31 protein-coding genes are annotated in these 41,187 nt (G+C 68.1%); 15 read left to right on the top strand and 16 right to left on the bottom strand.

The genetic code is table 11. The annotated features are described in order from the left end of the window. Nucleotides 1-421 precede the first annotated feature (421 nt). On the bottom strand, nucleotides 422-2,023 hold the full coding sequence (locus tag MKK65_RS07875) for a gamma-glutamyltransferase family protein (RefSeq protein ID WP_243956857.1): 1,602 nt from the start codon (nucleotides 2,021-2,023) through the stop codon (nucleotides 422-424). A 380-nt stretch (nucleotides 2,024-2,403) separates the two neighbouring features. Here MKK65_RS07875 and MKK65_RS07870 point away from each other — a divergent pair, with 380 nt between their 5' ends. Both MKK65_RS07870 and gmd read left to right on the top strand, forming a co-directional pair. Further along, a complete protein-coding gene (locus MKK65_RS07870) occupies nucleotides 2,404-3,543 on the top strand; it encodes a glycosyltransferase family 4 protein (RefSeq protein WP_243956855.1) in 1,140 nt (379 codons plus the stop codon). After that, entirely contained in the window at nucleotides 3,540-4,574 is a 1,035-nt protein-coding gene (gene gmd, locus MKK65_RS07865) for a GDP-mannose 4,6-dehydratase (RefSeq protein ID WP_243956853.1), read from the top strand. The genes MKK65_RS07870 and gmd overlap by 4 nt, the downstream gene beginning before the upstream one ends. A gap of 17 nt (nucleotides 4,575-4,591) precedes the next feature. Here the strand turns inward: gmd and MKK65_RS07860 are convergent, their stop codons facing one another. Together MKK65_RS07860 and MKK65_RS07855 are read right to left on the bottom strand one after the other, a co-directional pair. Continuing rightward, nucleotides 4,592-5,032 (bottom strand): DUF421 domain-containing protein, encoded by a 441-nt coding sequence (locus MKK65_RS07860; RefSeq protein ID WP_058193992.1) that lies wholly within the window; start codon nucleotides 5,030-5,032, stop codon nucleotides 4,592-4,594. 2 nt (nucleotides 5,033-5,034) lie between these two features. Next, nucleotides 5,035-5,556, bottom strand: a complete 522-nt coding sequence (locus tag MKK65_RS07855; RefSeq protein WP_243956851.1) for a hypothetical protein — start codon at nucleotides 5,554-5,556, stop codon at nucleotides 5,035-5,037. Between the two features lie 236 nt (nucleotides 5,557-5,792). Between MKK65_RS07855 and MKK65_RS07850 the strand changes: the two genes are divergently transcribed. From MKK65_RS07850 to MKK65_RS07810, 9 genes are all read left to right on the top strand, one after another. Beyond that, entirely contained in the window at nucleotides 5,793-6,365 is a 573-nt protein-coding gene (locus MKK65_RS07850; RefSeq protein ID WP_243956849.1) for a pilus assembly protein PilZ, read from the top strand. A gap of 79 nt (nucleotides 6,366-6,444) precedes the next feature. After that, nucleotides 6,445-7,041, top strand: a complete 597-nt coding sequence (locus tag MKK65_RS07845; protein WP_243956848.1) for a HupE/UreJ family protein — start codon at nucleotides 6,445-6,447, stop codon at nucleotides 7,039-7,041. 119 nt (nucleotides 7,042-7,160) lie between these two features. Continuing rightward, nucleotides 7,161-7,847 carry a metal ABC transporter permease gene (locus MKK65_RS07840; RefSeq protein ID WP_243956847.1) on the top strand — a complete coding sequence of 229 codons (687 nt, stop codon included), beginning with the start codon at nucleotides 7,161-7,163 and terminating at the stop codon, nucleotides 7,845-7,847. 437 nt (nucleotides 7,848-8,284) lie between these two features. Continuing rightward, entirely contained in the window at nucleotides 8,285-9,940 is a 1,656-nt protein-coding gene (locus MKK65_RS07835) for a porin (RefSeq protein ID WP_058193987.1), read from the top strand. 1,144 nt (nucleotides 9,941-11,084) lie between these two features. Beyond that, entirely contained in the window at nucleotides 11,085-12,656 is a 1,572-nt protein-coding gene (locus MKK65_RS07830) for a porin (protein WP_243956846.1), read from the top strand. Between the two features lie 759 nt (nucleotides 12,657-13,415). After that, the gene (locus tag MKK65_RS07825; RefSeq protein WP_243956845.1) at nucleotides 13,416-15,017 is read left to right on the top strand and encodes a porin; all 1,602 of its coding nucleotides are present in this window, start codon (nucleotides 13,416-13,418) and stop codon (nucleotides 15,015-15,017) included. A gap of 494 nt (nucleotides 15,018-15,511) precedes the next feature. Beyond that, the gene (locus MKK65_RS07820) at nucleotides 15,512-17,104 is read left to right on the top strand and encodes a porin (protein WP_243956844.1); all 1,593 of its coding nucleotides are present in this window, start codon (nucleotides 15,512-15,514) and stop codon (nucleotides 17,102-17,104) included. A 320-nt stretch (nucleotides 17,105-17,424) separates the two neighbouring features. Beyond that, complete coding sequence (locus tag MKK65_RS07815; RefSeq protein ID WP_243956843.1) at nucleotides 17,425-18,807, top strand: 2-hydroxycarboxylate transporter family protein; 1,383 nt, start codon at nucleotides 17,425-17,427, stop codon at nucleotides 18,805-18,807. A 24-nt stretch (nucleotides 18,808-18,831) separates the two neighbouring features. After that, entirely contained in the window at nucleotides 18,832-20,139 is a 1,308-nt protein-coding gene (locus MKK65_RS07810; RefSeq protein ID WP_243956841.1) for an MFS transporter, read from the top strand. 7 nt (nucleotides 20,140-20,146) lie between these two features. On the opposite strand, the gene MKK65_RS07805 is transcribed toward MKK65_RS07810, so the two are convergent. Continuing rightward, nucleotides 20,147-20,800, bottom strand: coding sequence for a GntR family transcriptional regulator (locus tag MKK65_RS07805; protein WP_243956839.1), 654 nt, complete (start codon nucleotides 20,798-20,800; stop codon nucleotides 20,147-20,149). 115 nt (nucleotides 20,801-20,915) lie between these two features. On the opposite strand from MKK65_RS07805, the gene tcuA reads away from it, so the two are divergent. Both tcuA and addB read left to right on the top strand, forming a co-directional pair. Next, entirely contained in the window at nucleotides 20,916-22,415 is a 1,500-nt protein-coding gene (gene tcuA, locus MKK65_RS07800) for an FAD-dependent tricarballylate dehydrogenase TcuA (RefSeq protein ID WP_243956837.1), read from the top strand. A gap of 170 nt (nucleotides 22,416-22,585) precedes the next feature. Then, nucleotides 22,586-25,762 (top strand): double-strand break repair protein AddB, encoded by a 3,177-nt coding sequence (gene addB, locus MKK65_RS07795; RefSeq protein WP_243956835.1) that lies wholly within the window; start codon nucleotides 22,586-22,588, stop codon nucleotides 25,760-25,762. Nucleotides 25,763-25,972: 210 nt separating this feature from the next. Here addB and MKK65_RS07790 read toward each other — a convergent pair whose 3' ends face one another. From MKK65_RS07790 to MKK65_RS07775, 4 genes are all read right to left on the bottom strand, one after another. Next, nucleotides 25,973-27,202, bottom strand: a complete 1,230-nt coding sequence (locus MKK65_RS07790) for an acyl-CoA dehydrogenase (protein WP_243956833.1) — start codon at nucleotides 27,200-27,202, stop codon at nucleotides 25,973-25,975. A gap of 109 nt (nucleotides 27,203-27,311) precedes the next feature. Then, a complete protein-coding gene (locus tag MKK65_RS07785) occupies nucleotides 27,312-28,241 on the bottom strand; it encodes an AEC family transporter (RefSeq protein ID WP_243956831.1) in 930 nt (309 codons plus the stop codon). Nucleotides 28,242-28,335: 94 nt separating this feature from the next. After that, a complete protein-coding gene (locus MKK65_RS07780; protein ID WP_243956830.1) occupies nucleotides 28,336-28,815 on the bottom strand; it encodes a hypothetical protein in 480 nt (159 codons plus the stop codon). A 91-nt stretch (nucleotides 28,816-28,906) separates the two neighbouring features. Next, nucleotides 28,907-30,109, bottom strand: coding sequence for a trans-sulfuration enzyme family protein (locus tag MKK65_RS07775; protein WP_243956829.1), 1,203 nt, complete (start codon nucleotides 30,107-30,109; stop codon nucleotides 28,907-28,909). 138 nt (nucleotides 30,110-30,247) lie between these two features. On the opposite strand from MKK65_RS07775, the gene MKK65_RS07770 reads away from it, so the two are divergent. Next, nucleotides 30,248-30,766 carry a TspO/MBR family protein gene (locus tag MKK65_RS07770; RefSeq protein WP_058193975.1) on the top strand — a complete coding sequence of 173 codons (519 nt, stop codon included), beginning with the start codon at nucleotides 30,248-30,250 and terminating at the stop codon, nucleotides 30,764-30,766. A 9-nt stretch (nucleotides 30,767-30,775) separates the two neighbouring features. On the opposite strand, the gene MKK65_RS07765 is transcribed toward MKK65_RS07770, so the two are convergent. From MKK65_RS07765 to MKK65_RS07745, 5 genes are all read right to left on the bottom strand, one after another. Beyond that, nucleotides 30,776-31,105: a CCDC90 family protein gene (locus MKK65_RS07765; RefSeq protein ID WP_243956828.1), complete on the bottom strand. Its 330-nt coding sequence runs from the start codon at nucleotides 31,103-31,105 to the stop codon at nucleotides 30,776-30,778. 65 nt (nucleotides 31,106-31,170) lie between these two features. Beyond that, the gene (locus tag MKK65_RS07760) at nucleotides 31,171-31,701 is read right to left on the bottom strand and encodes a phosphate-starvation-inducible PsiE family protein (RefSeq protein WP_243956827.1); all 531 of its coding nucleotides are present in this window, start codon (nucleotides 31,699-31,701) and stop codon (nucleotides 31,171-31,173) included. Nucleotides 31,702-31,947: 246 nt separating this feature from the next. After that, nucleotides 31,948-32,505, bottom strand: a complete 558-nt coding sequence (locus MKK65_RS07755) for a DUF4337 domain-containing protein (protein ID WP_243956826.1) — start codon at nucleotides 32,503-32,505, stop codon at nucleotides 31,948-31,950. Between the two features lie 86 nt (nucleotides 32,506-32,591). Further along, on the bottom strand, nucleotides 32,592-35,732 hold the full coding sequence (locus MKK65_RS07750) for an efflux RND transporter permease subunit (protein WP_243956825.1): 3,141 nt from the start codon (nucleotides 35,730-35,732) through the stop codon (nucleotides 32,592-32,594). Between the two features lie 22 nt (nucleotides 35,733-35,754). Beyond that, on the bottom strand, nucleotides 35,755-36,993 hold the full coding sequence (locus MKK65_RS07745; protein WP_243956824.1) for an efflux RND transporter periplasmic adaptor subunit: 1,239 nt from the start codon (nucleotides 36,991-36,993) through the stop codon (nucleotides 35,755-35,757). Nucleotides 36,994-37,239: 246 nt separating this feature from the next. On the opposite strand from MKK65_RS07745, the gene MKK65_RS07740 reads away from it, so the two are divergent. Further along, nucleotides 37,240-37,422 carry a hypothetical protein gene (locus MKK65_RS07740; RefSeq protein ID WP_058193970.1) on the top strand — a complete coding sequence of 61 codons (183 nt, stop codon included), beginning with the start codon at nucleotides 37,240-37,242 and terminating at the stop codon, nucleotides 37,420-37,422. A 78-nt stretch (nucleotides 37,423-37,500) separates the two neighbouring features. Here the strand turns inward: MKK65_RS07740 and MKK65_RS07735 are convergent, their stop codons facing one another. From MKK65_RS07735 to MKK65_RS07725, 3 genes are all read right to left on the bottom strand, one after another. Continuing rightward, complete coding sequence (locus MKK65_RS07735) at nucleotides 37,501-38,433, bottom strand: MerR family transcriptional regulator (RefSeq protein WP_243956823.1); 933 nt, start codon at nucleotides 38,431-38,433, stop codon at nucleotides 37,501-37,503. A 235-nt stretch (nucleotides 38,434-38,668) separates the two neighbouring features. Then, complete coding sequence (locus tag MKK65_RS07730) at nucleotides 38,669-39,727, bottom strand: glycosyltransferase (protein ID WP_243956822.1); 1,059 nt, start codon at nucleotides 39,725-39,727, stop codon at nucleotides 38,669-38,671. Continuing rightward, a complete protein-coding gene (locus MKK65_RS07725) occupies nucleotides 39,724-40,818 on the bottom strand; it encodes a glycosyltransferase (RefSeq protein WP_243956820.1) in 1,095 nt (364 codons plus the stop codon). Before MKK65_RS07725 ends, MKK65_RS07730 begins: the two co-directional genes overlap by 4 nt. Nucleotides 40,819-41,187 lie beyond the last annotated feature (369 nt).

Here is a 41,187-nt window from a genome sequence, read left to right as displayed (position 1 = left end):
TCGATCCGTTCATGGAAGCCTCGCTGGCCCAGCGGGTCTATGGCGGTGCCGAAGAGGTCGAGGACTTGGACTGAGTTTTTCTCAGTCGAGACGGCTGCCGCATCCGCGCGCGCTTCCCTCCCCCCTCTGCGGGGGAGGGTGGCCCCCGAAAGGGGGTCGGGAGAGGGGAGCGACGGTGCAGGGTTAAGCTTTGCCCGTCATGCCGGTCGCGCCCTGTCCTGAAACCGGGTTCCCCTCTCCCGACCCTCGCTGACGCGAGGCCCACCCTCCCCTGCAGAGGGGGGAGGGGAGACGCGCTTGGGGTTGGCCTTGGCCCACGTCCGGCAGCGATGTGTGAGTTTCGTAGTCCGTGCGGGAGAGGGGACCCGCGCTGCCTCCGGACAACTTTGGTGCGGTAGCTTCCTAGTCTGGCTCCTGCCCCTCAATACCCCAGAGCAGCCCCGTCCTTGCGCGGGTCCGATCCCGCCGCGAGCGTGCCGGCCGCGCGGTCGATCCAGATGATCTGTCCGCCGCCGAGGGGCAGGGGGGCCCGGATCGCCAGGTGGCCGCGTTCGATCAGGCCCGCCATCGCGGCGTCGGAGATACCGCCCTCCAGTTCCAGGCTGCCGCCGTAGGCGAAGCTGCGGGGGGCATCGAGGGCCGCCTGCACGTCGAGGCCCCGGTCGAGGATGGCCGACAGCAGCTCGACATGGCCCATGGCCTGGTAATGGCCGCCCATCACGCCGAACGGCGCGACCGCCTGGCCGTCCTTCATCAGCATGCCCGGGATGATCGTGTGCATCGGCCGCTTGCCCGGCCCGATGCTGTTCGGGTGTCCGGCCTCCGTGCGGAAGGACAGGCCGCGATTGTGCAGCAGCACGCCGCTCTCCGGCGCCAGGATCCCCGAGCCGAAACCCTGGAACACCGAGTTGATCAGCGACAGCGCATTGCCGTCCCGGTCGACGACGCAGAGATAGACCGTGTCCTTGTGGGCCCGCTCCTGCGCGATTTCCCGGGCGATCTCGGGATAGATCTCCGGCGGTCGCGCCCGACGCATATCGATCGCCCCATGGGCGGCAGCCTTCCAGGCATCCGACAGCAGGTGCTCCACCGGTACCCGGGCGAGGGCGGCGTCCCCGAACAGCACGTCCCGGTGGTGATAGGCCTGCTTGCAGGTCTCGGCGAACAGGTGGAGCCGGTCGAGATCCGCCAGCGCGCCCACGTCATAATGCGAGAGCACGTTCAGCATCATCAGGGCGGCGAGGCCCTGGCCGGCGGGCGGGCACTCGTAGACGTCGTAGCCGCGGTAGCGGGTCGAGACCGGTGTGACCATGTCCGGACGCGCGGCGGCGAAATCGTCCATGGTGTGCAGGCCGCCGAGCTCGTTGAGGCGCCGGACCATGTCGGCGGCCACCGCCCCCTCATAGAAGCCCCGCGGGCCCTCTTCGGCGATGCGCCGGAGGGTCGCCGCAAGCCTCGGTAGGCGGAAGACGCTGCCGATCGCCGGGGCCGCGCCCCCGGGCAGGTAGGTCGCGGCGGCGTGGGGATCGCCCGCGACCCGGGGAATGCAGCGCTGCCAGTCCCAGCCGACGCGCTGCTGGATCACGAAGCCGTCCTCGGCATAGCCGATCGCCGGCTGGAGCAGCTCGCTTAGGGGACGGGTGCCGTGCTGGCGCACCAGCAGGTCCCAGGCTCCCACCGCCCCCGGAACCGTGACCGCGTGCGGCGAGGTCGGTGTGATGGCGGCGCCATGCGCAGCGTACCATTCAGGGGTCGCGGCCGCGGGCGCCCGGCCGGAGCCGTCCAGCGCGGTCGGCGCCGAGGCGCCCGCCGGCGCGTAGAGCGAAAAGCAATCGCCGCCGATGCCGGTCATCAACGGGTCGACCACACATTGGACCGCCACCGCGGCGATGCCGGCATCGACGGCATTGCCGCCCGTGCGCAGGACCTCGATGGCCGTCAGGGTCGCGAGCGGGTGCGAGGTCGCGACGGCGGCGTTGGCGGCGTAGACCGGGGAGCGGCCGGGTGCGGAGAAATCTCTCACGGGAAATCCTGCTTCCTTCGATGGCCCGCGAACAGGCCGACACGACCCATACCGGGGGATCTTACCTCAGGATGGGCCGATGCCGCGGTGAAAGTCTCGTGCCAGGCCGGAAAACCAAGATCGCGGCTCTGGTTGCGCCCATGAGTTCGGCGGACGGGTGCGCGCAGCGCAGCTGACGCGGCGATCGTGCCCCTGCGGGCGGCGTCGGTTCTGGCTCCCGCCGGCCCGTGGCGGTCGGATCGAAGCGGGTTTCAATCCCGGCCGCGAGACGAGCGAAGCGGTATCAATTTTGCTTGAGAGACAAAGGGTCTTTTAGAGAGATGTTCTGGAGATAGTGTGATAGATCAATTTATGAAAAGTCGTGACTCGCCGGAGTTCTAATGAAAGTCGCGTTGGTGCATGAATGGCTCACGACCTACGCCGGATCGGACAAAGTTCTGGCAGAAATGTCGGCAATCTTTCCCGAGGCAGACATTTTCTGTCTGATCAATTTCCTGTCCGACAAAGATAGAGGGCATTTCAACGGTCGATCGATCACGCCGTCCTTTCTTCAAAAGGTGCCGCTCTCAAGAAAATATTACACTTACATGTTGCCGATGATGCCGCTGGCAATCGAGCAGCATGATCTGTCGAAATACGATCTGATCATCTCGAATTGCCATGCCGTGGCGAAGGGGGTCATCACCACGCAGCGCCAGCTGCACGTCTGTTATTGCTATACGCCGATGCGCTACGCCTGGGATCTGCAGCAGCAATACCTCGACGGTTCAGGGTTCGGCCCGGTCCGGCGCGCCCTGGCCCGTTACTTCCTCCATAAAATAAGAATCTGGGACCAGCGAACATCGAATGGTGTCGATCACTTTGTAGCCTGCTCGAAATACATCTCTGGGCGTATTCGTAAAACGTACCGTCGGGAATCGGACGTCATCTATCCCAATGTCGATACTGATCATTACACCCCAGGGAACGGATCGCGGGAAGATTTCTATGTGACCGCGTCGCGAATGGTCCCGTACAAGCAGATGCATCTCATCGTCGAAGCCTTCACGAAAATGCCAGACAAGCGGCTCGTCGTGATCGGGGACGGACCCAAATATCGATACGCGAAATCTATCGCGACACCGAATATCGACATCCTCGGATTCCAGCACAACGCAGTGCTGCTCGACCATCTGCGCCGGTGCAAGGCTTTCATCTTCGCATCCGAGGAGGATTTTGGAATCGCACCTCTGGAGGCGCAGGCCTGCGGTGCGCCGGTCATCGCGTTCGGCCGCGGCGGCGCCCGGGAAACGGTCGTCGACGGCGTCACCGGGCTGCATTTCCACGAGCAGACGACGGCGGCGATCATCGACGCCGTGTCCCGGTTCGAGGCGGTTTCGGACACGTTCGACCGCCAAGCGATCCGCGCGCACGCGGAGACCTTCTCGACGGCCGTGTTCCGCGAACGGTTCGCCCGATACGTCGGTGACCGGTGGGCGGAGCATCAACGTCACCTGAGCCGCGAGGATGCGTCAGCATGAAGACCGCACTCATCACCGGCGTCACTGGGCAAGACGGCGCCTATCTTGCGGACAATCTGCTGCGGCGCGGGTATAAGGTCTACGCGACCTACAGGCGGTCCAGCTCGGAGAACTTCTGGCGCATCCGAGAACTCGGGATCCTCGACGATCCCGGCCTGATCCTCGTCCAGCACGACATGACCGATTTCGGATCGACGCTGCGGCTGTTGGACCGATCGGCACCGGACGAAATCTATAATCTCGCTGCGCAGACGCATGTTCAGGTGTCGTTCGACCAGCCGTTCACGACGGCCCAGATCACCGGGCTCGGCCCGCTGACGTTCCTCGAGGCGATCCGTGCCCGGAAGGGGGCGACGCGTTATTATCAAGCGTCCTCCGCCGAGATGTTCGGCCTGGTTCAGGCCGTTCCCCAGAATGAGACGACACCGTTCTATCCCCGCAGTCCCTACGGGGTCTCGAAGCTGTTCGCGCATTGGATGACGGTCAACTATCGGGAGTCTTACGGCCTGTTCGCCGCGTCCGGGATCCTGTTCAATCACGAATCGCCCCTGCGGGGGACCGAGTTCGTGACCCGCAAGATCACGCACGCGGTCGCTCGCATCGTCCGCGGCGCACAGGACGTGGTGCGGTTAGGGAACCTGAACGCTTTGCGCGATTGGGGTTACGCCAAGGACTATGTCGAGGGCATGCGGCTGATCCTGCAGGCGGAACGGCCGGATACCTTCGTGCTGGCCACGAACCGGTCGACCTCGGTGCGCGATTTCGTGACGCTCTCGTTCGCCGCCGCCGGGATTGCGCTCGAGTGGGCATCCGCCGGGGTGGACGAGTTCGCCGTGGACCGGCGGACCGGCCGTCGGGTGGTCGAAGTCGATCCCGCGTTCTTCCGCCCCGCGGAAGTCGATGCCCTGATCGGCGATTACGGCAAGGCGGAAGCTCTGCTCGGCTGGCGGCCCGCCACCGCCTTGGAGGAACTGTGCCGGCTCATGGTTGAAGCCGATATCCGGCGCCTTGACGACGCCGGCCGTGGCTGAGGCCGTGGTGCGACGGCCTACGCCTTCTCGATGATCGAGACTTTCCCATCCCGTTCGACGATCCCGACCGCGACCTTGTCGAGGTCATCCAGGCCCTGCTGGCGGGCGGCGGTGCGGATATCGGCCTGCTGCATGCGCAGTTGGCGCATCCGCGCCTCGTCCCAGACGCCGTCGCGATAGACCACGATCGGCGTCCCGTCGACGATCCGCTCGAACCAGACGAAGCGCAGCTTCAGCCATGACACGGCCACGTGCATCAGCCCGACCGTGAGCAGCGCGCTCATCGCCCCGGTGAAGGAATGATCATCGCCCAGGACGGCGCTCACGCTCAGGCCGCCGAACAGGAACAGCACGACCATGTCGATCGGCGCCTGCTGGCTCGCGGTGCGCCGCCCGATCAGCCGGATCACGAACAGCACGATCAGGTAGGCTGCCGCGGCCTTGACGACGGTGTTCATGATCAAGGCACCGCGTATTGCGACCAGGACAGGGTCTCGCCGGCATCGAGCCGGGCGGTGAGGTCGACGCCGCCCCGGAAACTCGGCGATCCGGTGAAGCGGATCAGGGCGCGGGTCTCGCCCTGTAGCACCGGGAAGACCAGCCGGATGTTTGCGCCGGCGACCTGCCAGGTCTCGGGCCGGGGCGTGATGCTCTCCAGACCGAACAGGTCGACGAGGTTCTTGGCGATGGTCACCGCGACCTTGTCGCCCCCCGGGGGCACGCGGGTATCGAGCCGCAGGATCGTCGGGGCGCCGAACCGGACCACGGGCTCGTACCGGATGGTGATCGAATCATCCGCGTTGGTGCGCGTGCGCTCGCTGAACGGCCCATGCCCGAGGAGGCCCAGCGCACAGAGCGCCACGAAAGCCAGCATCCCGAAGCGGCCGGCGATCTCGGCCCGGCGCCAGCCATCCTCGAAGGCCGGGTAGAATCCCGCGGCGATCTCGTCGCGCATCGGCGGGTCTTTGTGGATCACCTCCAAGCTTCGGCTCCTCCCGCGCAGGGCGCCCGAAGGCGAGACCGTTACGCATACCGGAGGCCGGAGTTCCGCCGGGTTGCGGGACGCTGCGGTGTCGGAGGGACGGTTTCCGGTGCATGGCCGGTCTCTCGGTCGAATGGCGTCCTAGAAAAGGATCATTTGTAGGAAAGTTCGGAAGACCTTGGCAGGGTTCCCCATCGCAGCAGCCGGCGGATGGATCGAACCCCGATGATACGGCGATGACGGGCGCGGTGGGCCCACGACACGTCGTCGTGCTGCCGGCTCTCTGCTGGAACCCCCGCCGGCAGGACTTCTACGCCGTCACGGCCGACGTCACCGCGGAGGGCATCCGGCTCCGATCCGCGGCCCGGCTGGCGGTGGGCGAGGATCTGACCTGCAGCATCCGCTACATCGGGCAGCTGGACGTACGGATCACGCAGGTCATCGGGCAGGAGTTCGTCGTCTCGGTCCGCGGTGGTCGTGCGACGCTCAACGGGCTGGCCCGGCAATTCGTGACGCTGGCACGCGCGCAGAACGTTCGTCCGGAGCCGCTCCGCGGCCACCGCCGCATCGTGCCGGCGCAGAAGACCGTCGCGATCACCCTGGAATCCGGATTGTCCTTCCCGGGGCATGTCCTCAACGTCTCGGCCTCCGGCATCGGGCTGCTGGTCGACCGGGTTCTGGAACTCGGCGAGATCATTACGATCGGCAGCCGGGCGGCCCGGGTCGCCCGCCATTTCGAGCACGGCATCGGCGCCGCCTTCCTGGGGCCGTTGGAGCCGGACGCGGTCCACGCGACGATGACGCTCTGAGCTCTGGCGATCACGGTGGCGCCCCTCGCAGAGCCAAGGGATCGGCGCTACATCGGAGACAGACCTTGAAGGATCACCGATGAAGCGCCTCCTCGCCGCTCCCCTGACTGCCCTTCCCGCCGCGCTCGCGCTGCTGCCGCAGGCGGCTTGGGCCCATCCCGGCCACGGCGCCGCCCTCGGTGCGGAGGCGGGCTTCCTGCATCCGCTGATGGGGGCGGACCACGTGCTGGCCATGGTCGCGCTCGGCCTGCTGGCTGCCCTGCGTGGTGGTCGGGCGCTCTGGGCGCTGCCCCTGTCGTTCCTGGCTCTGATGAGTGTCGGCGCCGGCCTCGGCATGGTGGGCGTGGCGCTGCCCTATGCCGAAACCGGGATCGCGCTCTCCATCGTGGTGTTCGGTCTCGCCGCGATCGTCGGCCTGCGGGCGCCGGTGGCGCTGCTCGCCAGTCTGGTGGGGGTGTTTGCCGTGTTCCACGGTTACGCCCATGGCGCCGAGATGCCGGAGACGGCCTCGGGCTTGTCCTTCGGGGCCGGTTTCCTGGCGGCGACCGCGCTCCTGCACGCAGCCGGAATCGGCCTCGGCGTCGCCGCCGCGCGGCTCGGCGCAACCCGGGCCGCACCGGCGCTCGGCGCTTGCGTCGCTGCGGCGGGCCTCGCCCTTCTGGCGATTCCCGCCTGAGCGGCGGTTACATCCATTCGCAGGGGTCTTGATGTCACGGGGCTGCCGGGGCTGACACGGCTGCGCTCAGCCCCAGGTCATGCGCGCCGCCCGCGTTCCGGCGGCGAAAGGATTCCCGCATGGCACGACTTCCGACACTCGCCCTGGCGAGCCTGCTGACCCTCGGCACCGCCGCAGTGGCGGCCTCACCACCCGAGCGCCTCCGCGGCACGATCGAGGCCGTCGAGGGCGGCGGCTTCACCCTCAAGACCCTGGACGGCAAGAGCGAGCGCGTGACCTTGGCGCCGGACGCCAAGGTGTCCTGGGTCGTCCCGGCTCAGCTCGACCAGATCAAGGACGGCGTGTTCATCGGCACCGCCACCAAGGGCGAGCCCCCGGTAGCCCTGGAGGTCGTGCTGTTCCCCGAATCGATGCGCGGCACCGGTGAGGGCCATTACGATTGGGACGTGATCCCCGATCACACCGGCGGCTCGGCGGTGAAGAGCACCATGACCAACGGCACCGTGAAGGCCGCCGCACCCGCGACCGCCCCGGACGCCCCCCGGGTGAAGAGCGCGATGACCAACGGCACCGTCAAGGCGAGCGGAACCGGCGCCGAGCGCACCCTCACGGTCGATTACGGCAAGGGGCAGTCGATCCAAGTGCTGGTGCCGCCGCAGGCCCCGGTGGTCACCTTCGAGCCCGCGGATGCGGGGGCCATCTCCGCCGGCGCCAAGGCGTTCGTGGTTGTGGCGCGCGGGGACGACGGCAAGGTCACGGCCCGCCGCGTCGCCGTCGGCAAGAACGGCCTGACGCCGCCCATGTGAGCGAGCGTCGGGAGCGTCGTCCCGGGATGTCGTATCCGACGCCGGGGCGACACGGTGTTCCTGATCCCCGTTGACCCCGCACGTTCGAACCGCCCCGACCCGTCCCGCCGGTCGGGGCGGCACCGACCGTGCCCGGTTCTGCAGCACCCGTGCCACTCTCGAAAGCATATCATTACATCTCGCAAGCTGTTGCCGGCTAAAGCGTTCTGATATTGTTGCCGGGCGGCAACATCACACAGGAACCAATTTATCCGAGCCGAATTCTGATTGCCCGCCGAAACCCGTTCGCACATGGTGATCGTGCACGGGGGCATCGCCAAGCGAGAGCCCGCAGGAGCCTGCCACCTAAGACGCAGGCCAAACCTACAAGACGTGCGGCAAGATCCGGAGAACCGGGCATGTCCGCATCATTGGGTCTCGAAGCTTTGGAGATGTCTATGAAGCTCTTGAAGAGCTCTCTGCTCGGTTCCGCCACCGCGTTCGTCGCGATCGGAGCCGCCCACGCCGCCGACCTGCCGGTCAAGAAGGCGGTCCCGATCGAGTACGTCCGGGTCTGTGGCGCCTACGGCGCCGGCTTCTTCTACATCCCCGGCACCGACACCTGCCTGCGTCTCTCCGGTCGCGCCCGGTTCGAGGGCGGCTACATGACCAGCTACTCGCGCCAGAACGGCACGAACGTCGGTGACACGTCGGGCTTCCAGGGCCGCCTGCGCATCAACCTCGACGCCCGCACCCAGACCGCCTACGGCACCCTGCGCGCCTTCGTGCGCCTCGATGCCGGCGCCCGCACCGGCTATTCCGGCGTCGGCACCTCCGGCACCCAGCAGCGTATCGGCCAGGCCTATCCCGGCCTCGGCATCGACAGCTTCGGTCGTGACCAGCAATTCTCGAACGTCGACAAGGCGTTCATCCAGTTCGCCGGGCTGACCGCCGGTCGCGCCTCGTCGTTCTTCGACTTCTACGCCCACGATTTCGAGTTCGCCGGCGCCACCGCGGGTTCGGATATCGCCTCCACCAACCTGCTCGCCTACACGGCGACCATGGGCAACGGCCTGTCAGCGACCCTGTCGATCGAAGACCCGGTCTTCCGCCGCAGCCCGATCTACTCGCCGTCGAATAACCCCACGGGTATCACGAACAACGCCGCCATCGCCGTCTTCGCTCAGTCGAACTCGCCGGCGCCGGTCTTCATCGGATACACGGGCGCCACGCCGACCCGTTACAGCTTCGTCGACGTGATCCAGCGCGAACGTCTCCCCGACTTCGTCGGTGCCCTGCGCCTCGACCAGGCCTGGGGTTCGGCTCAGGTCTCGGCCGCTGTGCACGAGTTGAATGTGGGCAACGTCGCCAACGGCGCCGGCACCGGAACTGGCTCCAATATCAGCATTCCTCACGCCAATAACTCCTACGGTTATGCGGTGCAGGGCGGCATCAAGATCAACACGCCGTTCATCGCCCCGGGCGATGCTCTCTACCTGCAAGGCGCTTACGGCAGCGGCGCGCAGCTCTACACCGGCTACTCCTCGTTCAGCGGCTCCTACTCGCAGAACGCCGCGACGATCCAGGGTCAGAAGTTCAATCAGTTCTTCAATGACGCGACCGTCAATCCGTTCACGGGTCAGATCGAGCGGTCGCAGAGCTTCAGCGTCGTCGGCTCGTACCTGCACTACTGGACGCCGGAATGGCGGTCGGCCGTCTTCGCCAGCTACGGCGAGATGGACTTCTCGCAGCGGGCTCGTGCATCTCAGGGTGCCGTCTTCAATCTGGCTAATCCCGGCGGAACGAATGCCTTCGGCGCCAACGCTGTCGGCACTCCCGGCACGACCTTCTACAACCTCAGCGAAGCGCTTCGCGATACCTACCAGATCGTCGCCGGTGCGAGCTTGATCTGGTCGCCGGTCAAGGACCTCGATATCGGTGTCGAAGGTTTCTACACCCAGATCGGCGTCAAGAACGGTCGCGTGATCGACAAGGACAAGAGCCCGACCGCCTACGCGAACGTGGCAGGCATCAATGCCGGCACCTTCGTGCCGCGCACCGCGACCCAGGACTCGGTGTCCTCGTTCCGCATGCGCGTCCAGCGCGACTTCTAAGCGGCAAAGGCGGCGTCGGGGATACGATCCCGGCGCCGCCCCTCGTGCATCATCGATCTCAAGGCTCAGCCCTCCGGCTGGGCCTTTTTCGTTGCGCACCCGCGTTGAAGGGTGGGTGCGCGGGATCGGTCAGCGGGTCCCACGCCATGCCCGCTGCCCGCGCCCCAAATCGTTGGCAGATCGGACATCGGTCCAAGCTCTGCTCGGATCCGACCGACGCGCCATCTCCGGCGAGGTGCCGTCTGGCGGAACGGTCGCGCGGCCTCGCGCGCATCCCGACACGGGTCGGACCGCTCCGCCGCGGCGGATAGGTTGCCGCGGGCCGCCTCTCCGCCTTCCTGGCAGTCCATCGCCCCGGCCGGCTTCCGAAGCCATGCCGCGATCCATCCGGCCATCGCGCCGGCAACGCGCATCGGACCGTTAGTCCGGCAGCCCCAGGGGCGTGACGCTGGCGGCTCTGCCGCGAAGCGCTCGCAAGCTGGCTCCATCGGTCGTCTTATCTGAGCGTCGGCCGCGACGCAGCGGGATCGGCATCCGCCACATCGCGCGGATCCGCGTCCGCGACCATCGCTCGAGCATGCTGATGCGGCCGCCCGACCGCGCGCGGCGCCTGACGCGATTCTCCCATCCCTCCGAATCAACGTCCGCTCAGGCGCACCGGCGGCCGGCCTTGGTGATCGCTGCATCCGAGCGATGTGGTCTTGAACATTGCCGGCTTCACGGACGCCCAGGAGGGTTTTGCGTTGCCAATCCGCGCAACGGTACGCCGCCAGAAGGTGATCAAGCGAACCGTTGAGCAAAAAAACGTATTTGTTTTCACGGGATGATTTAAGTTGGCGAATGGTCGCGGAAAATATCCATCTCGACCAATGTTTTTTGAACAAATAACCGCGTAGTGGTATTTTAAAAGCTTTTAATCGTTGCGGACTTGCAACAAAGTAAAGCAATCACTGTCCAACTTCGGAATCGATCTTGCTCGTTTCTGTCCAGACCCGCGATATGGACCGGCATAGAGGCATCTCTTACGCGAGATATCTCTAAAATCTGCAGCAAAAATTGCAGATGAAAACAAAAATAGACGCTGCGATGACCGGGTGATCCGGGATTGTTGTTGTTGTCGGGTCTCGAAGTTTTGGAGATATCTATGAAGCTCTTGAAGAGCGCGCTGCTCGGCTCAGCCGCTGCCTTTGCGGCCGCCGGCGCAGCCCACGCCGCCGATCTGCCGGTCAAGAAGGCCGCGCCGATCGAATACGTCCGGGTCTGCTCCGCCTTCGGGGCCGGCTTCTTCTACATCCCGGGCACCGATACCTGCCTGCGCATCTCGGGCCGCGCCCGGTTCGAGGGCGGCTACATGGCGAGCAACTCGCGCCAGGGTGCCGGCAACGGCGACACGTCGGGCTATCAGGGCCGCCTGCGCATCAACCTCGATGCCCGCACCCAAACCGCCTACGGTACGCTCCGCGCCTTCGTGCGTCTCGATGCCGGCAGCCGCACCGGCTATTCCGGCATCGGCCGGTCAGGCACCCAGGAGCGTATCGGCCAAGCCTACGCTGCCACCGGCGTCGACCAGAACGGCCGCGACCAGCAATATGTGAACGTCGACAAGGCATTCATCCAGTTCGCCGGCCTGACTGCCGGTCGCGCCTCGTCGTTCTTCGACTTCTACGCCCACGATTTCGAGATCACCGGCAACACCCTCGGCTCGGACAACGCGTCCACCAACCTGTTCGCCTACACGGCGACCTTCGGCAACGGCCTGTCGGCGACCCTGTCGGTGGAAGACCCGGTCTTCCGCCGCACGCCGATCTTCGCGCCGTTTGCGACCGCGGTCAGCCCCGTCTTCGTCGGCTACACCAGAGGCGTTCCGACCGCGTTCAACACCATCGACACCGTCCAGCGCGAACGTCTGCCCGACTTCGTCGGTGCGTTGCGTCTCGACCAAGCCTGGGGCTCGGCTCAACTTTCGGCCGCCACGCATGAGTTGAACGTTGGCAATGTCGGGGGCGGTTCCACTGTCGGAACCGGCGCCCCCGTCGCTCTCGCACACACCAACAGCGTGCAGGCTTGGGCGGTGCAGGGCGGTCTGAAGGTGAACACGCCGTTCGTCGCGCCGGGCGATGCGCTGTACCTGCAGGGCGCCTACGGCGAGGGTGCGCAGCTCTATACCGGCTATTCCGCATTCAGCGGCTCCTACGCACAAAGCGCAGCTACGATCCAGGGCCAGAAGTTCAACCAGTTCTTCTCGGACGCGACGATCAACCCGTTCACGGGCCAGCTGCAGACCTCGCAGAGCTTCACCGCGGTGGCGTCGTACCTGCACTACTGGTCGCCGGAATGGCGCTCGGCCTTCTTCGGCTCCTACGGCGAGCAGAGCTTCTCCCGCGCCGCCCGTCTCGCTCAGGGCGCGGCCTACAGCCTTGCAGGCTCCGGTCTCATTTCCGGGCCCAACGCCGTGGGCGTGCCCGGCACGCGGTTCTATCAGCTGAGCCAGGCGCTTCGCGACAACTACCAGTTCGTCGCCGGTGCGAGCCTGATCTGGTCCCCGGTGAAGGACCTCGATATCGGCGTCGAAGGTTTTTACACCCAGATCGGCCTGAAGAGCGGCCGGGTGATCGACAACGACAAGGGCCCCGGGGCCTACGGTGCCGCTGCTATAGCCGCTATCAACGCCGGCACCTTCGTGCCGCGAACCGCGACGCAGGACTCGATCTCGTAGGTCCGTTTCCGCGTCCAGCGCGATTTCTGATCCGCAACATCGGCGCCGGGGCTTCGGTCCCGGCGCCCGTCCTCGTGCCTTTCGACTTCCAAGGCCCGGTCCCGCGCCGGGTCTTTTTTCGGGTTCGTCGTGCCGCGACGGCCGCAGGAACTCGCGGTCTCGACGTCAGGCCGCCTTGGGTTTCACCGAGGCACGGCTCGATTTTGGGTAAGCGCGTGTTCCACGCAATGTCCAAGCCCGCACGCGTCTGCGTCTCCAGCAAGGCTGGCCCGACGCGGCCCGCGGCTCTTGTGATTCGCCACGGCCGACATACGCGCACTCCGCGTGCCGGGATGCCGGCCCGTGCGCTTCACGCGCGGCCGAGCCGCCAGGGACAGACGAACGGCCGGATGCGCAGCGTGCGGTAGGCGGCGGCCGTGCCATCTGTATCATTCATTGTCGATCGACTAGACAAAGGTAGTTATAGAAATCTCCAAGCGGAATATATCGTCGTTTAATTTCATTTATATCTCAATAATTTGTGGCGATAAAATTGCCATATCTACGTAAATGATCGTCTATTTGATGCAACAAAAGCTGAAGTCCGTTTGAGGTATCGGATTAAGTCTTGAAACCTTAGCAATTGGCCGACGCTATGATGAGCGAATGGTGACGATGAGATTTTTCAGGCATAAGCAAGGACCAGATAAAACTTACGACATGCCAAAAATACAAAATCGAAACACCCGACGTTTCAGCTCAACTAATGTGGGCATGTCGATGATCTTGTTGAAACGCGCCTTCATCGGGCCTGCTGCCGCCCTCATGGCCGTTGGGGTCACCCACGCTGCCGACCTTTCGAACTGGAAGGCCATCCCGATCGCCTATGTCCGCGTCTGCTCCGCCTACGGCGCCGGCTTTTTCGTCATTCCCGGCACCGACACCTGCCTGCGCGTCTCTGGCCGCGCCCGATTCGAGGGCGGCTACATCACGAGCAACACCCGCCAAGCCGGTACAAACGGCGGCGATACATCGGGCTTTCGGGGCCTGTTGCGCTTCAATCTCGATGCCCGCACCCAGACCGCCTACGGCACCTTGCGCGCCTTCGTGCGCCTCGACGCCGGCAGCCGCACCGGTGCGGCCGGGGTCGGGCGCTCCGGTACCCTGGAGCGCATCGGCCTCGCCTATATCGGCACCGGCGTCGATCAGGTCGGGCGCCTGCAGCAGGTCATGAGTGTCGACAAGGCGTTCATCCAGTTCGCCGGTCTGACCGCCGGTCGCGCCTCCTCGTTCTTCGACTTCTACGCCCACGATTTCGAGATCACCGCCGCCACGGCTGGCTCGGATGTCGGCTCGACCAACTTGCTGGCCTACACGACGACCTTCGGCAACGGACTGTCAGCCACGCTTTCGGTCGAAGACCCGGTCTTCCGCCGCACGCCGATCTTCGCGCCCTCGGGCGGCTCTGCCCCGGTCAGCCCCGTCTTCGTCGCCTATGCCCGGGGCGCTCCGACCGGCCTCGCCAACCTGGACAGCATCCAGCGGGAGCGCCTGCCCGATGCCGTCGGCGTCCTGCGTCTCGACCGGGCCTGGGGCTCGGCTCAGCTCTCGGCCGCGACGCATGAGCTGAACGTCGGCACCATCGCGCTCGGTGCCGGTGCGAATGTCGGCGTCGCGCGCACCAACAGCGTTCAGGCCTGGGCGGTCCAGGGCGGCCTGAAGATCAACACGTCGTTCGTCGCGCCGGGCGACGCACTTTATCTGCAGGGCGCCTATGCCGACGGCGCGCAATTCTACACGGGCTATTCGGCGTTCAGCGGTTCGGCCGGCCAGAGCCCGGCGACGATCCAGGGCCAGAAGTTCGCCCAGTATTTCTCGGACGCGACGATCAACCCGTTCACCGGCGAGGTGCAGACCGCGCAGAGCTTCACCGCGGTGGTGTCGCACCTGCACTACTGGTCGCCGCAGTGGCGCTCGGCCGTCTTCGGCTCCTACGGTGAGCAGAGCTTCTCCCGGAGCGCGCGCTTGGCCCAGGGGACAGCCTTCAACGTCGTGAGCACGATCGGTGGCGGCAACCCCTTCGGCACCAGCGCCGTCGGTGCCCCGGGCACCCGGTTCTATCAGCTCAGCCAAGCCCTGCGCGACACTTACCAGTTCGTCGCCGGCGCGAGCCTGATCTGGTCCCCGGTGAAGGACCTCGATATCGGCGTGGAGGGCTACTACACCCAGATCGGCCTGAAGAGCGGCCGGGCGATCGACCTCGACAAGAGCCCGACTGCCTACGCCAACCTCGCCCAGATCAACGCCGGCACCGTCCTGCCGCGCACCGCGACGCAGGACTCGGTCTCGCAGGTCCGCTTCCGCATCCAGCGCGATTTCTGATTCGCTCGACCGACGCCGGACCTTCCGCGTTGCAAGCACCCTTCGCCCCCGATCCCGGGCTGTCGCGCTCCGTCCGGGCATGGCCCGATCGCCAGTCGAGCCTGACTGACCGCCGCCACAGGGTGGGCGTGCCTGTCTGCCCAATTGCCGGAAACAAGCAATCGCATGTCAGTTAGTAGGTATTGAAACGGCATATAAATTACCGTCGATATTCGATTTATCTATTGATCAGACTCTATTTGCAATTCTGTCTGTAGAGACCGGCGTGTTTTTCGTTGACAATCTGCAACATAACTATGGATACGTGTGGCATCGTCTGAATTCATGTTGATCACTGAAAAACTGGATCGCAAGATGATCGTTGAAAGATGAGTCTTGGACGATCTGCTCCAGAAAAATCTTCCATCAAAAAATAAAAAAAACGGAAAATCCTGAAACGTGCAGGAAAAACAGGAAGCGTTGCCGTCATCGGCTTCAAATTTCTGGGGGTCTCGATGAAATTATTGAAGCGTTCCTTGCTCGGCTCCGCCGCAGCCTTCGCGGCGATGGGCGCGGCCCACGCCGCCGACCTGCCGGTGAAGAAAGCCGCACCGATCGAATACGTCCGCGTCTGCTCCGCCTACGGCGCCGGTTTCTTCTACATCCCGGGTACCGATACCTGCCTGCGCATCTCCGGCCGGGCCCGCTTCGAGGGGGCCTACCAGACCTCATCCAGCCGCCAGCCCGGCGCGGCCGGGGATACATCGGGCTTCCGGGGGCTGGCGCGCTTCAATCTGGATGCCCGCACCCAGACCGCCTACGGCACCCTGCGCGCCTTCACCCGCCTGGAGGCCGCGTCCCGCACGGGCGTCATCCATTCCGGCACGATGGTGCGCATCGGCCAGGCCTATCGTGGCACGGGCGTCGACGAGCTGGGCCGCGCGCAGCAATACGTGAACGTCGACAAGGCGTTCATCCAGTTCGCCGGGCTCACCGCGGGGCGTGCGTCGTCGTTCTACGACTTCTACGCCCACGATTTCGAGTTCTACGGAGCTACCTCGGGCTCGGACAATTCGTCGACCAACCTGTTGGCCTACACGGGCACCTTCAGCGGCGGCTTCTCGGCGACCCTCTCGGTGGAAGACCCGGTCTTCACCCGCTCGCCGGTCTTCGCGCCGACCTCCGCCGTCACCCCCGTCTTCGTCGGCTACACCGAGGGCCGGCCCTCCCGCTACGGCACCGTCGACACCGTCCAGCGCTCGCGCCTGCCCGATTTCGTCGGCGCGCTACGAGTCGATCAGGCCTGGGGCTCGGCCCAGCTCTCGGCGGCCACGCACGAGATCAACGTCGGCAACCTGAGCACCAGCCCAGCCGCAGGCGCGGGCGGCGTGCTCACCGGGATCCGGCACGCCAACGCGGTCCAGGGCTGGGGCGTGCAGGGCGGCGTGAAGGTCAACCTGCCGTCCATTGCCCCGGGGGACACCCTCTATCTCCAGGGCGCCTACGCCGACGGCGCGCAGAGCTATGCCGGCTATTGCATGATCGCAGGCTGCTATGCGCAGTCCAACACGGGCTTCGACACCCAGAAGTTCGAGCAGTACTTCGCCGATGCCTCGATCAACCCGTTCACCGGCCAGCTCCAGACCTCGACCAGCTTCTCGGCGGTCGCGGCGTTCCTGCATTACTGGTCGCCGGAATGGCGCTCGGCGCTGTTCGGCTCGTATGGCGAGCAGGATTTCTCGGCTGGCGCCCGCCTGGCCCAGGGGGCCCTCTTCGGCCTGGTGAATCCGAACGGCGGCAACAGCTTCGGCCCCAACGGCGTCGGCGTTCCGGGCACCCGGTTCTATCAGCTCAGCCAGGCGCTGCGGGATACCTACCAGTACGTGGTCGGCGGCAGCCTGATCTGGTCGCCGGTGGCCGATCTCGATATCGGCGTCGAGGCCTTCTACACCCAGATCGGCGTGAAGAGCGGCCGGGTGATCGACCTCGACAAGGGCCCGGGTGCCTACGGGGCGATCGCCCAGATCAACAACGGTAGCTTCGTATCGCGCACCGCCACGCAGGATTCGATGACCCACGTCCGTTTCCGCGTCCAGCGCGACTTCTGATACGCGGACCCGGCGCCCGGGCTTCGATTCCCGCGCCGGACACATGCGGTTTGCCGTCCAAGGCCCGGCCCTGCGCCGGGCCTTGTCGCGTGCGTGTCCGCGTGAGGACTGAAGAGATCGGTTTAATCCCGGTCCTCAATACAGGTCGGGCCCTTTGTTCCGCGGATCGCGTTGCCGCTCTCCGCGGGCGCTGATACGCCGGATGTGACTTTATCTCCGCCGACCGCGCGGGATCCTCCAGGCCGCGACGTCGTGGCGACCGGGGCCGCGCGGCGAAGGCCGGAAGGGCCCGCGCGTGGTCGGAAGTCCGGAGGAAGCCGATGACCAGTTCCGCCTCGACCAGCCCCGTCCCAGCCCCGGCCGAGAGCGCCCTGGCTGAGCGCCGCGCGGGCCGGTTCTGGCCGGAGAGCTGGTGGCGCCTCGTCGACATCAAGATCGGCATCATCCCGCTGCCGCTCTACGTCATCCTGGCGATCCTGCTGGTGGTCCTGGTCCAGGAGGGCGAGGTCAAGCCGGACGGGCCGACCATGATCGCCGTCCTGGTGATGGGCGGCTTCACCTGCGCTGAGATCGGTAAGCGGCTCCCGATCCTGCGCAACATCGGCGCGGGCGCGATCTTCGCGACCTTCATCCCGTCGGCCCTGGTCTATTACAAGCTGATCCCGCCGCAGATGGAGAAGGCGATCTTCGATTTCACGAAGTTCACCAACTTCCTCTACATCTACATCGCCACGATCATCGTCGGCTCGATCCTCGGCATGGATCGCGACGTCCTGGTCAAGGGCTTCCTCAAGATCTTCGCCCCCCTCGCGGCGGGCTCGGTGGCGGCCGCCATCGTCGGCACATTGATCGGCACGGCCCTCGGGCTCGGCCCCTACAAGACCTTCTTCTTCATCGTGGTGCCGATCATGGCCGGCGGCGTCGGCGAGGGCGCGATCCCGCTCTCGATCGGCTACGCCGCGATCCTGGGCCAGCAGCAGGGCGTCGTCTTCGCTCAGGTGCTGCCGCCGGTGATGCTGGGCTCGCTCACCGCGATCATCTTCTCCGGCACCCTCAACTACGTCGGCAAGCGCTATCCCCACCTCACCGGCGAGGGCCGGCTCCAGCCCGGTGCCGAGGGCATGGCATCGAGCGATGCCCAGGCCCGGTCCGAGGCGGCGAGGGGCCAGATCGACGCCGCCACGATCGGCGCGGCCGGGCTCACGGCGATCACCCTCTACCTGCTCGGGGTCATCGCCCACCACCTCGTCGGCCTGCCGGCGCCGGTGGCGATGCTGTTCCTGGCGGTGTTCGCCAAGCTCGGCAGCGCCGTGTCGCCCCATCTCCAGGCCGGCGGCTTCGTGGTCTACAAGTTCGTCCAGGTCTCGATGACCTACCCGCTGCTCTTCGCCATCGGGGTGGCGCTCACGCCCTGGAACGAGCTGATGGCGGCCTTCACCCTGGTCAACCTGATCACCATCGTGTCGACCGTGTCCACGCTGATGATCACCGGCTTCTTCGTCGGCCGGGCGCTCGGGATGTACCCGATCGAGACCGCCATCGTGAACGCCTGCCACAGCGGCCAGGGCGGCACCGGCGACGTGGCGATCCTCACGGCGGCCAACCGCATGGCGTTGATGCCCTTCGCCCAGATCGCAACCCGGATCGGCGGCGCACTAACCGTGACCGGGACGATCATCGCGATGAAATGGATCGGAGTTTGAGCGTGAAATCGAAAGCGTTGCGTCATGGCCGGTGATCCGGGCGCCGTCGAGGCGACCCTGCAATCCAGGATCGGGGCGATCCTCCGCTCGACGAGCGGAAACTTCCTGGAGATGTTCGATTTCTTCCTGTTCGGGTTCTACGCCAGCTATATTTCGCGGGCGTTCTTCCCCTCGGGCAACGAGACCACCGAGCTGCTGCTGACCTTCGGCACGTTCTGGCTCGGCGCGCTGATGCGCCCCCTCGGGGCGATCGTGCTCGGCGCCTATATCGACCGGATCGGGCGCCGGAAGGGGCTGATCGTCACCCTGGCGATCATGGCGAGCGGCACGGTGCTGATCGCCTTCTGTCCCAGCTACGGGACGATCGGCGTCGCCGCGCCCCTGATCGTGCTGGCCGGGCGCCTGCTGCAAGGCTTCTCCGCCGGCGTGGAGATCGGCGGCGTCTCGATCTACCTGTTCGAGATCGCCACGCCGGGGCGGAAGGGCTTCTACACGTCGTTCCAGTCGGCCAGCCAGCAGGTGGCGATCATGGTCGCGGCCGTGATCGGCTACGGGCTCAACGCCTACCTGACCAAGCAGCAGATCGGCGATTTCGGCTGGCGCATTCCGTTCTTCATCGGCTGCCTGATCGTGCCGTTCATCTTCTTCATCCGGCGCTCCCTGCAGGAGACCCAGGAATTCGCCCAGCGGACCCATCACCCTGGCACGCGCGAGATCCTCACCACGGTGGCCGCCAACTGGCGGATCGTGCTGCTCGGCATGATGCTGTCGACCATGACGACGGTGACCTTCTACATGATCACCGTCTACACCCCGACCTTCGGCAAGACCGTCCTCAAGCTCACCGAGACCGACAGCCTGATCGTCACCCTGTGCGTGGCGATCACCAACTTCATCTGGTTGCCAGTCGGCGGCGCGCTCTCGGACGCGGTCGGGCGCAAGCCCGTGCTGCTGACGATCTCCGTCCTGTCGCTGCTGACCACTTATCCGGCCCTGCACTGGCTCGTGGCCGATCCGACCTTCGGCAAGATGCTCGGCGTCGAGCTGTGGTTCTCGTTCTTCTTCGGCGTCTACAACGGCGCGATGATCGTCGCGCTGTCGGAGGTCGTGCCGAAGCATGTGCGTGCCAGCGGTTTCTCGCTGGCCTACAGCCTCGCCACGGCCCTGTTCGGCACCGCCACCCCGATGGTCTCGACCTATCTGATCGAGCAGACCGGCGATCGCGCAGCGCCGAGCTACTGGCTGATGGCGGCGGCCGCCTGCGGGATCGTCGCGACGCTCAGCCTGTTCCGGAGCGGTCCGCGGGAGGCACGGGTTCCCGCTCACGCCTGAGGGCGGCCTACACCCCCTGCCAGATCCGGATCCGCGCCTTGAAGGCGGCGCGGATATGGGCGCGCGCCGCCGCCTCGGCGCCGTCGCCGTCATGGGCCCGGATCGCCGCGATGATCGCGGCATGCTCGTCGAGGGACTCGCCGGCACGCTCGGGAGCCGCCAGCGTCGTGGCGCCGGGCAGAAGCACCAGCGACAGCCGCATCGTCTCCAGCGTGCTCTGCAGGAAGCGGTTGCGTGCCGCCGCGTGGATCTGCCGGTGGAACAGCCGGTTGTTGCGGGCCAGGGCCGCCGCGTCGCCGGTGAGCGTCCGGTCGCGGGCGATCATCTCCTCCAGGATCTCGGTCTCGACTCCGCTCGCGTGGATCGCGGCGAGCCGGGCGGCCGTGCCTTCCAGCACCTCGCGCATGTCGTAAAGCTCGCTGACCTGGCCGTAATCGAGCTGCGCCACGCTGGCGCCCCGGTGCGGCTCGTGCGCGACGAGGCCCTGCGCCTCCAAGCGGCCCAGCGCTTCGCGCACCGGCGTGCGGCTGATCGCGAAGCGCTCGGCCAGTTCCGCCTCGCGCAGGCGGCTGCCGGGGGCGAGCTCGCCCTCCTCGATCGCCCGCAGCAGCCGCTCATAGGCGGCGACGCCGTTGGAGCGCTCCGACTCACTCGCTTTCATGCCAGGCTCTCCTCGACGGGGGCATAGCCCGAAACCACGCCGTCCGGAACGCTTGCGATGTATTGCATGCGAGCGTATACAATCTTGCAAATATGGCGGAGCGGTGGAGGCGGGGATGCAGGATCGTCCGGACGGATCGTGGGATGTCGTGGTGGTCGGCTCGGGTAACGCCGCCATGAGCGCCGGCCTGGCCGCCCTCGAGCGCGGCGCCTCGGTGCTGATGATCGAGAAGGCCGAGCCGGATCTCGCCGGCGGCAACACGGCCTACACGGCCGGCGCCATGCGGTTCGTCTACCAGGGCAACGACGACCTCATTCCGCTGCTGGCCGACCCGGAGGATCCGCGCCTGCCGCGCACCGATTTCGGTGCGTACACGGCCCAAACCTTCGAGTCCGACCTGCTCGGCTTTAACGACGGACGGCCGCTCTCGCGCGAGCAGCGCATCCTGATCGACGAGAGCGGCGCGGCCCTGCGCTGGCTCTCGACGCAAGGCGTGAAGTTCGAGCCGATCTATTCCCGGCAATCCTTCGAGAAGGACGGGCGCTTCGTGTTCTGGGGTGGCCTGACGCTGGCCACCCACGACGAGGGTTTCGGGCTCGCTCGGGCCGAGCTGGAGGCCTTCACCAGGGCCGGCGGCGAAATCCGCTACGGCTGCCCGGCGACCGGGCTGATCGTCGAGGAGGACCGCGTCACCGGCGTGGAGACGCCCCAGGGCGCGTTCCGGGCCAAGGCCGTGATCCTGGCCTGCGGCGGCTTCGAGTCGAACCCCGCGCTGCGCACCCGCTTCATCGGCGCGGGCTGGGACAAGGCCCGGGTACGCGGCACGCCGCACAACCGCGGCGACGGGCTGGAGATGGCGCTCGCGCTGGGCGCCAAGCCGCACGGCTTCTACGGCGGCTGCCACGCGACGCCGATGGACCTGCACACCCCCGATTTCGGCAATCTCGAGCTGCCCCACGGCGAGCGGAAGCACTATCGCAAGATCTGCTATTTCCTGGGCCTGATGCTCAACGCCGACGGGCAGCGGTTCGTCGACGAGGGCAAGAACTTCCGCAACTACACCTACGCCCAGTTCGGCCGCTCGATCATGGAGCAGCCCGGCCACGTCGCCTGGCAGATCTTCGACGCCAAGGTCGATCACCTGCTCTATAGCGAATACCGGTTCCACGACGCCCATTTCGTCGAGGCCGATACGCTTGATGAACTCCTGGGCAAGCTCGACGGCATCGACCGGGCGGCGGCCAAGCGCACCATCGCGGATTTCAACGCCACCGTGGACGAAGCGGTGCCGTTCGACCCCACCGTGAAGGACGGCCGCGGCACCAAGGGTCTCGCCCTGCCGAAGTCGAACTGGGCGCAGGCGATCGAGACCGGTCCGTTCAAGGCCTACCCGGTCACCGGCGGCATCACCTTCACGTATGGCGGCGTCGAGGTCGGGGAGGGCGGCGGGGTCCGGCGCGAGGACGGCAGCGAGATCCCCGGGCTCTACGCCTGCGGGGAGATGGTCGGCGGCGTGTTCTTTAACGGCTATCCCGGCGGATCGGGCCTGACCTCCGGCGTCGTCTTCGGGCGGCGGGCGGGCTACGGCGCCGCGGCGGCCGTGCGAGGGACGTAGGCTTCCGTTTCCCCCGTCATTGCGAGCGCAGCGAAGCAACCCAGGGCAGCGCGCGCTCTCGGAATGTAGCGTTTCACTGGGTTGCTTCGCTGCGCTCGCAAGGACGGCGTTCGCTCGGCAGCGTCGCACGCCCCTGTCCCGGTCCTTCGCGCGCGCGTACAAGGCGCCCCATGTCAGAGCGGCAGGCCGTCTTCACCATCATCCGGGGCGTCCCGTTCCTGCCAGCGCTCGCCGAGGCGCTGCTGTCCGGCCGGCTGGTCGGGCCGGTGGCGGAGGATCCGCTGGCGCTCGCCGCGGTCACGATCTACCTGCCGACCCGGCGGGCGGCGCGGGCGCTGGGCGCGATCCTGGCCGAACGGCTCGGTCAGCGGGCCCACGACCGGGGCGCCTCCGGCCACGCGGCCCTGCTGCCGCGGATGATCCCCCTGGGCGAGGCCGACGAGGCGGAGCTCGACCTCGCGTCCGAGCCGCTGCTCGAGGACAACGATCCCCTCAGCACGCCGATGCCGCCGCTGGAGCGCCGGCTGATCCTCGCCCGCCTCGTCCAGGCCTGGGCGAAGTCGGTCGATCGCACCCTGCTGCCTTTGGACGCCGAGGTGCCGTTCCTGGTGCCGTCCTCGCCCGCCGACGCGGTCGGGCTCGCGGGCGATCTCGAGCGGCTGATGGATGCGCTCACCGTCGAGGGCCTGCCCTGGTCTGAGATCGGCGCCGCCGTGGAGGCCGAGTATTCGCGCTATTTCGGCCTGACCCTGGATTTCGTGAAGATCGCTGCCGAGAATTGGCCGAAGCTCCTGGCCGAGCGTGGCCTGTCCGACCCGGTCGCCCGTGCCCGGGGCCTCGTCCTCGCCGAGGGCCAGCGCCTGGCCCGGACGGTGCCGACGGATCCGGTGATCGTCGCCGGTTCGCTCGGCTCGGTGCCGGCCACCGCGCGGCTGATCGCGGCCGTGGCGAAGCTGCCCCGGGGTGCCGTCATCCTGCCCGGCCTGGATCTCGACCTCGACGAGGCCGGCTGGTCCGGCATCGACACCGGCGAGGGGTTTTCCCGGGTGATCGCGCACGGGCATCCCCAGGCGGTGCTGCACCGGCTGCTCGGACCGGACAACCTGGCTTTGCCGCGCGCGGACGTCGTCGCGCTGGGCGAGCCCGATGCCGGGCAGGCGGCCCGGGCCGCGCTGCTGTCGCAGGCCCTGCGTCCGGCCGACACCACCGACGCCTGGGCCGATCTCGACCCGGGCCAGCGGGACGCGATCGCCGAGGCCGGCCTCGACGGGCTGGCCCTGGTCGAGGCCGCCGACGAGCGGGAGGAGGCCCTGGTCGCGGCGCTGGCGCTGCGTGAAACCCTTCAGGTGCCCGGTGCCACCGCAGCCCTGGTCACGCCGGATCGCGGGCTCGCCGGGCGGGTCGCGGTGGAATTGCTGCGCTGGGGCATCGTCGCCGAGGATTCGGCCGGGCTGGCGCTGGCCGGAAGCCCGGCGGGCCGGCTCGCCCGGCTCACCGCGGAGCTGGCCGCCGACCTCGCCCGCAACCAGGCTGACGCGATCCCGGCCCGGCTGATCGCGCTGCTTTCGCATCCGATGGTCCGCCTGGGCTTACCCCGGCCCGACGTGGTGCGCGGCGCGGCCGCTCTGGAGATCGGGCTGCTGCGCGGCCCCGTCCCGGCCCCGGGTTTTTCCGGCCTGCGGACTGCGCTCGCCGCCGAGCGGGTCGGGCCCCTGGAGCGCCGGCCCCGGGCCAAGCGCCGCCTGAAGGACATCGACTGGGACCTCGCCGCGGATCTGCTCGCCCGGCTGGAGCAGGTCTTCGCCGACTTCCCGGGCCCGGATGGGGCGGGCGACTGCGATCTCGTCGCAACCGCTGCCCTGCACCGCGCCGCCTGCGACTGGCTGCTCGCCGGCCCGGAGGACGCCCCGGAGGAGGCCGCGGACGGCTCCCTGTCCTGCCTCGACGCCCTGTTCGACGATCTTGAGATGGCCGAGCCCGGGCTGATGCCGGGTCAGTTCACCGATTACGCGACCTTCTTCACGTCGCTCGCCCGGGAGCGCCTGGTCGGCTGCTCCGGCGATGCGCCGCATCCGCGGCTGCGCATCCTCGGCCTTCTGGAGGCGCGGCTGCTATCCGTGGACCGGGTCGTGCTCGGCGGGCTCGACGAGGGTGTCTGGCCGGTGCGGACCCTGACCGACGCGTTCCTCAACCGGCCGATGCGCGAGCGAGTCGGCCTCAACCCGCCCGAGCGCCGGATCGGCCAGATGGCGCACGACTTCGTGCAGGCGCTGGGCTGCCGCGATGCGGTGATCACCCGGGCGCTCAAACGCGACGGTTCGCCGACGGTGCCGTCGCGGCTCATCCAGCGCCTGCGTGCCCTGTCCGGCGATGCCCATTGGGAGGCGGTGCTGGCGGCCGGACGGCGCTTCACCGGTCTGGCCGCCCGCCTCGACGCCGCAACGCCCGAGAAGCGGCTGAAGCGCCCGGCGCCGAAGCCGGACCCGGCCCTGTTTCCGCGCTCGCTCAGCGTCACCGAGATCGAGACGCTGGTGCGCGACCCCTACAGCATCTTCGCCCGCCACGTGCTCGGGCTCGATCCCCTGGAGCCGCTGGCCGCGGTGCCGAGCGTCGCCACCCGCGGCTCCCTGGTGCACGACATCTTTGCGGAGTTCGCCCAAGCCCATCCGGAGGGCCTGACGCAGCGGCCAGGGGAAGCCCTCTCTGCCATCGCCATCAACGCGTTCGGCGAGATCGCCGACACCTATCCGAACCTCTACGCCGAGTGGTGGTCGCGCTACGAGCGCATGGCCGCCGCCTATCTCGAATGGGAGGCGCAGCGCCGGCCGGTCTTGCGCCGCATCCACCCGGAGGTCTCCGGGCGCTGGGTGATCCCCCTGGGCCGCGAGAGCTTTACCCTGCGCGCCCGGGCCGACCGGATCGAGCTGCGCCCGGACGGCAGCGCCTGCATCGTCGATTACAAGACCGGCACGCCGCCCTCGGCCAAGATGATCTTCTCGGGGTTCTCGCCGCAGCTCACCTTGGAAGCCGCGATGCTGATGCATGGCGCCTTCGACGGCCTACCCTCGGTGAAGACCACGCCGGACCTGCTCTACGTCCACGCCTCGGGCGGGCGGAAGCCGTTCGTCCCGACCCCGGTGAAGCCGCCGCGCGGCGAGGAGCGCAGCGTCGAGGCGATCGTGGCCGAGCACGCCACCCGCCTGAAGGGACTGGTGGCCCGCTTCCTCACCGGCGAGGCCGCCTACACGGCCCGGCCCTACCCGCAATATGCCAGCCAGTACGGGGCGTACGATCACTTGGCGCGGGTGCTGGAATGGTCGCTCGGCGGGGAGGAGGGTGGCGAGTAGCGGCGTTCCTGCCGACACCGATCCATCCTACCCCCGGCCCTCATCCTGAGGTGGCGCAGCGAAGCGGAGGCCTCGAAGGAGCCCTCCAGCCGGCCGCGCGATCCCTGGAGGCCTCCTTCGAGGCGGCTGCGCCGCACCTCAGGATGAGGGGGTGGGTGAGAGATGACGGGGCGGGGGAGGGGCTCCGTCCCCAAGTCTTAGAAGCAAGTCTCAGAAGAACGCCTGCAACCCGGTCTGCGCGCGGCCCAGGATCAGCGCGTGGACGTCGTGCGTGCCCTCGTAGGTGTTGACCGTCTCGAGGTTCTGGGCGTGGCGCATCACGTGGTACTCGCCCATGATGCCGTTGCCGCCGTGCATGTCGCGGGCGGTGCGGGCGATGTCGAGGGCCTTGCCGCAATTGTTGCGCTTGATCAGCGAGATCATCTCGGGCGCCATCTTGCCCTCGTCCATCAGCCGGCCGACCCGCAGCGAGGCCTGGAGGCCCAGCGTGATCTCGGTCTGCATGTCGGCGAGCTTCTTCTGCACCAATTGCGTCTGGGCGAGGGGCCGGCCGAACTGCTTGCGCTCCAGGGTGTAGTTGCGCGCCCGGTGCCAGCAATCCTCGGCGGCGCCCATGGCGCCCCAGGAGATGCCGTAGCGCGCCCGGTTGAGGCAGCCGAACGGACCCTTCAGCCCGGAAACGTTGGGGAGCAGCGCGTCCTCGCCGACCTCGACGTCCTCCATGACGATCTCGCCGGTGGTGGAGGCGCGTAAAGACAACTTGCCCTTCAGGGTCGGGGCCGAGAGGCCCTTCATGCCCTTCTCGAGGACGAAGCCGCGGATCGCGCCCTCATGCGCGTCGGACTTCGCCCAGACCACGAACACGTCCGCGAAGGGGGCGTTCGAGATCCACATCTTGGCGCCCGAGATCCGGTAGCCGCCGTCGATCTTCTCCGCCTTGGTCTTCATGCCCGCCGGGTCCGAGCCGGCATCGGGCTCGGTGAGGCCGAAGCAGCCGATCCATTCGCCCGAGGCGAGCTTCGGCAGGAACTTCTGGCGCTGCGCCTCCGAGCCGTAGGCGTGGATCGGGTACATGACGAGGGAGGATTGCACGCTCATCATCGAGCGATAGCCGGAATCGACGGCCTCGACGGCCCGCGCCACGAGTCCGTAGGCGACGTAGGAGGCGCCGGCGCAGCCGTATTCCTCGGGCAGGGTCACACCGAGCAGGCCGAGTTCGCCCATTTTCCGGAACAGGCCGGGATCGGTTTTCTCCTCGGCATAGGCCTCGACGATGCCCGGCAGGAGCTGCTCCTGCGCGAAGCTCTGGGCCACATCGCGGATCGCCCGCTCGTCCTCGGTGAGCTGGTCGTCCAGCAGGAACGGGTCCTCCCAGACGAAGCGGGCGGAGGCCGGGGCTGACGGGGAGGCGCTGCCCGGGGGGCGCATCGGAGCGTTCATGGGATTTCCTCGCCTGCAGGGTGTGGCGGGCTTCGGCCCCGCGCTTGGCGTCAACCTAGCCCCACATGGCCTGCGGTCCAACGCGCCCGGTGACGCTGGGCTCCGAGCGTCACGCCCGGCCGAGCAGCATCAGCCAGCCGAGAGTCGTCAGCGGGGCCAGCAGGGTCGAGACCAGCACGGAGGCCGCGACCATCCCGGTCTCGGTCCGGTAGCGGGCGGCGAGCAGGTAGGCGTTGATCCCCACCGGCATGGCGGCGAACAGGGTGGCGACGCCCGCATAGGCGGTGGGCATCCTGAAGACGTGGAAGGCGAGCAGCCAGACCGCCAGCGGGTGCAGCAGGTTCTTCAGGCAGGCGATCACCAGAGCGCCCTTGAGATCGAACAGCACCCGGTAGCGCTTGAGCCCGGCGCCGAGCGCCACCAGCGCGCAGGTCGAGGCGGTGCCCGCAAAGGCGTCGATCAGGGATTTGGCGATCCCCGTCGGGGTGATGGCGAGGCCCTTCATCGCCATGCCGATGAGCAGGGCCACGAAGATCGGGTTCTTGAGCAGCACCAGGGCGAGGCCGCGGAGGCGGGCCAGGACCGGCAGGCCGGAATCGGATTCGATCAGGAAGGTGGCGCAGCCCATCATCAGCGGCAGATGCACCGCGAGCAGCATGAACAGCGGGAAGGCGCCGTCCTCGCCATAAGCCTGGAGGATCATCGGCACGCCGACGAACACGGTGTTCGATTGGCTCGCCGCGAAGCCATGCAGGATCGCGCCGCGCCGCTCGATCCCGGCCCGCCGCCGGGCGATCAACGTGCCCACGAACCAGGACAGTCCGGCGCCGCCGAAATACGAGATCCAGTAGCTCCAGGCGACCTCGCCGGTCATCCCCGGCCGGGTCAGCGTGGCGATGATCAGGGCCGGTACCGCGACCGCGAAGACGTATTCCGACAGGCCGTCGCTGACCTTGTCGGACAGGAGCCCGGTGAGCGCCGCGCCCCAGCCGATCAGGACGATCCCGAAGATCGGGGCGATGATGGCGAGGGCGTTCACGGATCCGGCGGGGCTCTGGGCGGGAAGGCCCGCGCATAGCATATCGAAGCCGGCCTAGGTGCCCCGGGACGGGTCCCGGGGGCGGGATTCCGGCCTACTTGTTCTCCAGAACTTCCATCGGGTTCGTGCGCTGGCTGGCGGGCGGCTCCTTCGTCAGGTTGGCGCCGCCTTCGTGTTGCACCTTGACGTCCTTGGGCGAGCCCGGGCCGCCGACCGCCGTACCACCCTGGTCGGACTGAGTCGGCACGGAACCGGAGGCCAGCTCCAGGCAGGTCACCATCTCGACATAGGAGGGGAAGCCGCCCGCCTTGAACTGGTTCTCGCATTGGCGCTTGGCCGCCGGGGTGTAGCTGCCCCAGCGGCTCTCCGCCTCGCGCTTGGCCTCCCGCTCGGACCGGAGGCAGCCATCGTAATTGGCCTTGTCGCTGATCGACGTGTTGGCGACCTGCGCCGACTTGCAGGTTTTCTCCACGTCGAGATCCGGCACGGTGTCGGCCCGGACGGGGCCGGACGCGAGGGCCAGAGCGAGGAGCGCGAGCGTCCCCGGGACGTGGGCGCGGAAGGGAACGGGCATGGTCGTGAGGCTCGCGGTCTGTGGCGGTGGTCGCCGACGGATTTGCCGGCACAACGCGCAAGCACGGCCTTCGGCACCACACCCGTGATCATCAATCCCCGTGCGCACCCCGGAGGGCCTGGTCGAGGTCGTCGTAGAGGTCGTCGGTATCCTCGATCCCGGTGGAGAGGCGCAGCAGGTCCGTCGGGCACGGGCTGCCCGGGCCCTCTACCGAGGCCCGGTGCTCGATCAGGCTTTCGACGCCGCCCAGCGAGGTCGCGCGCTTCCACAGCCGCACCCGCGCCGCCGTGGCGATCGCCCCGGCCTCGCCGCCCGCCACCCGGATCGACAGCATGTAGCCGAAGCCGTCCTGCATCTGCCGGCGCGCCACGGCGTGGCCGGGATCGTCGGGCAGGCCGGGATACAGGACATGGCGCACCTGCCTGTGCCCGCTCAGGCGCTCGGCGAGCCGCAGGGCGCCAGCCGATTGCGCCGCCGCCCGCAGGTGCAGGGTCCGGAGCGAGCGCATCAGCAGATAGGCCTCGAACGGCCCGAGGATCCCACCGCTGCCGGCCCGGATTCCGCGGATCCGCTCCCAGAACGCATCCGCCTTGGCGCCCGCGAGCACACCCGCCACCACGTCGGAATGGCCGTTCAGGATCTTGGTGCCCGAATGCATCACGATGTCGGCGCCGAGTTCGAGCGGACGGGTGTGGACCGGCGAGGCGGCGGTGGAATCCACTGCCAGCCGCGCGCCGGCCGCGTGGGCGATCTCGGCCGCGGCCGCGATGTCGATCACAGTCCAGAGCGGGTTGCCCGGGGTCTCGATCCAGACGAGCTTGGTCCGACCCGGTTCGATCGCCGCGCGCAGGGCGTCGGTGTCGTCGGTGTCCACGAAGGTCAGGGTCAGCCCACGGCGGGGCGCCTCCTCGCGCAGCCAGCGCTTGAGCGCCCAGTACATCACGGTGCCGGCGACGACGTGGTCGCCCGGCTCCAGGGCGCCGAACACGGCGGTCGCCGCCGCCATGCCGGACCCGAACAGCAGGGCGCCGGCCTGCGCGCCCTCCAGCATCGCCAGGACGGCCTCGGCCTCGCGCACCGTGGCGTTGTCGGGTCGGGCATAGCAGTAGCCCGAGCTGTAGCCGTTGTCGGGATCGCGGATGAAGGTGGTGGAGAGATGCAGCGGCATCACCACTGCGCGGGTCTCGGGCTCGATCCGGCCCAGGGCCTGCGCGGCGAGGCTTCGGCGGGAGAACCCGGTCGGCGTATCGTTGCCGGTATCCGTATCCCGGTGAGGCGCGTTAGGGTCTGACATCTGGCGATTCCGGCGGATGGAACCAGGCGCGTGCCACGGCGCACGGGCCCCTGCAACCTGCGCCTCAACCCCGGATCCTCTTACCCGAAGGCCGGCATCCATCTTTCGGGAGGATGCTTGAGCGGAGAACGACCGACGATGCTTGCTGCGACACAAGTCCCCGTAGGTCCGGCCCTGCCACGCTGGCTACGCTTGGCGGCCGCGATCGTGCCGGTGATGATCACCGCTTCGATCGGGTCGGCCGCGACCCAGGCCGAGATCCCGGGCTGGTATGCCGGCCTGAACAAGCCATTCTTCAACCCGCCGAACTGGGTTTTCCCGGTGGCCTGGACCCTGCTCTACACGATGATCGCCGTCGCGCTGTGGCGGCTGCTCGGTGTCATGCCGCGCACCGGGCCGAGCCGCGAGGGCTGGTGGCTGGCGCTCGCGGCGTTCCTGGTCCAGCTGGCGCTGAACGCCGCCTGGACGCCGGTCTTCTTCACCGCCCACGCGATCGGCGCCGGGCTGATCGTGGTGGCGATGTTGCTGGTCATGGTGCTGTGGACGATCCGCCTGTCCTGGCGGTTCGACCGGGCCGCGGCCTGGCTACTCGTGCCCTACGCCGCCTGGGTGGCCTTCGCGACCCTGCTCAACGCCGCGATCCTGCGGCTGAATTGATGAGGGCGCTCAATGCGGGCCCATGGTCAGCGCCACGATGGCGCCGACGACCACGATCGTCTGAAAACCGATCGCCGACAGCACCCATTTCAGAATTTCGTATTTCGTGTCGGCGATCTCGGTTCTGAGGTCGGATCTCACCAAACCGATCTCAGCCTTCAAATCGGACCGAGTACGTGCGATCTCGGAACTGAGATCGACCTTCGTCACCAGCGTCGACAGGTCGGCTTCCCGAGCATCACGCAAGACACCGGTCATAGCCTCAGCCTGGACGTCCGAAAAACCGGCCGCCTGAAGCTTCCGTGCGATTGCCAGCGTGTCGAGGGAGACGAGGCTCATGGAATCGACGATGGCACGCGGGGAGCGCGTTTGTCGTCGATCCGCTCTCGATCTCGAAGCCGCCCTCAGCTCCCGTCGCTCGTCGTCTCGTCGCCCGCCGGTTTGCCGTCGCCGCGGGCACGGTGGAGCATGAAGATCGCCAGCACCATCGTGAGGATCAGGCCTGCCAGGACGCCGAGTTCGATCATCGAGGCGTTGAACAGGGCCTGTTTCTCCGGCGACCAGTCCTTGGCGTGGGTGATCTCGGAGGATTGCAGGGTGATCACCAGCACCCGCCGGATCGAGGCGATCAGGCCGACGATCAGGAACGGCTCGCAGGTCAGCTTGCCGGACCGCATCGAGACCCGCACCGTATGCAGGATCTCGATCAGCATCAGCAGGAACAGCAGCCGATCAATCACCTCGAGGATCTTGTCGGCGCCCCCGAGCGCCCGCAGGGCGTCCCAGGTCAGCCCGGCGGCGTCGATCAGCGCCACGAAGGCCGTGACCGCCAGAAGCAGGCCCAGCGCCGCATAGATCGCGTGCTCGGTGTGCAGGAAGATCCCGCTGGCGATCCGCGTCAGGCGTCCCTGCTGTTCGTCGTCCTGGTCGTCCATTGCGCTGCATCCCCCGGTGAAGCCGTGGCGAAGGTAGAGCATCGTTCGTGATGCGGGATCCGGATCGATGCTCGAAGCTTTATAGGTGAGTCGATTTCTGTCGAAGCCCGGTCATCCACGGGCCGACGATCCTGCGGAACCTGTCGACTCAACCGATCCCATCCTCGACCTCCGGATGAGGGGGCGCATGGGATCGCGGTCGATCGGAACCGTCACGGTACCGCGATCACGCGGTCAACCCGATTCTCAGTGGAAGAACGGCAGTGCGTGCGGCGCCAGATAGCCGAAGCCGAGCAGGGCCGCCCCTGCCAGTCCCAGGAAACCGCCGGCGAAGACCAGGATGGCGATGCCGGTAATGACCTCGGCCGAGGCCAGCACGATGCCGATCTGGAAGGCGGCCGAAGCCAGCTCGTAATGATGGTAGCGCAGCAACGACAGGTCGCGCCGCTCTTCAGAGGCCCGCGCCTTCGCGGTCAGCTCCTTGCGGCCCTCGCCGGTGGCGGGCTCGGATTCCCAGCGCGCCAGGGTCTTGGCCCACTCGGCGCGCTTGGCCGCGATCGCGTCCTGGTTCGGGCCGGGCGGCACCAGGGCCAGCGCCTCGTCGGCGGTCTTGAGCACCGTCGAGCGGATCGTGCGCGCCTGGAAATAGGCCCATTGGTTGGCGGCCTCGACGTTCGAGCCGATCGAATCCGTCTGGGCGGCCTTGCCCAGGGTCTCGCTGAAGGCGAGGAACAAAGCCAGGACCGAGATCAGCAGCGCCACGCGCTTGTTCGAGCCCTCGATCGCCCCGTGACCACCCGACATCGTTTCCCGCTTCCCCGTTGATTCGTCGGGCGCGACTCACAGCCCATCGCGGCCCGGCGCGCAATGCCGCGTCGCCCGTCCGCTGCTTATTCCGCCGCAATCCTGGGCGGCGTCGAGCGGCCGTCATTGGCCGGATGCGCCGGCTGGCCGTAGCCCGGCTCGTCCTCCGGGTCGTCGCGCTCGCCCACGAAGCGGCCGAACAGCCGGCCGAGCAGGCGCGAGAGATCGTCCATCAGCACGAAGATCGCCGGCACGAAGACCAGCGACAGCACGGTCGAGACGATCAGCCCGCCGATCACCGCCACCGCCATGGGCGCGCGGAATTCGCCGCCGATCCCGTACGCCAGCGCCGAGGGCACCATGCCGGCGGCCATCGCGATGGTGGTCATCACGATCGGCCGGGCGCGCTTGCGGCCGGCATCGACGATGGCGGTGGTGCGGTCGACGCCGGCATGGATCTGCTCGACGGCGAAGTCGACCAGCATGATCGCGTTCTTGGTGACCACGCCCATCAGCATCAGGATGCCGATCACCACCGGCATCGAGATCGGCATGTGGCAGATCAGAAGCGCCAGGATCGCGCCGCCGATGGAGAGCGGCAGCGAGAACAGGATGGTGAGCGGCTGGAGGAAGTTGCCGAACAGCAGGATCAGCACGCCGAACACCATCATCAGGCCGGCGCCCATGGCCAACGCGAAGCCCTCGAACACCTCGCCCATCACCTCGGCGTCGCCGGTCTGGCTGATCGTGACCCCGGGCGGCAGGTTCTTGGCGGTGGGCAGGTTCATCACCTGCTTGATCAGCTCGGCCAACGCGTCGGTACCTTGCATGTCGCCCTCGATGGCGACGCGCACGGCGCGGTCGTAGCGGTCGATGCCGGTGGGGCCCTGGCCGAGGCTGATATCGGCCACCGTCGCCAGCGGGACCGCGGCGCCGCCCTTCACCGGGACCTTCAGGGTCTCGAGCTCGGAGAGCCGGCCGCGCAGGCTCTCGGGCAGCTGCACCCGGATCGGCACCTGCCGGTCGGCGGCGTTGAACTTGGCGAGGTTCATGCCGATGTCGCCGATGGTCCCGACCCGCACGGTCTCGGCGATCGTGTCGGTGGAGACGCCGAGATCGGCCGCCACGCCGGCTTTCGGCCGGATGCGGATCTCGGTCCGGTCGAGCGGGGCCGTCGACATGACGTTGACGAGGTGCGGGATCTGCGCCGCCTCGCGCTGCAGCTTGACGGCGACATCCGCCACCACGGCCTTGTCGGGGCCGGCGATGATCAGCGCCATGTCGCGCTGGCCGCTCTCGCGCAGGGCCCAGAACCGGATATCGGGCTCCTCGCGCAGGATCGCGGCGACTTCGGCGTCAACCTGCTTCTGGGTGCGCGCGCGGGTGTTCTTCGGCGTGAGGTTGATGGTCAGCGTCGCGAGCCGCACCTCCTTCTTGCCGGGCAATTGCCGGCCGCCATCCACGAACATGCTCTTCACCTCGGGCAGCGCCCGAATCTTCTGCTCGATCGCGTCGCTGAGCTTGATCGTGTCCGGCAGCCGGGCGCCCGGGGGCAGCTCCAGCACGAACAGGGTGCGGGCCTGGTCCTCCGCCGGAAGGAAGCCCGCGGGCAGCAGGCCCGTGGAGGCGATCGACGCGGCAAAGCAGGCGATGCCGAGGATCAGGGTGATGAACTTGTGCCGCACCGACCAGGCCACCAGCCGGGTGTAGCCGCGCATCACGATCCCGTCCGTGGTGTGGTCGGGGCCGTGGTCGCGCAGGAAATAGGCGGCGAGCAGCGGCGTGATCAGCCGCGCCACCAGCAGCGACATGAACACCGCCGCCGCGATGGTCAGGCCGAACTGCTTGAAATACTGGCCGGCGATGCCGCCCATGAACGAGACCGGCGAGAAGATCGCGATGATCGTCGCCGTGATGGCGATGACCGCGAGCCCGATCTCGTCGGCCGCCTCCAGCGACGCGCGGTAGGGCGATTTCCCCATCCGCATGTGCCGGACGATGTTCTCGATCTCCACGATCGCGTCGTCCACCAGGATGCCGGTGACCAGCGTGATCGCCAGCAGGCTCACGGCGTTGAGCGAGAAGCCGAGTGCGCTCATCACCCAGAAGGTCGGCAGCACCGAGAGCGGCAGCGCCACCGCGGCGATCAGCGTCGCGCGCCAGTCGCGCAGGAACAGCAGCACCACGATGACCGCCAGCGCCGCGCCCTCGATCAGGCCCATCATCGCCGAGTGGTAGTTGCCGATCGTGTTGACGACGCTGGTGTCGATCAGGTCGAAGCGCACGTCCGGGTTGGCCGCGTGCAGCGCCGCGATCTTCTTCGCGACACCCACCGAGACGTCGGCGTCGCTGGCGCCGCTGGCCCGGGAGACCGCGAAGGCCACCACCGGCTCGCCGTTGAAGCGCGCGAAGGTGCGCGGCTCCTCGGCGGTGTCCGACAGGGTCGCCAGCTCGTCGAGGCGGACCTTGCGGTTGCCCGGCACCACGATCGAGGTCTTGGCGAGCGTATCGAGGCTCGCCGAGGCGGCGAGCGCCCGGATCGATTGCTCCTGGCCGCCGACCTCGCCGCGCCCGCCGGCCATGTCGGCCGAGGTCAGGCGCAATTGCCGGTTCACGTCCGCCGCGGTGATCCCGAGCGCCAGCAGCCGGTCGGGCTTGAGCGTGACCCGGATCTCCCGGGCGACGCCGCCCAGGCGCTCGACGCCGCCGACGCCCTTCACGCTCTGCAGGCCCCGGGCGACCACGTCGTCCACGAACCACGACAGATCCTCGGGCGTCATGGCGGGCGCGGAGGCGCCGTAGACCATGATCGGCAGGCCGGCGATCTCGACCCGGGAAACGATCGGCTCGTCGATGGTGCGCGGCAGGTTCTGGCGGATCTTGGCGATGGCGTCCTTGACGTCGTTGGTCGCCCGATCCTGGTTCACCTCCAGGCGGAACTCAATCGTCGTGGTCGAGATGCCCTCGGTGATGGTCGAGAGGATGTGCTTGACGCCCTTCACCCCGGCGACCGAATCCTCGACCCACTTCGTCACCTGGGTCTGCAACTCGGCCGGCGCCGCGCCCGACTGGGTGATCGTCACCGACACGATCGGGATGTCGATGTTCGGGAAGCGGGTGATCGGCAGGGCGCGGAAGCTCACCAGCCCGAGGATCATCAGGACCAGGAACAGCACCACCGAGGGCAGCGGCTTCCGGATCGCCCAGGCGGAGACGTTGAGGCGCATGGCAGGATCCTTCGACTCAGTCCTACCGCGGGGCCGCGTCGGCCATTGGGGCGCTGACGGGCGCGCTCATGGGCGTGCCCGCCGGCGCGGAGACGGCCCGCACCCGGTCGCCGTCGCGCAGGAAGCTGCCCGCCCGCACCACGACGGTCTCGCCGGCCGCGACGCCCGAGCGGAGTTCCGTATAGCCATCGGACGACAGGCCCGAGGTCACCGTACGCGCCTCGACGCGCCCGTCCTTGGCGACCAGGACGCTGGCCCGGCCGTCCGCCGCGTAGAGCAGGCTGGAAACCGGGACTGCGATGCCCTCGCGGCGCGCCACCTCGACGGTGCCGCGGGCGAAGGCACCGATGCGCAGGGCCGGATCGTCGGTGAGGCGGATGCGGACCTTTCCGAGCCGGGTCGCCCGGTCGACCTCCGGATAGACCCGGCGGACCTTGCCGCGGAGCTGGCGGCCGTCGTCGAGATCGAGGATTGCCGGGTCGCCCACCGTGATGCGGGCGAGCGAGGTCTCGGGCACCTCGCCCTCCAGCTCGATCTCACCGCGGGCGATCAGGCGGAACAGCGGCTCCCCCGCCGCCGTGACCGAGGCGCCGACCCGGGCTGTGCGCCGGTTGACGATGCCGGCCTCCGGCGCGCGAATGTCGGTGCGGGCGCGCCGCAGGGCGATCTCCGAACCGGCCGCCCGCGCGGTGGCGAGGTCGGCCTGGGCCGATTGCAGGCCGCCCTTGGCTGACGCCAGACGGCCTTCGGCGCCCTGCGCCGCCGAGACGCGCTGCTCCAGCACGGCCGCGGTGGCGTTGCCGGTCTTGGCCAGCGACTGGGCGCGCTCCAGCGACTGCTTGGCCTCGATACTGGCGGCCTCCGCCTGGACGATCTGGCTCCGGGCCTGGACGATCGCCGCCTCGGCCCGGGCGACCGCGGCGACGTTCGAGGCCTCCTGGGTGACGATCATCTCCTGGGACAGCCGTGCGAGCACCTGACCCTTGGTGACCCGGTCCCCCTCCTCGACCAAAAGCTCGGTGATGCGCAGGCCCTCGACCTCCGGAGCGACCAGGATCTCGTCCCGGGGGACCAGGGTGCCGGTGACGACCGCGCGCTCCACGATCTCGCGGCGCTGGGCCGGGACGACGGTGACGGCCGGGGCGATGGCGGCGGCATCGGGAACGGCGGCCGTTTCCACGGCCCGGGCCGGCGCCGCGGCCAGAAGCGCGATCCCGCATAGGAGGGAGAGGCGGGACGCGCGCCCGGACAGGATCTGCAAAACGGAAGCCTCGCTGGCGGCTCGATACTGGTTCTACCTCTCCGTCGCTGGGTAGATCGGCGTTTTCATGGCGCGGGCCCACGCGACGAGGAGAGGATAGCGGCTCGTGCCGGTCCCGTCCCTGGACGGTGAGCCGCAGGTCGGGTGTAGGTCAAAAGAGTTTCGGATGACGACCTTCGACCTGCAACCGACTGCGGGAGACGCGGTTATTAGATCGCAGGTCTTCACGACACCGGGGAGGGTTCTATGAGCATCTTTCAGATCAAGCAGGTGAAAAGCGGCGCCGTGGTCTGGACCGGTGCAGCGGACGACGAGCAGACGGCGCTCGACGCCATGGCCCGCGAGGCCGGCTATCGGGATTTCTCCGCCCTGCCGGACACGATTCGCGCCAACGGGCTCGAGGCGGCCAAGCTGGACCTGATTTCTTAAGTCAGCCGACGACGAGCCGCCCCATCCCGGCGTCCGTCCGCGCGGACGGGCGCCGTTTTCGTGCTCGGTCGGCGAGGCTCAAGGCGCAGGCTGAAGGTTCTTGAGAGCGTCGTTCAGCCAGCGCCACACCGTTCGATCGACGGCGATGGGAAAGTCCTTGCCCAGGACGCCCAGGAGCTCTCGGTATCGACCAAGGCGCCCGCCATTCCGCTCGTATTGCGTGACATGCCAATCCCGGAATGCCGAATCTGGCATGCGTCCGAGGGCGCGGGCCGACTCGGCAAGCCAAGTGCGCGCGAGGGCCTGGGCTTCGGGACTCCGCGGCGACAGATGTCTCGCGATCGCGTTGGCTGCATTCTCGTAGGCTATCCGCGAGGCCGTCCGGTAGGCGTCGGGATCCAGCGCGTCCGTCCAGAACGCCTTGGTCCCCTCCTGCACCTCGCGGACGAAGGTCGGATCCGCCAGAAGCCGCGAAAGCTCATCCCAGGCGGTGATCTGGTCCGGCGTGGGATCCTCTGGCAGTTCCGGCACGGTCATGGCGAGGAGCTGCCGCCGCCGGGGCGCATCAAGCGCCGTGCCCGCCGCGATGGCGTCGACGAATTGCTCCGCCAGAGCCTTCATCTGCTGATTGCTCAAGTTGCTCATGGTCCAAATCCTCCTCAGATCACCATCGGCAGGGTTTGGGATGCGAAGCGTGGCACGGAGGATCGTAGCCACTCGGTGCTTGGCCGCGATCTCGGCTTCAAGGATCTCCAGGCGCGTTCGCAGCACGTCGTGCAGCGACGGGCGACGTGCCAGCAACCGCCCGATCATATCGAGCCCGACCCCCGCCTCGCGCAGTGCTTGGATGAGGTCGAGCTTGGCGACATCCGCGTCGGTGTAGACCCGGTAGTTCGACGCGGATCGCAGGGTCGGCGGTAGCAGGCCCCTGTCTGAGTAGAACCGGATCCGCCGCACCGGTTGCCCGGAGAGGCGCGCCAGATCACCGATCGTGTACGTCTTCGCTCCCATGGCGACTCGATTACGGGTTCCACCACATGGAGGGTCAAGCCTGGTGCGCGCGGCTCTGGATCGTAAGGCGCGGCGCCAGAAGACTGTGACGGCCCTCTCCATCATTGCGAGCGCAGCGAAGCAACCCAGCGACACGCCATGGTCTGGGATCGCCCGCCACCCTGGCTCGCTTCGCTGCGCTCGCGATGACGGGTGGAGGAGTCGTTTCAGCGACTCGGTTGGAAACGGCCGCGCCTCAAGCGCGTCCGATCTGCCGGACCAGCGCCTCGATCGTCGCCGCGCAATCCGGGATCGCGCTCGGCCGGTGCAGTGCGGCGATCACCGACGGGTCGAGGGCGAGGCCGGCCTGGACCAGCCCGGGCCAGGCCCTGGCGCTGGGCCAGCCCGGATGGACCACTGCCGCGCCAAGCCTCTGCAGGGCCTCGGCCTTCTCGGTCTGCTCGCCATAGGCCCGCTCCTCCGGCAGGCACAGGAAGCGCTTGCCCTGCCCGGCGGCCAGCGCCACGAGGCCGTCGCCGCCGCCCCCGACCAGCAAGGCCGCCCGGGCGATCCGCGCCTCGACGTCGTCGACCCAGCCGTGCAGGTGCAGGTTTTCGGGGACTTCGCCGGAGCCGGATACGGGACCGAGGACGTGCCAGGACCGGTCTGGCACGGCGCGGGCCGCGCCGGCGAGGTCGGCGACATCGCCTCCCGCGCCGCCGCGGCCGAACACCACGACGATATCGTCGCCCGCCTCACCGGCCTTTTGGGCCGGCGCACCGAGGAACCCGGCATAGTGCGTCTTGGCGCGGACCCAATCGGGCACGTTGGCGCCGTCGAGGGCTTCGGGGAAGGGCGCGAGCAGGCGGGTGGCGCTGCGGAAGGCTTCGCAATGGGGACGGTCCGTCCGGGTGCCGGCGAGGCGCACGACCAGGGTCGGGACCGACAGGAGCCGCGCCAACAGGACGATCTCCACCGAGACGTCGACCACGATGAGGGCCGGCTCCGTCCGGGCGACCCATTCGGCGATGCGCGTCATCCGCGCACGCACGCCGGGATGGTTCAGGGGCGCGTAGTGGAACGCCTCGGGCCGTTCCGCCTCGCCGTCCCGTCCGTCGAACGCCGATCCGCCGAGCGGCCGGTCGTCGGGGAGGTCGAGCACGTCCAGGCCAGATGTCGCAATGTTCGGCGTGTCGAGCGCCGCCAGGGTGCCGATCAGCGTGCACGGCCGGGGCAGGGCGGCGGCGACCGCATGGGCGCGCTGGAGATGGCCCGCGCCCTGGTGGTGGACGTACCAGCCGATCCCGCGGGTCACGCCGCGTCCCGCAGAGACAGGGCGAGGGCGTCGAGGTCGGCGAGCGCCCGGTCGAGGGGGCATTCCCGGGCCGGTGCAGAACGCGATTCGAGGATGCGGTCGGCCCGCTCCACGAAGGCGATGTCGTTGATGCAGGCCTCCAAGGCCGCGCATGCGTCGGCGTCGAGCCCGAGCCGGGCGCAAGCCTCGCCCCGGGCCGATCCGGTCGCGTGGAAGGCCCGGCGCAGGGCGGCGCGGCGCAGGATCAGCGCCTGCCAATGGGCCGCCTCGGGCAGGAGATAGGGTTCGCCGGCCAGCACCCGGGCGCGGCGCGCCATCTCGGTGGCCATGCCGCCCGAGACCCGGCCCTGATGGCGGGCCGAGACCATCACGCGCACGTCCGGGCAATGGCGCAGGCGGGCGCCGCTCTCCCGAAGCAGGCCGACGAGGGCGTTGTCCTCCCCGCAGGGCAGGGGGGGCAACCCGCCGACCGCGCGGTAGAGCGCCACCGGGACGGCGAGGCTCGCGCCGGTATGGTCGCCGTGGCGCGGGGCGGGGTCGTGCGGCGGCGGGTCGAGGATGTCCTCCAGGCGGCGAACGCCGGCCCAGTACCGCTCGATCCGCGCGTGCAACGCGCCGAGGCGCGGGTCCGCGGCACCGTCATCGTCGATCACCAGGCGGCCGCCGACCACATCCGCGCCGTGCAGGGCCCGGAGATTCGCCGCGACCCAGTCGGCCGGAAAGCGCGCATCGGCATCGGTGGTGAGCAGGATCCCGCTCGGACCGACCTCGGCGTCGAGCCAGTCGGCGCCGGCATCGAGCGCCATGCGGCGGGCGGTGCCGACATGGGCCGCGGCGCCGTCCAGCGCCGCCTCGATCACCCGCAGCGTCAGGCTCGCCAGCGCGCCCGATGCCTCCTGGGCGTGGACCGCCGCGACCGTGCCGTCGGTGCAGTTGTTGGCGATCACCACCACCCGCAGCGGCGCCTCGGCCGAGAAACCCTCCTGCCGGGCCAGGGTGGCGAGCAGGATCGGCAGCCGCTCCGCCTCGTTGCGCGCGGGGATGCAGACGACGCAGGGCCGAGCGATCGGGGCTGCGGTTGCGAGGGGCATAGCGGTTTTCCCAACCTTGTCGGCGCGAACTCTCGAAACGTAGCGCTCTCATCACTTCCGTGCGGGTGCCCGGGTTCACGAACCGAAGTCCGGATCGTCCCCCGCTGAAAGAGATGACGCTTCAAAGCCTACACGCGCTTTCCCTCCCCCCTCCTGCGGAGGAGGGTGGGCTGGCCGATAGGCCGGGGCGGGAGACGGGAACCCGGCTCCGGGACTGGGCTCTATCGCCATGACGGGCAAAGCCGTCTTCTCCACCGTCGCCCTCCTCTCCGGACCCCGTTCGGGGTCCATCCTCCTCCGCATCGGGGGGAGGTAGAGCCGCAGTCCTGCCTGTGTGTGCTGTGACCCCGCAGTGTGGATCCGCACACC

Origin of the sequence: Methylobacterium sp. J-001 (assembly GCF_022829565.1) — a bacterium.
In the GTDB taxonomy this organism is placed as follows: Bacteria; Pseudomonadota; Alphaproteobacteria; order Rhizobiales; family Beijerinckiaceae; genus Methylobacterium.
This window is presented reverse-complemented; position numbering and strand designations above follow the sequence as displayed.

Bases quoted from the DNA above. Each gene is read 5' to 3' on its own strand.
- MKK65_RS07870 (WP_243956855.1), top strand. From the start codon at position 2,404: ATGAAAGTCGCGTTGGTGCATGAATGGCTCACGACCTACGCCGGATCG.
- gmd (WP_243956853.1), top strand. From the start codon at position 3,540: ATGAAGACCGCACTCATCACCGGCGTCACTGGGCAAGACGGCGCCTAT.
- MKK65_RS07860 (WP_058193992.1), bottom strand. From the start codon at position 5,032: ATGAACACCGTCGTCAAGGCCGCGGCAGCCTACCTGATCGTGCTGTTC.
- MKK65_RS07850 (WP_243956849.1), top strand. From the start codon at position 5,793: ATGACGGGCGCGGTGGGCCCACGACACGTCGTCGTGCTGCCGGCTCTC.
- MKK65_RS07845 (WP_243956848.1), top strand. From the start codon at position 6,445: ATGAAGCGCCTCCTCGCCGCTCCCCTGACTGCCCTTCCCGCCGCGCTC.
- MKK65_RS07840 (WP_243956847.1), top strand. From the start codon at position 7,161: ATGGCACGACTTCCGACACTCGCCCTGGCGAGCCTGCTGACCCTCGGC.
- MKK65_RS07835 (WP_058193987.1), top strand. From the start codon at position 8,285: ATGAAGCTCTTGAAGAGCTCTCTGCTCGGTTCCGCCACCGCGTTCGTC.
- MKK65_RS07830 (WP_243956846.1), top strand. From the start codon at position 11,085: ATGAAGCTCTTGAAGAGCGCGCTGCTCGGCTCAGCCGCTGCCTTTGCG.
- MKK65_RS07825 (WP_243956845.1), top strand. From the start codon at position 13,416: ATGATCTTGTTGAAACGCGCCTTCATCGGGCCTGCTGCCGCCCTCATG.
- MKK65_RS07820 (WP_243956844.1), top strand. From the start codon at position 15,512: ATGAAATTATTGAAGCGTTCCTTGCTCGGCTCCGCCGCAGCCTTCGCG.
- MKK65_RS07815 (WP_243956843.1), top strand. From the start codon at position 17,425: ATGACCAGTTCCGCCTCGACCAGCCCCGTCCCAGCCCCGGCCGAGAGC.
- MKK65_RS07810 (WP_243956841.1), top strand. From the start codon at position 18,832: ATGGCCGGTGATCCGGGCGCCGTCGAGGCGACCCTGCAATCCAGGATC.
- MKK65_RS07805 (WP_243956839.1), bottom strand. From the start codon at position 20,800: ATGAAAGCGAGTGAGTCGGAGCGCTCCAACGGCGTCGCCGCCTATGAG.
- tcuA (WP_243956837.1), top strand. From the start codon at position 20,916: ATGCAGGATCGTCCGGACGGATCGTGGGATGTCGTGGTGGTCGGCTCG.
- addB (WP_243956835.1), top strand. From the start codon at position 22,586: ATGTCAGAGCGGCAGGCCGTCTTCACCATCATCCGGGGCGTCCCGTTC.
- MKK65_RS07790 (WP_243956833.1), bottom strand. From the start codon at position 27,202: ATGAACGCTCCGATGCGCCCCCCGGGCAGCGCCTCCCCGTCAGCCCCG.
- MKK65_RS07780 (WP_243956830.1), bottom strand. From the start codon at position 28,815: ATGCCCGTTCCCTTCCGCGCCCACGTCCCGGGGACGCTCGCGCTCCTC.
- MKK65_RS07775 (WP_243956829.1), bottom strand. From the start codon at position 30,109: ATGTCAGACCCTAACGCGCCTCACCGGGATACGGATACCGGCAACGAT.
- MKK65_RS07770 (WP_058193975.1), top strand. From the start codon at position 30,248: ATGCTTGCTGCGACACAAGTCCCCGTAGGTCCGGCCCTGCCACGCTGG.
- MKK65_RS07765 (WP_243956828.1), bottom strand. From the start codon at position 31,105: ATGAGCCTCGTCTCCCTCGACACGCTGGCAATCGCACGGAAGCTTCAG.
- MKK65_RS07760 (WP_243956827.1), bottom strand. From the start codon at position 31,701: ATGGACGACCAGGACGACGAACAGCAGGGACGCCTGACGCGGATCGCC.
- MKK65_RS07755 (WP_243956826.1), bottom strand. From the start codon at position 32,505: ATGTCGGGTGGTCACGGGGCGATCGAGGGCTCGAACAAGCGCGTGGCG.
- MKK65_RS07750 (WP_243956825.1), bottom strand. From the start codon at position 35,732: ATGCGCCTCAACGTCTCCGCCTGGGCGATCCGGAAGCCGCTGCCCTCG.
- MKK65_RS07740 (WP_058193970.1), top strand. From the start codon at position 37,240: ATGAGCATCTTTCAGATCAAGCAGGTGAAAAGCGGCGCCGTGGTCTGG.
- MKK65_RS07735 (WP_243956823.1), bottom strand. From the start codon at position 38,433: ATGGGAGCGAAGACGTACACGATCGGTGATCTGGCGCGCCTCTCCGGG.
- MKK65_RS07725 (WP_243956820.1), bottom strand. From the start codon at position 40,818: ATGCCCCTCGCAACCGCAGCCCCGATCGCTCGGCCCTGCGTCGTCTGC.